This is a genomic window from Psychroserpens damuponensis, from assembly GCF_000826655.1.
Taxonomy (GTDB): domain Bacteria; phylum Bacteroidota; class Bacteroidia; order Flavobacteriales; family Flavobacteriaceae; genus Psychroserpens; species Psychroserpens damuponensis.
Map to the genome: position 1 here is coordinate 57,672 of NZ_JXJO01000004.1, position 56,887 is coordinate 114,558.

The window sequence follows — 56,887 nt, forward strand, 5'->3', positions numbered from 1 at the left end:
TCAAGAAAATGGGTTTACTAAACCTTATAGTGAACAAACTGCAGAGTTAATTGATAAAGAGATTTCAGATATTATTGAAAAGCAATATCAACGTGCTATTACCTTATTAGAAAACAATAAAGATAAGCTCACAGAACTTGCTGAAGTACTCCTTGAAAAAGAAGTTATTTTTAAAGATAACCTTGAAAAAATATTTGGTGAGCGTCCTTTTCAAAAACAAATTGAAGAACGTTTATTACAATCTGAGAAAACAGACGAAGAGGAATAAATTTCTTACATCAAAATTCTTATAAAAAACTTAAATTGACTTCCATTAATTTAAGTTTTTTTATATTTGAAACATACATTAATTCAATTAGGTTAATAGCTATCCCTATACATGAGTCTATTTCGTAAAATCTTCGGTTTAAAAAGTACACCTGAAGACAACATAAAAAGCGAACAGCGAGGCAAATACATGCCTGAAATCAAGCTACCTGTTGACGAACAATTCACTATTAATTTTAAAGCAAACGGTGGGAAATTCTTGTATTGTGAAAATATGCAAGAAATACAAAGTTCACTAAAATCTATTTTAGAAGAAAATAAATGGGAAAATGACAAAGTGTTAATGTTTGACTCGCAATTAGAAAACCTTTTTAACAATTTTAATTTAGATCAAACAAAACGAATATCAGAAAGTTCATTTTTCTTTTCCACATGCGAATACCTAATTTCAGACGATGGCTCTTTACTTATCTCATCTAATCAAATAGCTGAAAAGAAATTAAAAGAATTACCTGATAACTTTGTCATCTATGCAACGACTAGCCAATTTGTGCAAACCATAGGCGAAGGACTAAGAGGCATTAAAGGTAAAAACAAAGAAAGAATTCCTACAAATATTACGACTATCAAACATTTTAAAACGATAGAAGACAAAGACTTCCTTACCTACGGAAGCAGCTCAAAAAACTTATATTTATTGCTTCTAGAAGATCTATAAATGAAAGAAACTTTTACAAGAGCTATCTCAGGATTGTTATACGTTTGCCTTCTAATCGGATCACTATATTGGCAACACACAACTATTGCACTTTTTTTTATTTTTGGAATCATTTGCATGACAGAATTCAAAAAATTGATACAATTAAAAAGTATACTACCTTACATTGTTTTATCAATACTATATTTTGGGTTTGCTTATTGGAATAGCATCGTTAATACCTCAACTGGTTTCAATGAAGCCATTCAAATACTATTAGTCCTTACCATATTTGTTCAGCTAATACTTATTAAAGATTTATTTTCAGAAAAAAAGATTCCATTATTTATTTCTAAACGTTTTATCATTACAACCTTCTATCTCACTAGTGGTTTTGTATTTTTAATAGGTATCGCAAACCTTGAGCAAACGTTTACTCCTCTACTCCTTCTTGGCTCATTTATTTTAGTTTGGGTCAATGATACTTTTGCCTATTTAGTTGGTAAAAATTTTGGTAAACAAAAACTATTTCCAAGTATCTCACCTAAAAAAACCGTTGAAGGTTTTCTTGGCGGTCTATTTTTTGCTTGCATTGCAAGTTATTTCATTTGGTATTTTACAGAAACACTTACCTTTACACATTGGCTAATTCTAGGAATTATTGTAAGTGTATTTGGTACCCTTGGAGATTTAATAGAATCAAAATTTAAACGTCAAGCTAACGTAAAAGACAGTGGTGTAATTATGCCTGGACATGGCGGTTTATTAGATCGATTAGATAGTATTATCTTTGCGGCACCATTTATATTTTTATATTTAAGACTCATTACTTATGTTTCATAAAGAAGGTTATAAAATAATTCTCATTACACTAGTCATCGTCATTGGCTCAATACTAATGATTGATCGATTTATCGATATATCATGGTTAAGATTGCTACTCATGATTGGGATGCTATTTTTATTAGTATTAATTCTCCAATTTTTTAGAAACCCAAAGCGATTAACGTCCTTAGACCAATATACTGCAGTCTCGCCTGTAGATGGGAAAGTGGTAGTCATAGAAGAGGTATTTGAGAAAGAAGTGTTCAATGAAAAACGCATTCAAGTCTCTGTATTTATGTCACCCATTAATGTACACGTGACACGCTATCCTATAGGCGGAAATGTAACATTCTCAAAATATCATCCAGGAAAGTTTCTTGTAGCTTGGCATCCAAAATCTAGTGAAGAAAATGAACGTACAACAGTTGTTGTAGAAAACGATCACTTCGGAAAAGTGCTGTATAGACAAATTGCAGGAGCTTTAGCTAAACGTATTGTAAATTATGCTAAAGTAGATGATAAAGCTGTGCAAGGATCAGATTCAGGTTTTATAAAGTTTGGGTCTCGAGTAGATGTATTTTTGCCACTAGATGCAGATATTAAAGTAGAATTAAATCAAAAAGTAAAAGGAGGCGAAACTGTGATTGCCACAAAAAATGACTTCTAAAGAGCTAGACATAGAATTTGAAAAAGCAGTAGAACGCATCAATGCACATACTGATCCCTTTCCCGCAGATATGCTCTTGCGGTTATATGCCTATTATAAAAAAGCGAGTAACAATTACGAAAGACCTAGCAGTAGAAAACCCATTATCAATGCATTTAAAACAAATGCACTATTTCAAATTAAAGATGTTTCCGAAGATGAAGCCAAGCGCATTTATATCGATTTGGTAAACAACTATTTTTTATATAGAAAATAGAATTTGAATATTAAAAGCTTAATACATGAAAAAAATCATCGTTTTACTTCTTACACTTTTACCTTTCCATGTCACCAACGCACAATCCTACAATCCGTTTTACGCCAATATTGTAGCCAATACATCCCAAGAAAATATTCTTAATGATTTAACAGCTTTTGAGAATTTTGGAATCAAAACCGTAGGATCGAATGCGTTAACAAATACCGAAAATTGGATCACTGCTCGTTATCAATCGCTAGGTTATACAGATGTGGTTTTACAGCCTTTTACCTATTCCGCAGGAACAAGTAATAATATTATTGTAACCAAAACGGGAACATTATATCCAAATACTTTTTTAATTATTGATGCCCATTATGATACTATTAATGGACCAGGAACCAACGATAATGGCACAGGTACCGTTCTGCTTTTAGAACTCGCAAGACTATTAGAAAATGTAGATACCGAATACTCTATTAAATTTATTCACTTTTCTGGAGAAGAAGATGGTTTAATTGGTAGCAACTATTATGTGAATAACACGGTGATTCCGCAAAATTTAGATATCAAACTCGTTTTTAATATTGATGAAGTTGGAGGCGTTAATGGTATGACAAATAACAAAGTTGTTTGTGAGCGTGATTTAACTAATCCGCAATCAAACAACGAAGCTTCAAATGCAGCCACTAATAGCTTAGCAACTTTAATAGAATTATACTCAAATTTAGATACCGAAATATCAAATGCTTACGCTTCAGATTATATTCCTTTTGAAAATAATGGTCACATCATCACTGGTTTATACGAGAGCAATGTGTCACCAGTAAATCATACTATAGACGATGATTTAGCTCATATGGATGTTGCTTATGCTTTTGAAGTAATAAAAGGATCACTAGGAGCTGCTCTAGAATTTGCTGTTGCTTTTGAAGCCTTGAGCCTTGAAGAAGAGGAACACTATAATGAGATGATAAGTATCTCTCCTAATCCTTCAAGTAATTATATCACGATTAAATTTATAAAGCCCTTGCAACAAGTCGTTGACTTTAAAATCATTAATACTTTAGGAAAAGAAGTTTATAAGACAACACTTAGTGAGCAAAGTCAAATAATTGATCTAAACAACATGGCCTCTGCACACTATTTTGCAGTTTTTAAAATTGGCAACAAGCGTTTTGTAAAAACTATTGTGATAGATTAATAGATTATATATTAATGGTTGTTTTTACACCTCTTTTTATTTTTTAAAGCTTGTATTTTAATTGATAAAGCAATTACAATAGGCTCAAAAGATTCTGCTAACAAAGCACTATTAGTGTTCTTTAATGATCTAGATACTCTTGCATTTGAAAAGAATTCCTACGGAAATATCAAACTAAAAAACCTGAGAATAAAAGGTAATAAGTTTTTACTCTATTAAAAGAACATATGACTTCTGCTTATAATGTTTCTGTTACAAATTGTGATATCCAAGATTTTAATGAGGTGATAAAAGCTTATCAAGGTTCATTTGGAGATACTATCCCTTTTGAAAACACAACTGTTAAAAATTGCTCTAATGGTATCGTTCTTGCGGCAAATTTAAGAGGTGATTATAATGCAGAAATGGTAACGATTAACAATTGTGAATTCTCAAATGTGCAAAGCAATGTCATTCATTTCTTTAGAGATGGCTGCGATGAATCAACAATTAGTGACGTTTTAACTATCACCAACAGTACCTTCACTGATTGTGGTGAAGACGAAAAAAGTGATATCTTAATTAAAACAAGAGGTATTATAAATGCATATATTGAAAACACTACTTTTAAATATAATCCTGTAGAATTTATTGTAATATTATAGGGAGAAAAAAACAATCATCATATTGACAATACACTTATAAATACTGGAAATATCAAAGTTGAAGCGCAACAAAAACTTAAGATATTATATTGAGAATAATGAGCAACAATAAAGTCCTAATCTCAAAACAATATTGAGCTACTGCAACTTAATAAACCTTCTTAATTAGCCATTTCAGTATATAAACTATTTTTGTTTACCTTTTACATTTCAATTAAGCTGGATTTTTATATATACAATAACAATTAAATTATGCTTCATACTATCGAAAACGAACATCTCATTTGTAACATTACCTCCAATGGTGCAGAGATTAGGTCTTTAAAAAATAAGAGTAGTAATGAGGAATATATTTGGCAAATAGACAACTCCATTTGGGGAAGCAGTTCTCCTGTATTGTTTCCTGCTATTGGAAAAATAAAAGACGATAAATTACGCTATGATGGTAAAGAATACACAATGCCAAAACATGGAATTATAAGACACAACAACGCACTTAGTTTTGAGCAGCAAGGCACTTCTAAGTGTGTTTTTAACCTTACAAACTCTAATGAAACGCTTAAACAATATCCTTTTAAGTTTTCATTCTCAATTGTATATACCCTTTTTGAGCACCGCTTAATTATGAACTATTTGATTGAAAATAGAGATACGAAGCCAATGTATTTTTCTTGTGGAGGACATACCGCTTATGCGTGCCCCTTAAATGCCTCTACAAAGTTATCTGACTATGTTATTGAGTTTCCTACTCATCAAGAGCTTAAAGCAAATACATTAGGAGCCTCTGGATTACTCACACATCACCAACGAGATATAGAAACTATAAATGGTGTACTTCCGCTTTCAAATACGCTATTTAATGAAGACGCATTAATATTTACTAACATTGACTATAATTGGGTGAGACTGCGTAAAAAAAATAAGACAAAAGGAATTATTGTTAGCTTTAAAAACTATCCGCACTTAGCATTATGGTCAAAACCAGGTGCAGATTATGTATGTATCGAACCATGGTTAGGACTTCCTGATTTAGAAAATGAATCACTAGATATCACACAAAAATCAAGCTATAAAAGGATTGATCCAGGTGTTCAATTTTCGATCGCTATTGAAACAGAAATTGAGTTGTAATATAAACCCTAAAATGATTTCAGTAAAAAAGTAAGTTTTAAAATACTAATCTCTAATCAATGGCAAGGTACTACATCTTAATAATCCTTCTTGTTTAGCAATTTCAGCATAAGGCACTTCTTCAACTGTGAAGCCTTGCGCTCTTAACCAGGTGTTTAATCTCGTAAAATTTTGTTCAGAAATAACTACCTCTTCTGAAATTGAAAAAACGTTGCTATTCATATTATACATTTCATCTTTCGAGATGATAAAGCAATTCTCTTTTCCGAAGAAATTAAGCAACCATTCATACTCTTCTTCTTCTAGAAAACCTTCTTTATGCAAAATCGCTTTGTTTTTGCCTATAGGTTGAAAGCAACAATCTAAATGCAACGCATTATCTTTTGGATTCACTTGTGATTTACGCAAATTAAAGCTCTTAATTGTTTTATGAGGAAACTGTTTAGCGATATAATCTACTCCTTCTACATTTGTTCGTGCCACAATATAATTGGCATAATCTGGCTCACGATAAGTGCCAATAAATATATGATCATTCCAAACGAGAACGTCTCCACCTTCTATATGAACGTCTTCTGGAGGACGAATCACTTTCTCAGGATGCATTTGCTCTATAATATATTGTATGGCATCTAACTCTTCTTCTCGATCTGGTAAAATATTGGCTTTTACAAAAACATCATCTATCACAAAACCAATATCTCTACTAAAAATTTGATTACAATTTTCTATGATTTTTGGTCTATAAACGGTAACATCATATTTTTTAAAAACGTGTGCAACAGCTTCCATTTCTTTAATCATATCTTCCTCTACAGGATAAGTGCCTGCTTTAATATGTTCTAAAGATTTAGGGTCGTAAGCTTGAGCAACAGTTGGTGTTGGACCATTACTTTTTGCTGTGCCTAGAACAACCGCTCGTAAACGAGAAGTTTCATTTTTTACATGGAGTTTTATCATAGTACAAATATAAAAAAAGCTCCACTAAAATGAGTGGAGCTTTGTATTACAATTTTGCAAAATTTATCTTTCGCTTATATCTTTAAATGGTCTGTATGTTTCACCAACATATAATTGACGTGGACGTCCAATTGGTTCTTTTCTCATACGCATTTCTTTCCACTGTGCAATCCAACCTGGTAAACGACCTAAAGCAAACATTACTGTAAACATCTCTACAGGAATTCCCATAGCTCTATAAATAATACCAGAGTAGAAATCTACGTTTGGATATAATTTTCTATCTACAAAATATGGATCTTTTAAAGCCTCTTCAGATAGTCCTTTGGCAATATCTAAAATTGGATCCTCAACACCTAAGTCTCCTAAAACTTCCTCTGCAGCAACTTTAATAATTTTTGCTCTTGGGTCAAAGTTTTTATACACACGATGCCCAAAGCCCATTAATCTAAAAGGATCACTTTTATCTTTAGCTTTAGCCATATATTTTTTAGTATCGCCTCCATCCTCTTTAATGTCTTCTAACATTTCTAAAACGGCTTGGTTGGCTCCACCATGTAATGGTCCCCAAAGTGCAGATATTCCTGCTGACAATGATACAAACAATCCTGCATGAGAAGATCCTGTAATTCTTACTGTAGATGTAGAACAATTTTGCTCATGATCTGCATGAAGAATTAATAATTTATCTAACGCATTAACCAATATAGGGTTTTGCTTATACTCTTCATCTGGACGCTTAAACATCATTTGTAAAATGTTCTCTACGTACCCTAATGATGAGCTACCATAATCTAGAGGCATACCTTGCTTTTTACGCATTGTCCAAGCCACTAAAATTGGAAACTTTCCTAAAATTCTTACAATAGCATTGTACATTTCTTCTTCAGAATCTACATTTACCGATGTAGGATTAAAAGCTGTTAAAGCACTTGTTAGTGAAGCTAAAACTCCCATTGGGTGAGCCGACTTAGGAAATGCATCTAATATCTTTTTAATATCATCATCTACAACAGCATGCTTTTTGATATCTGAATGAAATTTTTCAAGCTCTTCAGTATTTGGTAATTCACCAAAGATTAAAAGGTAAGCAACTTCAAGAAAATCTGCTTTTTCTGCCAACTCTTCAATAGAGTAACCTCTATATCTTAAAATTCCTTTTTCTCCATCTAAAAAGGTTATAGCACTTTCACAAGATCCAGTGTTTTTATATCCAGGATCAATTGTAGTTACACCTCCTGTGACACCTCTTAACGTTTTGATATCTATTGCGACTTCATTTTCTGTACCTGTAACTAATGGAAAATCATATTTATTTCCATTAATTTCTAGTGTAGCTTTATCTGACATTTATTATAAGATTTTATTAAAATTTAATTTTTTATGCGGAATGCTAATTTACGAAATATCTTATGATTTACGAAGTACATTTACAATGCTTTTAACAATTATTGTATTGATAAAATATATAATTCTTTTCTTCGGAAATATGCTATAATCATATTTGTCATGCTTCATTATAGCAACTCCTTGTGATTATTTATTTTTGTCGTAAAATTTATATTGGTATGTCTAAAATTTCCTATTTAATATTCTTTTTGAGCATTTCAAGTTTTTCTCAAGTTGTCAACGTTGAAACCTTACGAAAAGCTTCAGATTCTGCGAAATGGACTGGCTCTGTAGGTCTAGATGTTTCGCTCATAAAAAACAAGAATGATCTTTTCAGAATTGCCAATAAGGCTCATGTGCAATATAACGATCAAATTAATTTATGGCTATTTGTTAATGATTTAAAGTTTGAAAAAATAGAAGATAACGATTTAATAAATCGTGGCACGCAGCATTTACGTTATAACAGAAAAATTTCTGAGCGTGTAAAATGGGAAGTATTTGCGCAGGCTCAATACGATGCCATTTCTCAAATTAATTTTAGAGGTTTGATTGGTACTGGACCACGTTTTAAACTCACAAAAAGTGATAATTATAGATTTTATTTAGGAACCTTAATTATGTACGAATATGAAAAAGCTGCTGATGTGATTACCAATAGCGTACAAAATGACATTAGAGCAAGTACCTATTTATCATTTAGTTTATACCCTACCAATACGATAAGCATTATTAGTACGAGCTATTATCAGCCTAAAATAGATGTATTTAGTGACTATAGGTTCTCTAGTAATACGGCTTTACTTTTCGAAATCTATAAAAACTTGGCCTTTAAGACTAATTTTAATTATTTCTATGACGCTATTCCTGTGAGTTCTGATATTCCTAAGACTCAGTTTGAATTAACTAATGGATTGGTTTATAGTTTTTGATTAATCAACCCATAAAGTACTTAAATTATACCTGTCATTTAAAAGGAGTTTTTTATGACTGAAGAATTTCTAGCTCAAAGATTCTTCGCTTTGCTCTGAATAACAAAAACCTACTTGAGATAACAAGTAGGTTTTGTATTTATTTTTAAAATGTTATTATTTAATCTTGAATGCATTCATTCCAGGAAAATAAGCTACAGTATCCAACTCTTCTTCAATACGCAATAACTGATTGTATTTTGCCATACGATCACTGCGAGAAGCAGAACCTGTTTTAATTTGACCTGTGTTTAAAGCTACTGCTAAATCGGCAATGGTGTTATCTTCAGTTTCTCCAGAGCGATGAGACATGACAGAAGTGTAACCAGCATTGTGCGCCATATTTACTGCAGAAATCGTCTCAGTCAACGTTCCAATTTGGTTCACTTTAATAAGGATAGAATTAGCAATGCCTTCATTAATTCCTCTTGATAAACGTTCTACGTTAGTTACGAATAAATCATCACCAACTAATTGTACTTTATCACCAATTTGCTCAGTAAGGTATTTCCAACCGTCCCAATCGTTTTCATCCATTCCATCTTCAATAGAAATGATTGGATATTTTTCTGAAAGTTCGGCTAAATAATCTGCTTGTTCTTTGCTTGTACGTACTTTACCTGATTCACCTTCAAAAAGTGTGTAATCATATTTTCCGTCTTTATAGAATTCTGCAGCAGCACAATCTAGAGCAATCATAACATCATCACCTAATTTGTATCCTGCATTTGCCACAGCTTTAGCTATTGTTTCTAGCGCATCTTCTGTTCCGCCTTCTAAGTTTGGTGCAAATCCACCTTCATCACCAACTGCAGTACTTAAACCTCTATCATGTAATACTTTTTTAAGATTATGAAAAATCTCTGTTCCCATTTGCATCGCATGTGTAAAGTTTTTTGCTTTTACTGGCATCACCATAAACTCTTGAAATGCAATTGGCGCATCACTGTGTGAACCACCATTGATGATATTCATCATTGGCACTGGTAATGTATTTGCAGAAACACCTCCAACGTATCTATATAATGGCATTCCTAATTCTCCAGCAGCAGCTTTTGCAGCGGCAAGAGACACTCCTAAAATAGCATTAGCTCCTAATTTTGATTTGTTTTTTGTACCATCTAAATCAATCATTAATTGATCTATTCTATTTTGATCAAACACAGATTCTCCTAGTAATTCTTGAGCAATAATTGAATTTACATTGTCAACAGCTTTAGTCACTCCTTTTCCCATGTAAGCGTCTCCACCATCTCTTAATTCTACAGCTTCATGTTCTCCAGTTGACGCTCCAGAAGGCACTGCAGCTCTTCCCATAATTCCATTTTCTGTAACTACATCTACTTCTACTGTAGGATTACCTCTTGAATCTAAAATTTGTCTTGCGTGAACGTTTATTATAATGCTCATTGTATATGTTTTAAATGTGTTAGTAATTGTTTAAATAAAACTGAAACTGTCAGTTCTAGCGATGCCGAGAACTCATTTTTAAAATTTCAATAGTTAAAAATATTTTCCGACTTTTAAAATACCTACAGGGTTTTTGACGCCTTACAGGATGTTAGAAACAAATTTACGAAATAGTTAGCCTATTTGGAATTAACAGAACTGAGAATTACAATAAATCTTAACTACAATGTTTTCGTATAATAAAAAAAGCAATGATTTTCATATTTCATTGCTTTTTTAGTATTAATTCTTTTTCATATTTTCAATAAACTGGTCAAATAAATAGACAGCATCATTTGGTCCAGGACTTGCTTCGGGATGATATTGTACTGAAAAACAGTTTTTGTTTTTCATTTTAATTCCAGCAACTGTGTTGTCATTAAGGTGTACGTGAGTAATTTCAATATCTGGATGATTCTCAGTTTCTTCTCTGTTTATGGCAAATCCATGGTTTTGAGACGTGATTTCACCTTTTGTGGTCACTAGGTTTTTTACAGGATGATTAATTCCTCTATGACCATTGTGCATTTTGTATGTTGAAATCCCGTTTGCCAAAGCAATAATTTGATGACCTAAACAAATACCAAATAAGGGTAAATCTCTTTTTATGATTTCTTTAGCAACCGCTTGAGCTTCTACTAAAGGTTCTGGATCACCTGGTCCATTAGACAAAAAGTAACCATCTGGTTTAAAAGCTTCTAAATCTTCAAATTTTGAATTGTATGGAAACACCTTAATGTATGCGTCTCGTTTTGCAAGATTACGTAGAATATTCTTTTTAATCCCAATATCTAATGCTGCGATTTTATAGGTAGCATTCTCATTTCCGAAGACATAAGGCTCTTTGGTAGACACTTTTGATGCTAATTCTAGACCTTCCATACTTGGTACTTCGGAAAGTTGCTTCTTCAAGCCTTCAACATGTTCAACATCTGTAGAGATTACTGCATTCATAGCACCATGATCTCTAATATGACTTACTAATGCTCTTGTATCTACATTAGAAATTGCTAGAAGATTATTATCTTCTAAAAATTGTTCTAATGATTTATCACCATCTGGACGTGAGTAGTTAAAACTGAAGTTTTTACAAATTAATCCTGCAATTTTAGTAGCATCAGACTCAGATTCTTCATCTTTTGTACCATAATTACCAATATGTGCATTGGTTGTTACCATTAACTGACCATAATACGATGGGTCTGTAAAGATTTCTTGGTAACCAGTGGTTCCTGTGTTGAAACAAACTTCACCAAAAGCTGTTCCTTCTTTGCCTATTGATTTACCGTGAAAAATTGTTCCGTCTGCGAGTAGGATTAAAGCCTTTTTACGTTTTTGGTATTTCATTGTTGCGTATGTTGTAATGTTGTTGTTTGTTTAGTTGTTACTAATATGATATAATTTTCTCCTGCGTTAAGGATTGAGGCATTTGTTGGAGCTCCTCAAAGAGAGCGACTGCCGAAAGCCTGACTTTTTGCGATACTGCAAGGTTTAAAAACCTTGTAGGTATGCGTAAAAAGTAACGCCCAAAATAGTTTCACAAAAATCTATAAAAAAAAGGATAACCTAAAATAGATTATCCTTTATATATTAAATGCTTATTAACATTTATTCTTCTTCTTCGTTAGTTGCTTTAGTTTCAACAGGAGCAGCTGCTGGTTTAGAGCCTCCTCGACGACTTCTTCTCGTTGTCTTCTTCTCTACTTTACCTGCATTGTAGATTTCGTTGTAATCTACTAACTCAATCATTGCCATATCAGCGTTATCACCAAGTCTGTTTCCTAATTTGATGATTCTTGTATAACCACCTGGACGATCTCCAATTTTAACGGCTACATCTCTGAATAATTCAGTTACGACGTCTTTTTGTCTTAATTTAGCCATAACAATACGTCTGTTATGTGTTGTATCAGATTTTGATTTAGTAATCATTGGTTCAACAAATTGCTTTAAAGCTTTTGCTTTTGCAACTGTTGTGTTGATACGTTTGTGCTCAATTAATGAACATGCCATATTGGCTAACATTGCTTTTCTATGCGCTGTTTGTCTTCCTAAATGGTTAAATTTCTTTCCGTGTCTCATGACGTTTGTTTTATCATCTTGCTACCAAACTCGTAAATCGAGGAGCAAAATATGATTGTTAAAAATTAATCTTTGTCTAATTTATATTTTGCTAAGTCCATTCCGAAATTAAGACCTTTAACATTTACTAGTTCTTCTAGCTCTGTTAAAGATTTCTTACCAAAGTTACGGAACTTCATTAAGTCATTCTTATTGAAAGATACTAAGTCTCCTAAAGTATCTACTTCTGCAGCTTTTAAACAGTTTAATGCACGTACAGAGAGATCCATATCAACTAACTTAGTTTTCAATAGTTGTCTCATGTGAAGAGATTCTTCATCATAAGTTTCTGTTTGAGCAATTTCATCGGCTTCTAATGTGATACGCTCATCAGAGAATAACATGAAGTGGTGAATTAATATTTTTGCTGCTTCTGTTAAAGCATCTTTTGGTGCTATAGAACCATCTGTTTGAATTTCAAAAACTAATTTTTCGTAATCGGTTTTTTGCTCAACACGAAAGTTTTCTATGCTATACTTAACATTTGTAATAGGCGTATAAATTGAATCTGTGAAGATTGTTCCAATTGGTGCAGAAGCTTTTTTGTTTTCTTCAGCAGGAACATATCCTCTACCTTTTTCAATAGTGATTTCCATATTAATATTAACTTTAGGATCTAAGTTACAAATCACTAAGTCTTTATTTAATACTTGAAATCCTGAGATAAATTTTTGAAAATCACCTGCAGTAATTTGATTTTGTCCAGAGATTGAAATTGAAACAGATTCGTTATCAACTTCATCAATTTGACGCTTAAAGTTAACTTGCTTTAAGTTCAAAATCATTTCTGTAACATCTTCAACTACACCTGTAATTGTAGAAAATTCGTGATCTACACCTTCTATTCTAATAGAAGTAATTGCAAACCCTTCTAAAGAAGATAATAAAACTCTTCTAAGTGCGTTACCTACTGTTAATCCGTATCCTGGTTCTAATGGTCTAAACTCGAATTTCCCTTCGAATTCAGTAGAATCAATCATGATTACTTTGTCAGGCTTTTGAAAATTTAATATTGCCATAATGTTCTTCGTTTTAATTGTTATTTAGTTGCGCGATTTAAAAGTATGAAGAAGACTAATAAATCCTTTGGCTAAATACCAATGGTTAATTATTATTTAGAGTACAATTCAACGATGTATTGTTCGTTGATGTTTTCTGGTATTTGAATTCTTTCTGGAATAGACACGTAAGTTCCTTGCTTGGTATCATTATTCCAAGTAATCCATTCATATACATTGCTAGAATTAGCTAATGACGATTGGATTGCTTCTAATGATTTAGACTTTTCTCTTACAGCTACAACATCACCTGCTTTTAATTGGTAAGAAGGAATGTTTACGATTTCACCATTTACAGTGATATGTCTGTGAGACACTAATTGTCTTGCTCCACTTCTAGAAGGAGATAATCCCATTCTAAATGCTACATTATCTAAACGAGATTCACAAAGTTGTAATAAAACTTGACCTGTGATTCCTTGAGCAGCTGTTGCTTTTTTGAACATGTTTCTGAATTGCTTTTCTAAGATACCATAAGTATACTTTGCTTTTTGCTTTTCCATTAATTGGATTGCATATTCAGATTTTTTTCCACGACGCTTTGCGTTACCGTGTTGACCTGGAGGATAATTTCTTTTTTCGAAATTTTTATCATCTCCAAAAATAGCTTCACCGAATTTTCGGGCTATTTTAGTTTTAGGACCAGTATATCTTGCCATTTTAAAATTTGTTATGAGAGTGTTAATGAATTAAGGTCTTAATCTTATCCTTCGAATAACGTTGATCTCTCGTTGATACTTGTTTATTATTTTTCAGTTTGCAAATTTAAACAAAATAAACTAATATCATGCATAAATACATTAATATTAGTTTATTTGTTAAGTTGAGATTGCATAATAACATATTATGCAGTATCTGGATGTGAACTCAGATTAAACTCTTCTTCTTTTAGGAGGACGACAACCGTTATGTGGTAATGGAGTAACATCGATAATTTCTGTTACTTCAATTCCAGCATTATGAAGAGATCTTATTGCAGATTCTCTACCGTTACCAGGTCCTTTTACGTATACTTTCACTTTTTTCAAACCAGCTTCTTTTGCTACTCCTGCACAATCTTCTGCAGCTAATTGAGCAGCGTATGGTGTGTTCTTTTTAGAACCTCTAAATCCCATTTTACCAGCTGATGACCATGAAATAACGTCACCTTTTTTATTTGTTAAAGAAATAAGGATGTTGTTAAAAGAGGCAGCGATATGCGCTTCTCCTACAGCATCAACTATAACTTTACGTTTTTTAGTACTTGACTTTGCCATATTATTTTAGTTTTTAGTATTAGTTTATAGTCGCTAGAATCCTAAACCGTTAAATTTCAAACAGATTCTTTCCAACGTCTAAAGACTAAAGACTATTTATTATTTAGTTGCTTTTTTCTTGTTAGCAACAGTTTTTCTTCTACCTTTTCTAGTTCTAGAGTTGTTTTTAGTTCTTTGACCTCTTAATGGAAGTCCAGCTCTATGACGAATACCTCTGTAACATCCAATATCCATTAATCGCTTAATGTTCAATTGTGTTTCAGAACGTAATTCACCTTCAATAGTAAAAGTACCGACAGCGTCACGGATTGCTCCAATTTGCTCATCTGTCCAATCTTGTACCTTGATGCTTTCGTCTACTTTAGCCGCTGCTAAAATTTCTACTGCTCTACTTCTACCTACTCCGTAGATATAAGTTAAAGAGATTACTCCTCTTTTCTGTTTTGGTATGTCTACACCTGCAATTCTTGCCATAATTACCCTTGTCTTTGTTTGAATCTAGGATTCTTTTTGTTAATGACGTAAAGTCTACCTTTTCTGCGGACTAATTTACAGTCAGCACTTCTTTTTTTAACTGATGCTCTTACTTTCATCTTTGATTATTAATTATTTACTGAAGTAAAATAAACCAATAGGTTTCATCTTACAATTAGTATCTATAAGTTATTCGAGCCTTAGTTAAATCATAAGGACTCATTTCTAATTTCACCTTATCTCCAGGTAATAATTTAATATAATGCATTCGCATTTTACCTGAGATATGTGCTGTCACAATGTGACCATTTTCTAGTTCAACACGAAACATCGCATTTGATAATGCTTCAATGATTGATCCGTCTTGTTCTATTGCTGCTTGTTTTGCCATATTAAATATATTAGTGTTTAACCTTAAGGTTAGCAAATACCTTGCCTAAATTTCCTGTGGATAAACCTCTAAATTTGTATTACATTTAAGCTACTGCTTTTCTGTTTTTACCAGTCTTCATCAAACCATCATAATGTTTATTCAACAAGTATGAATTAATTTGCTGCATCGTGTCTATTGCAACTCCAACCATAATTAGTAGCGATGTGCCACCAAAGAATAATGCCCAACCACCTTGAACACCCATAATTTGAACTATGATAGCTGGGAACACAGCAATAAGAGCCAAAAATATGGAACCTGGTAATGTAATTTGAGACATTATTTTATCTAAATACTCTGATGTTTCTGTACCTGGTCTAATACCTGGAATGAAACCACCACTTCTTTTTAAATCATCTGCCATTTTGTTAGTTGGAACAGTAATCGCAGTATAGAAATATGTAAACACAATAATTAGAAATGCGAATAATACGTTATACCATAATCCAAAAGGATCATTAAACTGAGACTGCATCCATTGACCAACTTCACTTGACGATCCCATTGATTTTCCAATTAAACTAGGCACAAACATAATTGCTTGAGCGAAGATAATTGGCATTACACCTGATGCATTAAGTTTTAAAGGTAAAAACTGTCTGTTTCCTCCAAATACATTTTTCTCATATCCACCTGAAGCAGTACGTCTAGCATATTGAACTGCTATTTTACGAACAGCCATAACTAACATAATACATGCTAATATAATCACAAACCAAACTACAAGTTCAATTAAGATCATCATTAACCCACCGTTTCCACCACCATCTAAACGAGATGCTGCATTTTGGATAAAAGATGAAGGTAATGTCGCAATAATACCAACCATAATTAATAATGAAATTCCATTACCAATCCCTTTATCTGTTATTTTCTCTCCTAACCACATTGCGAAGATACAACCTGTAACTAAAATGATCACAGAGGAAATATAAAATTGAGGACCTGTTCCTAACAAAAATGCCGAAGAAGGAATCCCAAAGGCTGGCTGTAAACTAGCCAAATAACCTGGTGCTTGAAATAAACAAATGATGATAGTCAACCAACGTGTGATTTGAGTAATTTTCTTTTGTCCACTTGCTCCTTCTTTTTGTAATTTTTGTAAATATGGAATTGCAATTCCCATTAATTGAACTACAATAGAAGCCGAAATGTAAGGCATTATACCAAGTGCAAAAACAGAAGCATTTGCAAAAGCTCCTCCAGTAAACATATTAAGAATTCCTAATATACCACCATCAGTACCAGTTGCTAAACCTCCTAGTTGATTTGCATCAATACCTGGTAACACAACCTGAGCACCAAAACGGTACACTAAAAGTAAACCAATCGTTAGAATGATCCTGTCTTTTAGCTCGGTTATCTTCCAAACATTTTTTAAAGTATCTATTATTTTCATATTAAAAGTGTTCTTATAAAGTTACAGCTTCTCCACCTGCAGCTTCAATTGCAGCCTTTGCCGTCGCCGTAAATTTATGAGCAGTTACTGTTAATTTTGATTTTAATTCACCACGACCAAGAATTTTAACTACTTCATTCTTTCCGGCCAAACCTAATTCAACTAGAGTTTGGAAATCAACTGCATCTTTAATTTTCTTGTCATCTACTAAACCTTGAAGCGTATCTAAGTTTACACCTTGATATGCCACACGATTAATATTTGTGAATCCAAATTTAGGAACTCGTCTTTGAAGAGGCATTTGACCACCTTCAAATCCTAATTTCTTAGAATAACCAGAACGAGATTTTGCTCCTTTGTGACCACGAGTTGCCGTACCACCTTTTCCAGAACCTTGTCCTCTACCTATTCGTTTACCTTGATTCTTTGTAGAACCTTCTGCTGGTTTTAAATTACTTAAGTTCATTGTATCTTATTATTTTGTTTCTTCAACAGAAACTAAATGTGAAACTTTACTTACCATTCCAAGTATACTTGGAGACGCATCGTGCAATTTGGTTTGACCAATTTTGTTTAAACCAAGAGACTCTAAGATTCTCTTTTGGTTTTGCGTACGATTTATTGCGCTTTTTACTTTTGTTACTTTAATCTTTGCCATCGTCCTATTGATTAACCGTTAAATACTTTATCAAGAGAAATACCTCTTTCCTTTGCAATTGTTCTTGCATCTCTTAATTGTAATAAGGCATCAAAAGTTGCTTTTACTACATTATGAGGGTTAGAAGATCCTTGAGATTTAGATAATACATCATGAATACCAACTGCTTCTAAAACTGTTCTCACAGCTCCACCAGCAATTACACCTGTACCAGGAGCAGCAGGAATAATATTTACTCTTGCTCCACCAAACTTACCTTTTTGTTCGTGAGGTAAAGTTCCTTTTATAATAGGAATTCTTACTAAGTTCTTCTTAGCATCTTCAACAGCTTTGGCTATTGCAGTTGCAACATCTTTAGATTTTCCTAAACCGTGACCAACAACTCCAGCTTCATCACCAACCACTACGATCGCTGAAAAACCAAAAGCTCTACCACCTTTTGTTACTTTAGTAACTCTTTGAACACCAACTAAACGATCTTTAAGATCTATTCCACTTGGTTTTACTAGTTCTGCGTTTTTATATTTTTGATACATAGTGTCTTAAAATTTAAGTCCGCCTTCTCTTGCGCCTTCAGCTAATGATTTTACTCTTCCGTGATATTGGTATCCACCTCTATCAAAAGATATAGTGTTTATACCAGCCTTAATTGCTTTTTCAGCTACAGCTTTACCAACTAGGGTTGCTTTTTCTGATTTAGTTCCTTTTGCCGAAACTACATCCTTATCTCTAGAAGATGCTGCAGCTAAAGTTTTACCTGTTACATCATCTACAACTTGAGCATAGATTTCTTTATTACTTCTAAAAACAGCTAATCTAGGTCTTGCTTCTGTACCAGAAACAACCTTACGGATTCTGCTTTTTATTCTTAGTCTTTTTTCGTTCTTTGTTAATGCCATAACTAATTTTTTAAGCTGATTTACCTGCTTTTCTTCTTAATTCTTCACCAACAAACTTAACACCTTTACCTTTATAAGGCTCTGGTGGTCTAAATCCGCGAATCTTCGCAGCGACTTGTCCAACTAATTGTTTATCGTGAGATGTTAATTTTATTATTGGGTTTTTACCTTTTTCTGAGATAGTCTCAATTTTCACTTCTGGAGCAATATCTAAAACGATATTGTGAGAGAAACCTAAAGCCAAATCTAATTTTTGACCTTGGTTAGATGCTCTATAACCTACACCAACAAGTTCTAATTCTTTAGTCCATCCTTTAGATACACCTTCTATCATGTTGTTTAATAAAGATCTGTACAAACCATGTTTAGATTTTTGATCTTTATTGTCTGCTGATCTTGTTACAAGTACGTTTCCGTCTTCAACTTTAATTTCAACAGTATCATATGATTGTGTTAATTCACCTAATTTACCTTTTACTGTAACTGAGCTATCTTTAACATCAACTGTAACACCTTCTACTATTGCTACTGGATTATTTCCTATTCTTGACATGTTCTTTCTGCTTTATTATTAGTAAACGTAACACAATACTTCACCGCCTACATTATCTCTATGCGCTTGCTTCCCTGTAATTACACCTTTTGATGTAGAAACAATTGCAATCCCTAATCCGTTAAGGATTCTTGGCATTTCATTTGCTCCAGCATACTGACGTAAACCTGGTGTACTGATTCTTTGAATTTTTCTGATAACTGACTCTTTAGTTTCTTTATTGTACTTCAAAGCAATTTTAATTGTTCCTTGTACACTAGAGTCATCAAATTTATAACTTAAAATATATCCTTGATCGAATAATATTTTAGTCATTTCCTTTTTAAGGTTTGATGCAGGGATTTCAACAACTCTATGGTTGGCTTTCACTGCATTTCTGATTCTTGTTAAGTAATCAGCAATTGGATCTGTATTCATTGATATTAATTTGCGGTAATGGTTTTCGATATTCCAATTTCAGAATCGAACCTAAAACCAATTTATAATTATTTTTAAATCGTTATAAAACGATTTTATTTACCAAGATGCTTTTCTAACACCAGGTATTAACCCTTGGTTTGCCATTTCACGAAACGTAACACGTGAAATACCAAAAGTTCTCATGTAGCCTTTAGGTCTTCCTGTTAACTTACAACGGTTATGTTGACGTATAGGAGAAGCATTTTTTGGTAACTTTTGTAACGCTTCGTAATCGCCAGCTTCTTTTAAAGCTTTACGTTTCTCAGCATATTTTGCTACTGTTTTTGCTCTTTTTACCTCACGGGCTTTCATTGATTCTTTAGCCATATCTTAGTTCTTTTGAAAAGGTAATCCCATTTCAGTTAATAACGATTTTGCTTCTTTATCTGTATTAGCAGATGTTACAAAAGTAATATCCATACCAGAGATTTTATTGATTTTATCAATATTTATTTCTGGGAAGATAATTTGTTCAACAACACCTAAGTTATAATTCCCTCTACCATCAAAACCTTTAGCTTTGATACCGTTGAAATCTCTAACACGAGGTAACGCAGACGTTACTAAACGATCTAAAAACTCATACATTTGCTCTCCTCTTAACGTAACTCTTACACCAATTGGCATACCCTTACGTAATTTGAAGGTTGCAACATCCTTTTTAGATAATGTAGCAACAGCTTTTTGACCAGATATCATTGTTAATTCATCAATTGCATGATCAATTAATTTTTTATCAGCAACTGCAGCTCCAACTCCTTTAGATATTACTATCTTAGTAAGTTTAGGAACTTGCATTACGTTTTTATATCCGAATTCTTCTGTAAGAGCAGAAACTACTTTGTCCTTGTACTCTTGTTTTAATCTTGGAATATAAGTCATAACTATATTACTTCATTTGATTTTGTTGAAAATCTTACTTTCTTATCACCTTCCATTTTATAACCTACTCTTGTTGTTTCACCTTTTGATGTTAACAATGATAAATTAGAAATATGCATTGGTGCTTCTTTTTCTACAATTCCACCTTGAGGGTTTTGAGCACTTGGTTTAGTATGTTTCTTAACCATGTTCACGCCTTCTACTATGGCTTTGTTTTTATCTTTTAATACTTTAAGTACATTACCTTCGGTACCTTTATGGTCTCCAGCTATTACTTTAACGGTATCTCCTGATTTAATTTTAAACTTTGTCATCTTATTAGTCATTAAAGCACTTCTGGTGCTAATGATACAATTTTCATGAATTGTCTATCACGAAGTTCTCTAGCTACTGGTCCAAATACACGTGTTCCTCTCATTTCACCCGTTGGGTTTAAAAGCACACAGGCATTATCATCAAATCTAATATAAGATCCATCTGGACGTCTCACTTCTTTTTTAGTACGAACAACTACTGCTGTTGACACTGCTCCTTTTTTAATGTTTCCATTAGGAGTAGCATCTTTTACTGAGACAACAATTTTATCTCCAATAGATGCGTATCTTCTTTTTGTACCACCTAGAACACGGATCGTTAAAACTTCCTTTGCTCCAGTGTTATCAGCTACTTTTAATCTTGATTCTTGTTGTACCATAATTACTTCGCTCTTTCAATTATTTCTACTAATCTCCAACATTTAGATTTACTTAAAGGTCTTGTTTCCATGATCTTTACTGTATCTCCAATATTGCAATCGTTTGTTTCGTCATGAGCAACATATTTCTTTGTTTTCAAAACGAACTTTCCGTACATAGGGTGTTTTACTTTTTTAACTTCAGCAACCACAATTGATTTCTGCATTTTGTTACTAGTAACAATTCCTATACGTTCTTTTCTTAAATGTCTTTTTTCCATCTTTCAGCCAGAATACAATTATTGTATTTCTCTTTTAGTTAATTCTGTTGCAATTCGTGCTACTGAACGTCTAACGTTTCGTAACTGAATTGGATTATCTAATGGAGAGATTGCATGAGCCATTTTAAGGTCTGCATAACTCTTTTTAGTTTCACCAAGTTTCTCTTGTAACTCAGCTACTGATAATTCTTTAATTTCTGATTGTTTCATAATATCAAATAAATTAAGCTTCGTAATCTCGAGCCATTAAAAACTTTGTTTTCACAGGTAACTTTTGTGCAGCTAATCTTAAGGCTTCTTTTGCAATTTCCATTGGTACTCCACCAATTTCAAATATAATTCTTCCTGGTTTAACTACAGCTACCCAATATTCTACAGCACCTTTACCTTTACCCATACGTACTTCTAATGGCTTTTTAGTAATTGGCTTGTCCGGAAAAACTTTGATCCATAATTGGCCTTCTCTCTTCATGTAACGAGTTGCGGCAATACGCGCAGCCTCAATTTGACGAGAAGTCAAAAAATTAGCATCCATTGATTTTATACCAAACATACCATTGGAAAGTGTGTAACCTCTTCCGGTATTTCCTTTCATACGTCCTTTTTGGACTTTACGAAATTTTGTTCTTTTCGGTTGTAACATTTTTACTTTTCTTTAAAAATTACTTTCTACGACGAGATTTGTTATCACGACCGCGTCCTCCTGATTTACCACCTTGTTTCTTAGACAAGCCAACTAATGGAGAAAGTTCTCTTTTTCCGTATACTTCACCTTTCATAATCCACACTTTAACACCTAACCTACCGTAAGTAGTATGTGCCTCAACTAAAGCGTAATCTATGTCAGCTCTAAAAGTAGACAAAGGAATACGTCCTTCTTTATAATGTTCGCTACGTGCCATTTCAGCTCCATTTAAACGACCACTAATTTGAATTTTAATTCCTTCTGCATTCATTCGAATTGCTGCTGCAATTGCCATCTTAATCGCACGTCTGTAAGAAATACGATTTTCAATTTGGCGAGCAACACTTGATCCTACCAAGAATGCATCAAGTTCAGGTCTCTTAATTTCAAAGATATTCAACTGAACTTCTTTTCCAGTAATTTTCTTAAGCTCTTCTTTTAACTTGTCTACCTCTTGTCCACCTTTTCCAATAATAATACCAGGTCTAGCAGTAGTGATAGTAACGGTTACAAGTTTAAGCGTACGCTCAATAATAACTCTAGATACACTAGCTTTTGATAAACGAGCATGAATATACTTTCTGATTTTATCGTCTTCAGCAAGTTTATCACCATAATCATTTCCACCATACCAGTTAGATTCCCATCCTCTGATAATTCCTAAACGATTTCCGATTGGATTTGTCTTTTGTCCCATATCTCTATTTAAGCTTGTGTGTTATTTTTAGCTCCAATCACAACAGTTACGTGATTCGATCTTTTTCTAATTCTGTGTGCACGACCTTGAGGTGCTGGGCGCAATCTTTTTAACATAGATCCTCCATCAACTCTAATCTCTTGAACAAATAAATCTGCCTCTTCCATATCAGCATCTTCATTTTTAGCTTGCCAGTTAGCAATTGCTGATAACAACAATTTCTCTAAACGTCTTGACGCCTCTTTAGAGCTAAATCTCAAGATTTGTAATGCTTTCTCAGCTTCTTTACCTCTTACCAAGTCTGCAACTAAACGCATTTTTCTTGGTGAAGTAGGACAGTTATTTAGTTTTGCAAATGCAACTTTCTTTCTGTCTTCCTTAATAGCATCTGCCATTTGTTTTTTACGACTTCCCATAGCTACTATTTTTTACCTTTATTTTTTGCACCTGCATGACCTCTAAAAGATCTTGTTGGTGAAAATTCTCCTAATTTGTGACCTACCATATTCTCAGTTACGTAAACTGGTACAAATTGACGTCCGTTATGAACTGCAATAGTTTGTCCAACAAAATCTGGAGAAATCATAGAGGCTCTAGACCACGTTTTGATTACTGTCTTTTTGTTAGATGCGATATTAGCATCAACTTTTTTACTCAATTTATAATGGATGTAAGGTCCTTTTTTTAATGAACGTGCCATATTATCTCAATTATTTCTTTCTACGTTCTACAATATATTTATTACTCGCTTTAGTTTTAGAACGTGTTCTAAATCCTTTAGCAGGAATACCATTTCTAGATCTTGGGTGTCCTCCTGAAGATTTACCTTCACCACCACCCATTGGGTGATCAACTGGATTCATTACCACTGGTCTTACTCTTGGCCTTCTACCTAACCATCTTGTTCTACCTGCTTTACCAGATACTGTTAATTGATGGTCAGAGTTAGAAACTACTCCAATTGTAGCTAAACAATCAGAAAGAATCATTCTAGTTTCTCCCGATGGTAATTTTACTGTAGCAAACTTACCATCTCTAGCCATTAATTGAGCAAATGCTCCTGCACTTCTTGCCATTACCGCTCCTTGACCAGGACGTAATTCAATACAAGAAATAATTGTACCTAAAGGTATTTCACTTAACGGCATCGCATTTCCAATTTCTGGCGCTACTCCTTCTCTTCCAGAAACTACATTTTGCCCAACTTGTAAACCATTTTGTGCTATAATGTAACGCTTTTCACCATCTTGATAATTCAATAATGCTATAAACGCAGTTCTGTTTGGATCGTATTGAATAGAAGCAACTTCACCAGGAACTCCAGCTTTGTCTCTTTTAAAATCGATAATACGATACTTTCTTTTATGACCTCCACCAATTTGGCGCATCGTCATTTTTCCTCGATTGTTTCTACCACCAGATCTTTTGTTCGGAACGAGTAAACTCTTTTCCGGCTTATCAGTAGTTATGGCATCGAATCCATTTACTACTCTAAATCGCTGAGCTGATGTGATTGGTTTTAATTTTCTTACTGACATTCTTGTCTAATTACATGTTAGTGTATAAATCAATTACTTCACCTTCCGCCAGTTGTACAATTGCTTTTTTAACAGCATTTGTTTTACCATGTTGAATACCAGTTTTTGTAAACTTAGTACTACGATCTGGACGGACATTAATAGTACGAACTTTTTCTACAGAGACACCATAAGCAGCTTCAACTGCTTTTTTGATTTCTACCTTGTTCGCCTTGGTGTTCACTTGAAATGTAAAGCAGTTATTCAACTCACTATTGGTTGTCGCTTTTTCAGTGATAATAGGTTTAATTAAGATACTCATTTGTCTTCTATTTACTTAAATTCGATTCAATTCCTTCTAAAGAACTCTCTAAAAGAATTATTTTATTTGCATTCAAAATTTTATAAGTGCTTAATTCTGAGCTTGTTACAACTTCAGAGTCTTTAAAATTTCGTGATGACAAATATACATTATTATTTGACGCACCCAACACAAACAACGATTTTTTGTTTTGAATATCAAGTGCTTTCAATATAGCTGTAAAGTTTTTCGTTTTTGGAGCATCAAAATTAAAGTCCTCCATTATAACGATTTCCTTATCATTAACCTTCATTGTTAGCGCTGATTTACGTGCTAAACGTTTCAGGTTTTTGTTCAGTTTAATGCTGTAATTTCTTGGTCTTGGTCCGAACATACGTCCACCACCTCTAAATACACCAGATTTAATACTACCTGCTCTTGCAGTACCTGTACCTTTCTGTTTTTTAATCTTACGTGTACTTCCAGAAATTTCAGCTCTCTCTTTAGCCTTATGCGTTCCTTGACGTTGATTAGCAAGATATTGCTTTACATCTAAGTAAATTGCATGATTATTAGGCTCTATAGCGAACACATCCTTAGAAAGGTCTACCTTTCTACCTGTGTCTTTTCCGTTTATATCTAAAACTGCTACTTTCATTACTTCTGAATAATTACATAAGAGTTTTTGTGTCCTGGAACACATCCTTTAACTACAAGTAAGTTCTTTTCAGCAACCACTTTGTAGACTCTTAAATTTTCAACATTCACTCTTTCGCCGCCCATACGACCAGCCATTTTCATACCTTTAAATACTCTTGCAGGATATGAAGCCGCACCAATAGAACCAGGAGCTCTTAAACGGTTGTGTTGACCATGCGTTGCTTGACCAACTCCACCAAATCCATGACGTTTTACAACACCTTGAAAACCTTTTCCTTTAGAAGTTCCTGCAATATCAACAAACTCACCTTCTATAAAGTGCTCTACTGTTATTGCATCTCCTAATTTGTAATCTCCTTCAAATCCTTGAAATTCCGCGACTTTTCTTTTAACAGAAGTACCAGCTTTCTTGGCATGACCAATTTCAGCTTTAGTAGCACTTTTCTCTGTCTTGTCATCGAAACCAAGTTGAAGGGCACTGTACCCGTCTACCTCTTCGGTTCTGACTTGGGTAACGATACATGGTCCAGCTTCGATAACTGTACAAGGAATATTCTTCCCGTTTTCATCGAAAATGCTGGTCATACCGATCTTTTTTCCTATTAACCCAGACATAATTATTAATTTATTTATTATTACTATTTATTAAAATTAAAGGCCGAAAATACATTCGACCTTGAATTGTATTTTTACCGTTTTTCCTTTGCTCGCAGCTCAGGACATGTACTTTGCTAACTTAAATCTAGCAATAGATGACTTACACCTTAATCTCTACTTCAACTCCACTTGGTAATTCAAGTTTCATTAAAGCATCAATTGTTTTAGAAGATGAAGAGTAAATATCAAGTAATCGCTTATAAGAGCTTAATTGAAATTGTTCTCTAGACTTCTTGTTTACGTGTGGTGAACGTAATACAGTGAAAATCTTTTTGTGCGTTGGTAATGGAATTGGTCCAGTTACAACAGCACCAGTACTTTTTACTGTTTTTACAATCTTATCAGCAGACTTATCCACTAAGTTGTGATCGTAAGATTTTAATTTTATTCTGATTTTTTGACTCATTTTATTAAGATTTACGATTCAACTCCTTTAGCAGCCGCAATTACTTCCTCAGATATATTCTTAGGTGTTTCTGCATAGTGTGAAAATTCCATTGTAGATGTTGCACGACCTGAAGATAATGTTCTTAATGTGGTAACATAACCAAACATTTCAGATAATGGCACAGTAGCTTTCACAGTTTTTGCTCCAGCTCTATCTCCCATATCACTAACTTGACCTCTTCTTCTATTTAAATCTCCAACTATATCTCCCATATTTTCTTCAGGAGTAATAACTTCAAGCTTCATAATTGGCTCCATAATTACGGCTTTAGCTGCTTTAGCAACATTTTTAAACCCTAATTTGGCAGCTAATTCAAAAGATAGTTGATCTGAATCGACATCATGATAAGAACCATCTTTTAAAGTAATTTTCATAGCATCCACTTCGAAACCTGCTAATGGTCCATTTACCATTGCCATTTTAAATCCTTTTTCAATTGAAGGTATAAATTCCTTAGGAACGTTACCACCTTTAATTACAGATTCAAATTGAAGTCCTACTTGTCCTTCTTCTGCTGGTTCAATCGTAAACACGATATCTGCGAATTTACCACGACCACCAGATTGTTTTTTATAAACCTCTCTGTGATCTGCAGAAGCTGTAATTGCTTCTTTATACTCTACTTGAGGTTGACCTTGATTAACTTCAACTTTAAATTCTCTCTTTAAACGATCTACAATTACATCTAAGTGTAATTCTCCCATTCCAGAAATAATTGTTTGTCCTGAAGCTTCATCTGAACGTACTGTAAACGTTGGATCTTCTTCTGCTAATTTAGCTAATCCGATACCTAATTTATCTACATCAGCTTTAGTCTTAGGCTCAACCGCAATACCAATTACTGGATCTGGGAAGTCCATAGACTCTAAAATGATAGGATGTTCTTGATCTGAAAGCGTATCTCCTGTTTTTATAGATTTAAATCCAACAGCAGCTCCAATATCTCCAGCTTCAATAAAATCAATTGCGTTTTGCTTATTAGCATGCATTTGATAAATTCTAGAAATACGTTCTTTCTTACCTGAACGATTATTCAAAACATAAGATCCTGCGTCTAAACGACCAGAATATGCTCTAAAGAAAGCTAAACGCCCTACAAAAGGATCTGTAGCAATCTTAAATGCTAATGCTGCGAAAGGCTCCTTTACATCAGGCTTACGTAATTCTTCTTTTTCTGTATCTGGATTCATTCCTGTAATACCTTCTTTATCTGTAGGAGAAGGCAAATAACGACATACAGCATCTAATAAAAACTGTACACCTTTATTTTTAAAGGCAGAACCACAAATCATAGGAATAATTGCCATATCCATTACAGCAGCTCTCAGTGCAGCATGCACTTCGTCTTCAGTAATAGAATCTTCATCTTCCATAAATTTTTCTAAAAGATTCTCATCATAACTTGCTACTTCTTCAATTAAAAGTGCACGATATTTACGAGCTTCTTCTTTCATATCCTCAGGAATATCGATCACATCGAACGTTGCTCCTTGAGTTGCATCATGCCATACAATAGCACGGTTTTTTACTAAATCAATTACACCTTTAAAATCTTCTTCATCACCAATATTTAAAACGATTGGCACAGCGTTAGATTTCAACATGTCTTTTACTTGTTGACAAACACCTAAAAAGTCAGATCCTTGACGGTCCATTTTATTAACAAAACCTATTCTTGGTACTTTATAGTTATCTGCAAGTCTCCAGTTAGTTTCAGATTGTGGCTCAACACCATCTACTGCACTAAATAAGAATACTAACCCATCAAGCACACGTAAAGATCTATTTACCTCTACTGTAAAATCAACGTGACCTGGAGTATCAATAATATTAAAATGATAATCTTTAGTTGTAGGAGTTGGCTCAGCATTTTCCAATGGAAACTTCCAAGTACAAGTTGTAGCAGCAGATGTAATTGTAATACCTCTTTCCTGCTCTTGCTCCATCCAGTCCATTGTTGCAGCACCATCATGTACTTCTCCAATTTTATGAGAAACACCTGTATAATAAAGAACACGTTCTGTAGTTGTAGTTTTTCCTGCATCAATATGAGCAGCAATTCCTATATTTCTTGTATATTTTAAATCTCTTGCCATATCTAATTAAAATCTAAAGTGAGAGAATGCCTTATTAGCTTCTGCCATCTTGTGAGTATCAACTCTCTTTTTAACAGCCGCTCCTTCTTCTTTAGCCGCTGCTAAAACTTCTGCAGCTAATTTTTGAGGCATAGATTTTTCATTTCTTTTTCTTGAGTAACTAATCAACCATTTCATAGCTGTAGATACTTTACGATCTGGACGAATTTGCATTGGAATTTGAAACGTTGCTCCACCTACTCTACGACTACGCACTTCTACGTGAGGCATAACATTAGATAATGCATCTTTCCAGATTTCTAAAGCTGTTTTTTCTTCGTCAGTTTTCTTTGCTTCTACAATATCAATTGCATCATAGAATACTTTAAAAGCGACAGACTTCTTACCATCCCACATCATCATATTAACGAAACGAGTTACTAACTGGTCGTTAAATTTTGGATCTGGTAAAAGCGGTCTCTTTTTTGCTGCTCTTTTTCTCATGTCTTCTTCTTAAAGTTTTAAATTACTTCTTAGGGCGTTTTGCACCATACTTAGATCTACGTTGCGTTCTACCTGCAACACCTGCTGTGTCTAAGGCACCACGAACGATGTGATATCTAACTCCTGGTAAATCTTTTACCCTTCCACCTCTAACCAATACTATCGAGTGCTCTTGCAGATTATGTCCTTCTCCACCGATGTATGCATTAACCTCTTTTCCGTTTGTTAAACGAACCCTTGCTACCTTACGCATTGCTGAGTTTGGTTTTTTAGGTGTCGTTGTATAAACACGAGTACACACACCACGTCTTTGTGGACACGAATCTAAAGCAGCCGATTTACTCTTCTTGGTTATTTTGGCTCTTCCTTTTCGTACTAATTGTGAAATTGTTGGCATATATTTCTATATAATTTTTATTAAATCCTCTCTTTAGAGGGCTGCAAAGGTAGAAATAATTATTAACTATTCAAACACCAGCTAGTTAATTTTAGAAAGTTTTTTAATCTACACTAAGAACACTGTATTTTAAATCATAAATTACCCACAATAAAACGCTGCTTTTTACTATATAATATTAGAGATATAAATTTTATTAAATCTTGTAATATGATTTACCAATAAACCATAAACTAACATTTTCTTTGTAGCAAATTCTTCATTTATATAGTAATGCTAAAAATTTTGCGTTAGATTTGAACAATAGAATCTTTGATGCCAAAAATAAAACATCTTTTTACTACACTCCTATTTTTAACATGTTTTACATATTGCATTGGTCAAAACTTAAACCTGACCTGCATTGGGTCTTCAGAACATGAAACAACACTTATAGATTCTTTGGGCTACAAAAAAACATTTCAGGATTTCAAATCTTTAGAAACCGAAGTTGCCAATCTAAGAAATAAACTAATCACAATAGGCTACTTAGAAACCGATCAACTAAGGCTAACAAAGAAGACGGATTCTTCGTACCAGGCACATTTCAGTATAAAAAATAAATACAAGTCGATCAGAATTTCTCATAATGAACTAGTGAGCATGCCTATCTTGAAATTGACAGGGTTTTTAGATAATTCAAATACTCTACTTATTCCTATTGAAAAGATTGAAGAGACATTGAATTTCATAAATACTCAAATGGCTAATGAAGGCAACCCATTTAGCTCCTTAATTATAACGAATATCCAAAAAATTGATAATTTAAACTTAAAGGGATCTTTATCTGTGTCTAAATTAAATGCTAGAACTCTTGATAAATTTATATTAAAGGGTTACGAAAAATTCCCAAAATCTTACATTAAGCGTTATTTAAAAATAAAAAACGGACAAACTTTTAGCTTAGATCATATTAAAAAGAAAACCAAATTATTAAACAATTTACCTTTTGCAAACCAAATTAGAGAACCAGAAGTTTTATTCTCTCAAGACTCTACCATACTATATATGTATCTAGAAAAATCTAGAAGCAACACTTTTGACGGCTTTTTGGGTTTTGGCACAAATGAAACCACTAATAAGATTGAGTTTGATGGCTATTTAGATTTAAATTTGACTAATAATTTAAATTACGGTGAATCATTAAAACTATTATATAAGAGTGATGAAAACGAACAACAAACTTTTGACTTAAAATTACAAACACCATATATATTTAACTCTCCAATAGGTGTTGATTTAAATTTGAATATTTTTAAAAGAGATTCATCTTTTGTAACGGTAACACAAGCGGCTAAGTTAAATTACCAAATTAATAGTAATCATATTATTTCAGCCGGAATTTCCTCAGTACAATCTACAGACCTTCTAGATACACCTTCTCCATTAATTACAGATTATAATTCAAATCAATATGTCATAAATTACACATTTACAAACCGACAAAACTTCGACCCTCTGTTTCCAATAAATCTTTTATTTGATATCTCCACTGGTTTTGGCAATAGGACTTATGAGAACATGGATGAAAAACAATCTAGCTTTTATATTAATACATTTAAAATATTTAACCTTAATGATAAAAATAGTATCTACGGAAGGGTTAGCTCTAACTACCTAGTCTCTAACACTTATTTAGAAAACGAACTACCTCGATTTGGTGGCATAAATTCTATTAGAGGGTTTGAAGAAAATAGTTTGATCGCAAATTTATATGCTGCTTTAAATACCGAATATAGATATAAACTGAATAACTCTATTTACGTTCACTCAGTTATTGATGCTGCTTATTTTGAAAACCAATTAGCTAATCAAAAAGAAAAGCTATTTGGTTTCGGATTTGGGTTTGGTTTAATTACCAAAGCTGGTTTATTTAGATTCAATTACACGAGTGGAAAAACCGAAAATCAAAAATTCAAATTATCTGATTCTAAAATTCACCTAAGCTTAACAACAACATTTTAATTATTAAGGCTACAAAAATGAATTATTCGTTAATTTAACAAAAAACATAAGGGTTTTATTGTTTTTTTAACTTTTTATTAAGAAATTTGAGAGTGAACCACCAAAATCTTTCTCAAATATGAAAAAAACCCTTAATAAAGGGCTAACACTATTTTTATTGTTAGCTGTGCAACTCACGCTTGCGCAAGAAAAAACAATTACTGGTACTGTATCAGATCAGACCCCTTTACCGTTACCTGGCGTCAATATTTTAGTTAAAGGCACCACAACAGGTACGCAAACTGATTTTGATGGCATCTATATTATTAAAGCAAATGTAGGAGACATTTTAGTATTTTCTTACATTGGCTTAAAAACTCAAGAAGTCAAAGTAGGTGAATCAAACACGCTTGATATTACCATGCTTGAAGATGCAGATGCTTTAGACGAAGTCATTGTAACAGCTGTTGGAATTAAAAGAAAACCTGATGAGATCACTACTGCTTATGAAAATCTTAAAGCTGAAGAAATCACATCTGCCAACAACCCAGATGCTGTTCAATCTTTAGCGGGTAAAGTTTCTGGCCTACAAATTAACACAACCAATACTGGAGTAAATCCCTCTACGTCTATTAGATTGAGAGGAACACGATCGTTATCAGGCTCAAACTCTGCCCTAATTGTTATTGATAATGTTATTTCTTCGGCAACAATACTATCAGATTTGGATCCCGAAATCATAGAATCAATCAACATCATAAAAGGACCAAATGGAGCCGCTCTCTATGGGTCTCGCGGAGGAAATGGAGTTATCATTGTCACTACAAAAAAGGGCACCAAAAATAAAGGAAAGCTTAATATTTCCTACTCGTCTACGCTTACTTTAGAGAAGATTGGATTTTTACCTCAACTCCAAGACAGATATGGCAAAGGATATTGGGGAGAAATTGATGCTTTTGACCAAGGGTCTTGGGGACCAGAATATGATGGTTCAATACAGCCAATAGGTATACCATATCCTACAGTAAATGATTATACATATAGCACCTATGAATTCAAAAAGGATAATATGAAAGACTTTTTTAATACAGGTACCACTATACAAAATACGGTAACACTTTCAGGAGGTGATAGTGAAGGCTTTTATTCTCTAACAGCCAATAGAAGAAACACTGATGGCATAATACCTGACGACACTTATAAAAAAGACTTCTTTGCATTAAGCGCAGGTAAAACATTTGGTAAATTTTCAATCTCAGGTAATGCACGTTTTACAAGTGAGGATCAAAATGTGTCGAGTACTATATTTGATAATAATGGAAATGTACGTTTAAGTGGTGTTTATACCGAATTGGCTCAATTACCAAGTGATATAAACGTAACAGATTTTAATTCGGGAAGTAATAGCGATCACTGGACAGCTTTTGGAAATAGCCCATATTGGGTTAAAGACAATCAACGATCAATTTCAGAAAATACAAGATCAGATTTATCAGCAGAACTATCCTACCAATTTAATGACAATATTAGTGCAGTGCTGAGAAGCAACGTCGTTACCAATAGCGGAAAGAGCTTTTCATATGCAAACGAGTATGTATCCGAATACACAGTTACAGGTGATAGCAGAGACATCCAGTCATCATTAAGTGTCACGAGTAATAGCAGCAGAACACTATACACAGATCTAATCGCAAATTTTAATTATCGATTAACTGAAGACATCGAACTAAAATCCTTAATAGGTTTTAATAGTACAGAAAGTAGAGGGTTTTCATTAACAACAGCTGGAGATCTTTTAACACTTCCTGGATTATACACTGTTGAAAACATCTCAAGTGGTGTTTCCGTTTCAGACTATAGCTCTTTAAGTAGGCAACAAGGTGTTTTTGCTAATATAGATTTAAGTTATAAAGATTATTTATTTTTAAACTTAACTGGACGCCAAGAATGGGATTCTAGATTACAATCTGCAGGTAGAAAAATTGGTGATATAGGGTTTTTCTATTATTCAGTTGGAGCATCATTTATACCAACAAAAGCATTTCCAAATATAAAATCAGACTTTCTACATAAAATAAAAATCTCCGGTGGTTATGTAAAGACGGCAAACATTTCAGCTCTAGATTCACATGATCTTTTTGATACAGGATTTAGACCTTCTGCATTTCCATATTCTGGTGGAGTTAACTCATTTATTATTCCGTCATCTACATTTGACAACGCCATCGAGCCCGAATTTATTAACACCTTAGAAGCTAATTTAAATTTAGAGTTACTAAAACGTAATGGTATACCTAGAATTACACTAGATGGAAGTTACTCTTTTTACACCAATGACAATCAAATACTGAGTGCATCGGTATCATCAGCAACAAGTGTATTTAGTGCAGGTATTAATGTAGGTGAAACCCAAACAAATGCATATGAGATTGACCTAGGCTTAACACCTATTAAAACAGATAATTTAAGATGGAACCTTAATTTTGGTTATGCAGCACAAGAAACTATTGCAACAAAAATCACTGATGATGCAGATATACTTGGTAGCGGTTCTCCAGGAATATATGCAATCCAAGGTCAAGAATTTCCTTTAATAAGAGGTAGTGCTTATGAACGAGACGACGAAGGTAGAGTTGTTTTAAATCCTGATGGCTCACCAAGAACAGCCTCTGGATTAAAAGTATTAGGTAAAACAACACCAGACTATATTTTAAATTTCGGAACAGATATAACTTACAAAGGATTTAGATTAAGTGCTGTCGCTGATTTTAGAACAGGCCACGTTTTCTATTCTGGCATATATAATAATTTATCAGGACAAGGTCGTAGTTTTATTACTGCGGAAAATGGAAGGGGACACTTTATTTTTCCTAACTCCACAGTTCTTGGCTCTGGAGAAACAAACACAACCGTACTTACTGGTCCATCATATGGAGGGCCAACGGCATATGCACAATATCAATCATTTATTCAAAGTGGAGATTTCACAGGTGTAGATGAAAATTTTGTTCTTGATGCAACTGCATTAAAACTAAGAGAAGTTGCTCTAAGTTATACGCTACCAAGTAACGTTTTAGAAAATACTTTTATTCAAGGTTTATCTATTGGAGTTAGCGGAAGAAATTTACTTGTTATACTACCAAAAGAAAACAGAGGATACAATGATCCTGAGATAGGATCAGGAATTGGTGGTTACGGTCAAACACCTCCTACCAAATTTTACTCAATGAACGTCAAACTTAACTTTTAAGAAAATGAAAAAATCATATACTATAAAATACACACTGTCATTGACACTGCTATTTCTTACATTTTCTTGTAATGATGTACTTGTTAATGAAGATCCAAATGGAGTAGTCATAGATCAATTACCTCCAGAGGTTATTCTGCCAGGTGCATTTACCGTTCCTTCGGAAACATTAATGTCAAGCATGAATGAGCTAGGTAATACAATGTTAGCCACTTGGTCTGGTAATGCACAACAAGTTCAAGCCCCTTATTTTGAAGAATTCCAATATCAATTAACTACAGATTTCTATGATGATATTTGGGACAACCTAATGGCAAGAACAGGCAACTTAACACAAATTATCAATAATGACTATAATGATAACTATGATTATTTTAAAGGTGCATCTAAAATTTACAGAACATTCTATTTTCAGTATTTAGTAGATATTTATGGAGACATTCCTTTTACAGACATTCATCAAAGAGGAGACTTATTGTTTCCTGAATATGATAACCAAATAGATGTATATGTGGCGCTCATTAATGATGTGAATGATGCTATAGATCAAATTCAAAATACAAATACAAGCACTGCCATACCAATGGGATCTAATGATGTTATTATGAATGGAAACATGAACATGTGGATTAAATTCGGAAACACCTTAAAGCTAAGAATATTATTACGTATGTCTGATGCTGCACAATCTACTCCAGATTTACAAGCCATACTCAATACCGAGTTTGCATCACTTAATAATGTTGAATTTTTAGGTTTAGGTGACAACGTCACAATTAATCCTGGTTATTCAGATGAAGTCGATCGTATGAATCCTTTTGCCGAAACTTTTGGCTATGCAGCCGGACAATTTGGAAATACAGCTAATGAAACATTCTCTAACCTTAGAGCTGGCCCAACAACTTATTTAGTTGAACTGTTAAATGGAACAACCAATGGTGTTTCAGATTCAAGGCTGCAACGATTATATACCGTAAGGGCTGGTCAAAGTTCGATACAAGGAAATACTCAAGGAGGAGAAGACCAGCCATCAAGAATTGGACCTGGTTTGTTAAGCTCTCCTCAGCAAGATGGTTATATCATGACTGCTTCCGAATCCCTTTTCTTACAATCTGAAGCCGTCTTTAAAGGCTTATTAACCTCAGGAAACGCTAAAGATCTTTTTGAAAGCGCTATCCAATCCTCACATAACAGATTAGGCGCTTCAATTGATAATTACCTTACTCTAGCCAATGATGTCAATGGTATTGGTTGGGATGGTACCGCAGATAAACTGGAAGCAATCATTACTCAAAAGTGGATTGATTTAGGAGGCACTAATGGTGCCGAAACTTGGATTGAATATACTAGAACAGGCTACCCAAGCAATATGCCTTTACCTGATATCACAAACAGACCCAATAGACCCATACGATTATTGTATCCAACCTCAGAATATACAGGGAATTCGGCAAATGTTAGTGAGTACAATCAAAATGTAGATTCAGCATTCAATACTTCAATTTTTTGGGACGTTAATTAAAAAAAAGACAATGAAAACAATAAAATATATACTTATAACAATTCTAAGTACTGGGCTTATGGTCTCGTGTAACATAGATGATGATCCTCAACAATTAGAAGCTGATTTAGCTGCAACTCCTTTCGTTGTAGGTTTTAATAATAGCGAAGCAGCTCCTGCTTTCCTTACAGATGGAGCCGTAAACACATTCAGTGAAAATATTGTTTTACTAGGTGGAAATGATTTTTCGAACAATCCAAACATCACAGTAAACTTTGAGGTTGACCCAAATTCAACAGCAATCGCTGGTACCGATTTTGATTTCGTGAACAGCACACAATCTATCACGATAGAAGAAAACAGAGAATATGCAGCACTCGATATTAATTTTTATTCTGAAAACATAAATATCGACAACCCTAAGGTTTTAATATTAAATATTACATCTGCAGATAACAACGCGGCTGTTGGCACTCAATTTCAAACCCTTACAATTACTATAAATGGTATTTGTTTTTCTGACATAGGAGGCCTTTACAGTGTAACTACAACTTATGGCTATCACGATTTTCTGCCAGACTTTAGCACACACACTATGGATGTAGAAATTGAAGACTTAGGAGACGGTTTATATAACGTTACAGATTTTTCGGGAGGTCTTTACACTGTAGGACCATATGTTGCAGCTTATGGAACTGGACCCACAAGCTTTGATGTCGAGTTTATAGAAAATTGTGGAGACATCTCTTGGACTGGTCAAACCGATCAATGGGGAACAGTAATCCCTTTATCTGGAGGAGTCAATTCAGTAAATCCTAATACAGGTGTGATTACAATCTCATGGTTTTGTGAAGCATATACCGAAAATGGAGTTTCAGTTTACACACCTCTTTAATAAAGAAATAATATGAAAAATATAAACAAAAAAATCAGTTACCCGTTAATTATAGTATTCATGTTAAGTCTCTGTACTTTTTCATGTGAAGATGATGATTCAATTGCTAGACGCGGCAAACCAGCATTAACAATTTTAAATAATTCTGTTACTGTTACTGAAGGAGAAATTGCTGTATTTACATTAGATGTAGAATATGGTGTTTCTGAAAAAATAGATATTAGGATTGATATTCTAGATACAGACGGAAATCCCGTTGTTACAGCAAATCCAACCAATGGAGATGCCACAACAGGTGATGGATTCTATGATAGAGTTCTATTTGATGCTATTGAAGTGCCTTACCCAACATGGTTTGAATCTGGATATTTTGAATATGGATATCAAGGAGGATCAGGTTATATAGCCTCTTTCCCTGCATTTACCGAAACCATTGAACTAAATATTGAAACACTTCAAGATTTTATACAGGAAGGAACCGAAACTATCAACTTAAGGTTATCGGCTACATCTTTAATGGAAGCAACCATACAGGAAGACATTAGCATAATCATTAATGACTATGTTGGTAATGATTTGATAGCAAATTTAAATTGGGCTGGTGATTATTTAGATAGTGGTGCAGACCCTTGTGATATTGATGCTGGTTTAGATTTAGATTTAGAGCTAATATATGATGGTAACTACATACAAACTAGTTATAACAATTGCCCAGAACAACTCATAATTTTAAGTTCAGATGCTGATGGCACATATACCATCGATGCAAGTTTTTGGACAGCAAACGGAAATACATCAATAGACAGCAACAATATACCTGTGTCTATAGAGTTTATGAAGGATGGTGTGTTTTTTGAATCTGTTGATTTATCTTCACTTTTCCCTTTAAATGATGGTGGACTCAATGATGGAAACGGAAACGCAATAACATCTTTTTCCGTAGAAAAAAATGGCAACACGTATACCATTACAGATAGTAATAATGCTCAAATTGCACAAGGTCGATTTTCAGACTATAGATTATCATTAGAAGAAAAGAGATTAATAAAAAATTAAATATCTAATATTATTTACATTAAAACCATTCTACTTTTAGGATGGTTTTTTTATACCTTTGGCCCATGGAAAAGGAAACAACTATCTTTGGTATTAGAGCGGTTATTGAAGCTATTAAATCTGGTGAAAATATCGATAAAATATTTTTACAAAAAGGTCTACGTGGCGAGCTATTTACTGAGCTAGAACAGTTACTAAAAAAAGAACGTTTAAATAGTTCATATGTACCTGTAGAAAAGTTAAACCGATTAACAAAAGGAAATCACCAAGGTGCAATAGCTCAAATTGCGCCAATTACATTTCATGATATTGAAGATTTAGTTTCGAAGGTTATGGAATCTGGCAAAACACCATTATTTCTATTATTGGATCAATTAAGTGATGTTCGTAATTTTGGAGCCATTGTTCGTACTGCAGAATGCACAGGTGTTTCTGGTATTATTATCCAAAAAAAAGGTGGTGCTCCTGTAAATGGTGATGCTATAAAAACGAGTGCAGGCGCTATTTTTAAAATTCCTATTTGTAAAGTTGACCATATTAAAGATGCTGTTTTTTATATGCAAGCCAGCGGAATAAAAGTTATCGCAGCTACCGAAAAAACAGATAATACGGTTTATGATGTTTCGTTTACAGAACCATGTGCTATCATTATGGGATCAGAAGGAAAAGGTATTAATCCTTCAGTTTTAAAAGTTTCTGATGAAAGAGCAAAGCTACCTATTTTAGGAGATATTGAGTCGCTAAATGTATCTGTAGCTTGTGGTGCATTTTTATATGAAGCAGTTAGACAGCGTCGTTAATCAACATCGTCAACATTTTTATTCTCTTTAAAAGTATAAGTAATATGAGGTTTGATTTCTTCGGAAATGTGCTCCTCCTCCACTTCAGGCGTTTCAAGTTCAAAAAAGTTACCGTTTTCATCAAATTGCCTTAAAAAAGGATCGTCTTCTTCATTATATTCGGGTTGCTGCCAAATATAACGTTCAGGTTTTGCAATGGCTTTTCTAAAAATAATAGCAAATAATAATCCTGAGAGTAATCCTCCAAGATGCCCTTCCCAAGACATGCCTTCTTTAATTGGAAATGCGTACCATATCATACTTCCGTAGAGAAAAATAACAATTAATGATAACGCAATTAATCTAAAATGTTTTGCAAATATCCCTTTAAAAAAGATAAAACTAACCAACACATAAACCAACCCGCTAGCACCAATATGGTTTGCTGGTCTACCAATAACCCAAGTAAATAAGCCTGAAAGTAAAATACCAAAGAACAAAACCTTCCATGAGATTTTTCGGTAAAAATAAAAAAGCGCTACAGATAATATAAATAGTGGAATACTGTTATGGTACAAATGCTCAAAATCTGCGTGAATAAACGGGCTCGTAAAAATACCTAACAATCCTTCAACCTCCTGCGGATAAACACCTAATCGTTTTATCTTAGGAAAAAATCGTACTTGCATCCAAAACACGATCCAAATGGATAGTACAAAAATCAAAGGATACACAATGACACTTGTTGAATACTTAAATTGTTCTTGATTATTGCTCATATTAAAAAGTAATTAGCAAAATGCTCTCCATTTAACAAAACTATGAAATATTGTCACATTGGTTTTTTGTAATTTTACATTATGAATGAACCATTAGCTGAACGATTACGCCCACAATCACTCAATGATTATATTAGTCAGTCGCATTTAGTTGGCGAAACTGGCGTTTTGACACAACAATTACATCAAGGTGTCATTGCATCTATGATATTTTGGGGACCACCTGGTACCGGAAAAACAACATTAGCAAATATTGTAGCTAATGAATCTAAACGTCCGTTTTATACGCTAAGTGCTATAAATAGTGGAGTAAAAGATATTAGAGACGTTATAGACAAAGCAAAACAAAGTGGAGGCTTGTTTACTACCAAAAATCCTATTTTATTTATTGATGAGATTCATAGATTTAGTAAATCACAACAAGACTCTTTACTTCAAGCGGTTGAAAAAGGTTGGGTAACCTTAATTGGTGCCACTACAGAAAATCCAAGTTTTGAGGTGATACCTGCACTCCTATCGCGTTGTCAGGTGTATGTTTTAAAATCATTTTCAAAAGATGACCTAGAAGCACTTTTAAATCGTGCGCTAAAAGAAGATGCACTATTTAAAGAACGTAACATTAAACTCAAAGAAACCGAAGCACTCATTAGATTGTCTGGAGGTGATGGACGAAAGCTTCTCAATCTATTTGAACTCATAATCACTTCCTTTGATAAAAAAGACAATATTGTAATTACAAACGATATCGTTTCTCAACGCGTACAAAATAACATGGTGCGTTATGACAAAACTGGAGAACAACATTATGATATTATTTCGGCTTTTATTAAATCTATTCGCGGCAGTGATCCCAATGCAGCTGTATATTGGTTAGCTAGAATGATTGAAGGTGGTGAAGATGTAAAGTTTATAGCACGACGTTTATTAATTTTAGCAAGTGAAGATATTGGCAACGCCAACCCTACAGCTTTAGTTATTGCAAATAATGCGTTTCAAGCTGTATCTGTAATTGGTTATCCTGAATCTCGAATAATTTTAAGTCAATGTACAACGTATTTAGCGACCTCTCCAAAAAGTAATGCTGCTTATGAGGCTATTGGCAAAGCACAACAATTGGTTAAAGAAACCGGAGATTTATCTGTACCGCTTTCGGTTAGAAATGCACCAACCAAACTTATGAGAGAGTTAGGTTATGGTGACAATTACCAATATGCTCACAATTATGAAAATAACTTTGTACCACATGAATTTTTACCAGAAGACATTAAAAATACCAAGCTGTATAATCCAGGAAATAATGCAAGAGAGCATGCGCAACGAGAGTTTTTAAAAACCCGTTGGAAAGACAAATACGGTTATTAAAACTTGAGATTTAGCTGAGTTAACTTTGCAATTTCTCCGTTGTATTTTGATAGGTACCAAAAACCGTCTTCTTTATAAACTATTGCATTTTCATCTTTTACAATAAACACATTTGCTTTAGAGGTTTCTAATAAAATCATGACCACTTTAGGTGTCATATCTACCACTTGGTAACCGTTTTGAGTTGGCTGAGCGTATAATATAGCTGTTTTTTGAGTAGATTTAGGATCAAGCTCAACTACCTCTTCAATGACTTCTTTCACCGCTATTGTAGAGGTTTTTACTTTAGGTTTTTGGTCGTGAACTTGTGCTTCGGAAACTTCAACTTCATCATTTTTTTTAGCTTTTAAAGCCTCTACTTCTTTTTTAAGTTTTTCTATTTCTTTAGCTTCAGAAGTCACTTCATTACTCACACTTTTAGCTGCTGTATTTTCATTAGCAACATATTTATAGTTATAAAATTGAAAAGTTACAAATGCTTCTCTAATGGCCACATTATAGGCTTTTTTATATTCCTTTACTTTGGTAGCACCTTCAACAGAAGTCATCACAATATTCCCATTACAGTCTTTCAAATTAAATTGAACTTTAGTTGCTAAAAATCCTTTGTTTTTTTGAATCTCAGATCGTAATGCTAAACATCTATTTTTACTTAAATCTTCGGGCAAATCTTCATCTTCAAAAAAAGCGGTATAGCCATACTTATTAAACAAAAATTTAGTTAGTGAACTGGTTTCGTATTGATCTGGATATTTCAAAAACTCCAATTGTTTCGGAATAATTATGTATTTGTAATCATTTATAGTGGCTTGAGCACTTAATTGTGTTTGAAAACCGATAAAAAATAGTAATATATAAAGTAATCTATTCATTTGTATTAAAAATTAGGTTCATCCTGAATTGTAAAGATACACTTTGCGAATTAGAAATATTTTGCAATTTGAACAAATAATGAAGTAGTAAGTGTTATTCATTACATTTCATGAGATGTATCTAAACATTTTAATCTTACAATATATGCTTAATCGTGTTCATTTCCGAAGTTATAAAAATGTATATCATGGTGATCTCAACCATTATCATCCTGCTAAAAATACTTTTTTAAATCTACAAGTTGTCTAACTTGCTTAATGTGAGATGCTGCATTATAGTTATGATAATTAAACAAAATAACATCCAAACCTACATCAATTGCGCCTAAAATATCTGCTTCGTAATTATCTCCAATCATAATACTGTTGCTTGGTTTGGCATTGGAAGCTTGTAACGCGTGATTAAAAATTATAGGATTTGGTTTCTTAACTCCAGCTGTTTCAGAGTTTGTTATGGTTTTGAAATATTTAGAAATATTAGCATTATCCATTTTTCGTTGTTGCGCTTCTTCAAATCCGTTGGTTATGATATGAAGCTCATAATTGTTATGTAAATAATTTAAAAGATCTATTGTACCATCAAAAAGGTGATTAAATGTCGATAAATATGTGATATAATCGATAGCTAATTGATTGATAGTAGCATCTGAAACCGTGTAGCCAACAGCATCAAAAGCATCTTTTAATCGTTTATACCTTAAACTTTCTTTATCAATTTTTTCTTCTCTATAAAGTTTCCAATAGTTTAAATTTATAGGCTCGTAAGCTTTTAAAAAATCAAAAGTATTGACACCTAAAGCATGAACCTCAAAAATTTTTTCAAAGGTTAATGCAGAGTTCTTATCAAAATCCCAAAGGGTGTGATCTAAGTCAAAAAACACATGTTTAATTCCGTTTAATTTCATGTTCAATATATTTTGAAACCTAATAGTTTAATTTTAAATTTTAGACTGTTGATCTACCGATTCTAAAATTTGCGTAAATAATTGTTTAAACCCTTTCCAACTAGGATCTTTTCCAAACGAATAATTATGAAATACTGGTGTAAACGTTCCATCTACTTGTTTTACCGCATTTATTAAGCGTTGTAACGCTTCTTGCTTATCTAATTGCGAATGCAGTTTTAACAAGGCGTGATCAATACAATGGAATGAATTTATGAGCAATGGCGTTTGTATTTCATAATCTAAATCATAGAACAAAAACGGTGTACAGGTTCCTGCTCTAAACCCGAAATAATCTAAATAACCCATTGTAAAATCCTTTTTTACTTCCAACTCGATCAAATTACGATATGAGGACGGCAGATTTATTTTTGAAAATGAATTTCTCGTAGACTCCAACTCATAGTTGGTGATATACTCCATTTTCTTCTTTTCCTTTTTTAGAATCGCGATGTCATCCAATGCAAAATAAGATGCCTTTAAGCCTACTTTGCTATAATCGCCTACAGATTTAATAAGGGATACAAATTTCTTTTTATTGATGTTTATATTTTTATCATAGGTAGAAAAATCACCAATTAAAAAGAAAAATATAAACTTAAACTTATACTGCTTTTGCTTATTAATAATCCATTTAAAGGTATCATATGGATCTCGCTCAAACCCAAATAATACTAGAAAACGTTGATATAATCGTTTCAATTTAAAACGAAACAAATCGGTTAATCCACCTCCTATGGTTCGCAATAATCCTTTTTGTTTATAATAATAAGCCATTGGTACATCAATGACGGGTTGTATGTTATAGGTTCGCTTCGGAAATGTAAAATCTTCAAATCTCTCTTCTAAAATAGCTTTGAGATTATAAGCCCAAATATCAACAACGGGTTGTTTTAAGAAATTAGCTTTGTAGGCTAAACTTTCGGTCGCTGTAAAACGTCCATAATCATCTTTTACATGCGGAAGATATTCTTCATAACGACTTAATAAATAAAACGAAGCCGCAAAAATATCAAAAGGCAAAGCGCTTTTGTCACCTGTTGGAAAAAAGCATTTTGTACCATTCCAATCTTGCACGTTTATATCGAGATCTGATAAGCCTTGTTCATACAGTAAATCATGATTTCTAATAAACAACTCATTACTTAAGGGTTGCCTGGTATATGACATTTTAATACTATCGTGTGCAATAAACTCTTCTACAGTTGTGGTAAAAGACACGGGAACACCAAGAATTCTAGTACATAAATGTTTAAAAGCATAACGTACTCTAGGTGTAATTTTATGTGTGTAGACTAATAGCAATATGGTGTTTGGTGTTTGGTGTTTGGTGTTTGGTGTTTGGTGTTTGGTGTTTGGTGTTTGGTAAAATTACAATATGTTTTCGTCAGCAAAACTAAAATATGCTTTTTCGGTGATAATTAAATGATCTAGAACTTTAATATCTAAACTTTGAGCTGCAACTTTTAATTTTTGAGTAAGTTGCTTATCAGCTTCACTAGGTTTCAATGTACCTGACGGATGATTATGTGCCAAAATCAAACCTACTGCTCCAACTTCTAAAGCTGTTTTGAGCACTAATCTCACATCTACCAAAGTACCAGTGATACCACCTTTACTTTGTTGGTTTTTTTGAAGCACCTTATTAGAGTTATTGAGATATATAATCCAGAATTCCTCGTGAGGTAACTCTCCAATGATAGGTTGCATAAATTCAAAAACAGATGCGCTAGAGGTGATTTTCTTTTGTTGCAGTGCTTCTTCACCTCTTCGTCGTCTGCCTAACTCCATAGCTGCAGCAATAGAAATCGCCTTAGCTTCTCCTATACCTTTAAAAGTCATGAGTTGTTTTAATGACTGTTTTCCAAGCGCATTAAGGTTATTATCAACACTTGCCAAAATACGTTTGCTTAGTGCTACTGCGCTCTCTTCTCTATTGCCTGAGCCTAATAGAATTGCAACCAGCTCTGCATCACTCAACGTAGATTTTCCTTTATCTCTAAGTTTTTCTCTTGGTTGATCGTCTTGCGACCAATTTTTTATCGAAAACGATTCCGATTTTTCTGTCATGTTCTAAAGATATATATTGTAACTTTCTAGTGCAAATAAAAAAAGCTTGATCACTGAATACCGAATACTGAATACTGAATACTAAAATGAACTATCCACCAAAGCATCACCAAGACGATGACAAAGCGCATCTAATAGAAGTTATAAAGACGTATCCTCTGGCAACGCTCATTTCCGTAGAAAACAATACGCCTTTAATTACACATTTACCGTTAATTTTAGATGGTGATAAATTGATTGGTCATATTGATATTTATAATCCGCAAGCACAACTTTTAAAAAACAATAAGGATATTACCATTTTGTTCTCTGGACCACAATGTTATATTTCACCAAGCATTTATAGTACCACTCAATTACCAACCTGGAACTACGTTAAAGTCCATCTCAAAGGCAAAGTGAACACTATTCAAAGTAAAGCTGCATTGAAACAATCTTTAATTACAATGACCGAGTTTTTAGAAGCTCCAGAACATAAATATGTGCTAGAAGCAGATAATCCTAGACTTGACCGAAACCTCGATTACATTGCAATGTTTGAAATTAACATCACCTCTTGGGAAGGTAAATTTAAACTCTCTCAAGATAAAAAACCTAGGGATATTGAAAATGCACGTGCTGAATTAATTCGTGCAAATCAAGACCGTGTGCAACAGTTTTTAGATCAGATTTTATAATGCCAAATGCATTCGTAGTTAGAAAAAAAGCAATCTTACCTATCATTGTTTTAGCACAATTTTGTTGTACATCAATTTGGTTTGCTAGCAATGCCGTTATTGGAAATCTTGTAACTGTATTTCATCTAGATCACGCTGCTATTGGCTATATCACATCATCTGTTCAATTTGGATTCATTATTGGCACATTACTATTTGCGATGCTCACAATTGCAGATCGATTTTCGCCATCTAAAGTATTCTTTATCTCTGCAATTTTTGGCGCTTTGTGTAATTATGCTATCGTTTGGGACGCAAATACGTTGAGTAGTTTATTAATTTTTAGATTTTTAACAGGTTTTTTTCTTGCAGGTATTTATCCTGTTGGGATGAAAATTGCTTCAGATTATTTTCAAGAAGGTCTTGGTAAATCTTTAAGTTATTTGGTTGGCGCTTTAGTTCTAGGTACAGCATTTCCGCATATACTAAAAGGAGTTTTTGAGGTTTCTATCTGGAAACCAATTGTTATAGCAACTTCTGTGAATGCGGTAGCTGGCGGATTTTTAATCATGTTTTTTATTCCTGATGGACCATATAGAGTCGCAGCAAAACGTTTTAACTTATCATCGTTTTTTAAAATCTTTAAAAACCGTAAATTTAGAGCAGCTTCATTTGGATATTTTGGTCACATGTGGGAACTCTACGCATTTTGGGCATTCGTACCCATTTTACTTAAAACCTACAGCAACATACATCAACAGGTAGCGTTCAACATCCCTTTACTCTCGTTTTTTATAATAGCTATTGGAGCCCTAGGCTGTATTATTGGTGGTTTATTGTCAAATCGATTAGGAGTAAGAAACATAGCATTTAAAGCACTTTTACTTTCATGCATATGCTGTTTTATATCTCCTCTAATGTTTTATATCTCTTCGGAAATCGTCTTTATTGGATACCTCGTCTTTTGGGGAATTGTTGTGATTGCAGATTCGCCTTTATTTTCTACTTTGGTTGCACAAAATTCAGAACCACAAATCAAAGGTACAGCACTTACTATTGTAAATTGTATAGGATATTCTATTACAATCGTTAGTATTTTACTTTTAAACACTTTGGTAAGCGCTGTAGACTCTTTAATGGTTTATATGGTTTTAGGCATTGGACCTTTGCTTGGCTTAATAGGGTTTAGTAGAAACTAAAAAGCCTTCAGTGAACACTGAAGGCTTTTGTGATTTTAGTTTATAATTATTGTATGTTATAAGAATCTAGTCGCCTAATAACTACTGGTATATCGTTAGATACAAATGATGATGTATCGTAAATTAAGCCAAAACCATCAGCGTAATAAAATCTGTCTAATCCAGGTGCTTGTTCTCCATCTGGTAACATAACATAACGTTCAGAATTGATACAATTAAAAGTTCCTGCTTCTACATTAAGTGTTGTTGTATTTGCAGTTAATTGCTCGACTATATTTCCCCAATCATTTTCATCAAGCGTTCTTACAGTATAATCATTATTTGTAAATTTTACAGTACCATCACTAAATATCAAATTGCCTTGATCTTCTCTTAAATATTCAAAATGTTCACCATTAGGATTGCAATACGTAATTTGTGCTTCATTTCCTGTGGTGAGCGTTTTAAACTTATAATAGGTGTTACCGTCAATAGCTTCCGAAGACATAATACTTATGGCATCCACAACGCCTGTATCTTCATACGCTTGAGAGTTTTGATTGTATTTATAATTTTTATATACCCAAGAATTCCCAACGGTTAAGGCATAAAAATTGGACGTTGGTGTTTCTGGTGTTTGAGCATCATCGCTTGAGCATGACATTAAACAAGCAACTAAGCATACAGTGATAAGAATACGTAACATAATAAAGGTTGATTTTAAATTGATTAATAAACGTAATTGTGTAGAATATAGTTGTTGGTTTGGTTGATTAACAAGTTTAACGCGAGGCAATTATATTTATTGTAAAAAAACTTAAAAATGAATATTGCTTTCAATTATAAACACTTAAATTGTTATCCTCTACAAAGTATTTTTAACAATGGAATTTACAACTAAAGACAGAAAAAAAGTAGTTGACACTCTTTTTAAAAATAAAATTGTGCCGCTTTTTAATCAACACGGCTTTAAAAGACATACAAAAACGTCAAAACGTTTATTTAAAACCTTAGAAAAAGAACTCTCAGTTTTCGTTTTTTTTGAATATAAAAGTCGTTTTGGGTCTTATGATATTACTATTGTCTATTTTGATGATGACTACGGAAATGTCTATGATGACAATTATCTAGCCATGGCCAATTGTAAAAAACCAAGTTTTAGAGGTGATAGCTCTGAAGCGCTTAACCTGTCTATAGATCAATGGATGCTGGATATGGAGTCTGTCGTATTTCCATTTATAGAGCAACACGCTACATACAAGTCTATATTAGCATCTAATGATTTTTATATATCTAAAGCACGAGAGCGTGAGATTAAAGCATTGATGAAAAGGAAATCTGAGTCTTAAAAAAGTAAGTTTATGAGTACAAATCCTTTAATGAAGTTAATTCCAGAACTGCAAGCGTTTTTAGAAACTGTAAAGTTGTCTATGATTCATGATTTAGAATTTTTCATAGAAAGAGAAATTATTAATCCAAAACTACGAATGTTTAGTTTTATATATTCATATGAAGATTTTAAAACTGTTGTGTATTCATTAGATCATACAGGAGAAACCATTACAGATGTTGTTGGTTTACCTATTATAAATTACAAAAATCTTTATGCCACAGAAAATTACGAACGATTTGTACCATATGCTATAGAAGATAAAGAACATGACATATGTAACCACTATGATGCATTTAATAATGATAAAAAAATGGATGAGTATTGGGATTTTCATGATGCCTATTACACAAAAAAAACTAACATCTTTAAGATTTGGTTTATGGAGTGTTGGCATATAGCCAGTAAAAACACAAATACTAATGTTTTAGCGTTGTTTGCCATACATGATTCTTCAGGTGGAGTAGATTTAAAAACTGGCACATATTTAAGTGATGATGAGATTAATACCCTCTTTGAAAACTGAATACATTAAGTAAATATATAATACTTGACTTTCACAAAAAAATTGTCAAACTTCGTTTAACTGCGGATATCCACAATTAAAACTATCAATATCCAAACGCATTGTGTGTCATGCAAAAAAGGAAAGAAACTTAAAGAAATCATTCTATCAAAAAATGATAGAATGACTCTACATAATGTTAAGTATTACGCATCTTGCTTGGTATCGGTAATCATAATTTCGCGTAAAGAAACTGCTTGAGGGAGTTCGTAAGCATATTTTATGGTTTGGGCAACATCAGTCGCTGTGATGTTAACTGCTCCAACTGATTCTTTCCAATCATTATAACCATCGATAATACTTTGGTCTGTGGTATGGCCTAAAAGTTCTGTTTTAACGGCTCCAGGCATTATTGACAATACTCGAACATTAAAAGGAGACATTTGTCCGCGCACTACTTTGGTTAATCCTGTTACTCCAAATTTACTGGCACAATATGCTGCATGATTGTCAAATGGTATAACGCCTGCAATTGAAGAAATGTTGATAATTGTTCCGGTTTTTCTCAATTTCATATCATTCATAACGATTTGCATTCCATTCATTACGCCCATCACATTTACATCTAACATAGTTTTCCACTCTTTGGCATCTTGTGTTGCAATATCACCTAAGAGCATAACACCTGCATTGTTAACAATTAAATCTGTTTTGCCAAATTTAGCTTCAGCTTCACGAACTGCAGCCTCGAATTCATCTTTATGGGTAACATCTACTTTTCTACACATTGTGTTTGGAAGTTTTAATGCTTCCATTTTTTCAATTCTTCGTGCCAATAAAAGTAATGAATAACCATCTTTTGCAAATTCTTTTGCCATTTCTATACCAAATCCTGAACTCGCTCCAGTGATTACAATTAATTTGTTATTAGTTTTCATGATGATAAATATTTTTAGATTTTTACTACCTCTAAGGGTTATTATTATTGATATTGCAAAAATAGGCTGTATATTTATATCGCCAAAATACTAATTTTAAATAGCTATTATAACAATTACTTATGGATGAGAGATTACTAAGATTTTTTGTTGCTGTTTACGAAGAAAAAAACCTAACAAGAGCTGCTGAAAAGTGCTTTGTATCGCAACCTAATATATCAAATGGATTAAAACAATTAGAAGAAATAATTGGAAAACGACTATTTTTAAGAAACAAAAGAGGTGTAGAAATAAAAGAGGATGCGCATTATTTATACCCAATTGCTAAAAGAATATTGGGAGAATTAAACGCAATACCCGAAATGTTTAAAGATGAAAATTTTAAACCTAAAATAATAATTGGAATAGCAGATAGTCTCCCTCAACAACTTAAAAACGAGTTTTTTAAAACAACTTCTAAAGTGCTAGGTAACATTGAATGGGATATTAGACCAATTGGTCATGATTGCGAAATAAATTTACTAATTAGAGAGTGGAAATTTGAAGAACATTTATTCTTACCACTTATTAGAGAAAACTACGTGCTTTGTGTTCCCGAAAACCATCCATTGGCTAAAAAAGACATCGTGGAGATAAAGGATTTAAATGGCGAACCATTTATCCATTGTCCTCCTTGTGAGGCACACCAACAAAGCCTTTCCATATTGAATAACTCAGGCCTAAAATGGAATTCGATTGCTAATTGTCAAAGTAAAAACGAAGTATTAACCATACTTATGTCTGGACTAGGAATAACTTTTTTACCAGAATTTTTTGTAAGTGACTGGACAGGTTTTAAAATAAAAAAACATGATGGACCAACAAATTTTAGAGAAATAGGATTATCGTATGCTCCTAAAAGTCTAGAAAATTCCAAAATTTCAGAATTGATTGATTATTTTTCTAAAAACAAGCACATTTTTTTTAATGGAACTAAGTAAGAAAGCACGAGCACACAACACCGTATATAATTCATTGCTAGTACTCGCCTAATTACGAAAGTCCTCACGGACTTTCTATCTGTGATTTTTGCTAACTTTACAGCTGAAACACGTTAGAAATCATACACAAAACCGTTAAACGAGACCTTCAAAAACCCCAAAATTTCCTATTTCCGAAGGAATTCAATTAACAACTCAAAATCCAAACCATCATAATGACCACTACACAGTAACCAGCGATGCTTTTTCATTAAAATTTTGAGAACATAAAAACGACCTAACTAGCAAAAACAAGACTACTAATTAACTTGATGTCCTCAAAAAAATAGCCGAACTTTGTTCTACTGTGAATATCGACATATACAATTATCAACATCCATCTCTAAATGGTAACTATTTAAACAAAAACCCTAAAACATAAAACATGAAAAAAAATTACACTTTTAAATTTATTGGATTTACAATTTTATTAATCTTATTATCAAATTCTGTTTTAGCACAAGTAAACGACGAAAACTTTGATGCTTTGACTCCAGCTTTAAGAGGTCTTGACTTTACGACAAACGGAATTAGATTTCAGCAGATATCTCCAAATTCTATTAGCCAAATGGCTTCTCTATCTGAAAGTTCAGATTTTATCATTACGCCATCTACTAATGATTTAGGCTTATTATACAACATTGATAATTCAGGAACAGTAAGTGGTCCAAATATAGGAGTATTTGATTATAGACTAGGAAGCGCTGATGGTTCTGAATTTAAAATTGTATCGATGGAAGCTGATATGTCGGCTAAGCCTTCTGCAAATGGTTATGTATTTATCGCAACTATTACTGGTTACCGAAATGGTGCCAGTATCATTAGTGATAATATAGATTTTACTATAAGTGACACTAGTAATTCTGTGACATATACAAAAGATGCTAATCCAGCCGCAAATGGTGGTACTTTAACTTTTTCTTCCGCTTGGGAGAATATTGATGAAATTCGTTTCACAGGAGGTACTCCAACTGGCTCTATATCACTTTTAATGATTGATGAGTTAGATTTTTCAATACCTGTGTTAAGTGCTTCAGAAAATGCTTTTGATGAAAACATTGCTATTTATCCAAATCCAACTCAAGATGTTATTAATATGAATTTTGGGAATATAAAAAATATCGATCTTAAAATATTTAATGTTTTAGGTGAAATCGTTTACGAAAAAAGAAATATTACTGAAGCTTTGTATCAGTTGAAATTAAACCAGCCGTCTGGAATCTATTTTGTTCAATTGAATACTATAGATAAACAACGACAAATTAAAATTATTAAAAAATAACAATCTGCCAACAACCTGCACTACCAATTACTTGGTTTGCGTGTACTCGGAAATTCCTAACGGAATTTCCGGTTGGTTAGGTTTCCATTGTTCTATTACTTCTCGTCAACGCAACAAACCGTAAACAAGACCCTGTATTAAATTATCAAAAAACCCTAAGATTCCTATTTCTGTAGAACTGCAATTAAACCTTCAAAATCCTAACCAGGATAAATAATGCAATAAATTAATAACAAAGCTAGATCATTAAAATTTTGAGCGCATAAAAATAATGCCACCAGCAAAAATAGGACTGATGAATAACTTTCCTTTCTCAAAAATAATCAAACTTTGTTTAATTGCGAATATCAACAATTACAATTATTAATAGTCGTGCGCATTGGCAAACATTGAACATCATCATAGATGGATAAATTTTTTTTCACAAAACAGACAGAATGTTCTGTTTTTGATTATATTTGCAATATGAATAAGTTAAAACCGAAAGAAAGAGTTATGGAAGTATCCTCAAAACTTTTTCGAGAACAGGGATTTAATTCTACTGGAATTAACCAAATAGTACAAGAAGCAAATGTAGCTAAATCAAGTTTTTACGACCACTTCAAATCTAAAGATTTCTTAGCCATAGAATACCTGAATAATCGACATATGCAATGGTTTCAAGGACTAAAAAACCATATAAATGGATATAGGACTTCAAAAGAAAAAATATTGAAATCATTTGATTATTTGAAATCTATGAATGAAAAAGAAAATTTTGGTGGTTGTGTATTTCTCAATATGATGTCTGAATTAAAACACGGGAATAAAGAATCATATGAGATTATTAAAAATCATAAAATTGATTTACAAAATTTCTTTAAAGACATTATAAAAGATGACGACAAGTCCTTCATTATTTATATGCTTTTTGAATCTTGCTTCATAGAAAGTCAAGCTTTTAGAAGTCAAGAAATAATCAATAGAACTATTAATTATCTAAATTCAGAAATATTATGACAAAATTTTTTTCCAAACTTAAAACAAAGGAATCAAGTCCTAACCCTTTAGGGTTTCAGTTTTCAGGGTTTTCAGGTCTTGGTGGCTTTTTAGCAATATCAGCTGTTGCCTTATTGACAACATACACAGGTAATCCCTTTTTAATGGCACCATTTGGCGCAACCTGTGTTTTAGCTTTTGGAGTGCCTAATAGCCCTTTAGCACAGCCTCGAAATATCATAGGTGGGCATATAGTAGCCACTTTAGTAGGTTTAATTTGCCTTTATTTATTAGGTAATGAATGGTACTCTTTAGCTTTAGGAGTTGGATTAGCAATAAGTATTATGCAACTTACAGGAACAACACATCCGCCAGCTGGAGCCGACCCAATTGTTGTTATTTTAGGAGCAAAAACGTTAATTTTTGTAGTAAACCCAGTATTGGTTGGAGCTCTTGTGATTACTATTATAGCGCTCATATTTAATAATATTAGTACAAAACGAAAATATCCTGTGTATTGGAAATAAAAACGGGTTTTGATCTTTAAATCAAAGTTTGTGTATATTTATAAAATCTGACATTTTTTTTGATTTGGCCAAATACTAGTCTGAAAGATTAATTAACTTTAACCCTGTACTAGCCATAAACTAACTGTTAGCTAACGTTAAAAAATATGATGAGAATTCACATCAAATTTATATTGCTCGTAATCTTTTCAATAAACTTTATGAACGGACAAACTTCTGAAAATCCCGAATCTATTGAATGGGACGCCATAGATGGGATTTTGAAAAAAGAATATGGAGAGCAAGTTCCTCAACATTATGCACCAAAAGTTTATTATTCACTCGGTGGAAATGAGCCACTCGATGGAATTAGTATTTACGTAGACAAGGAAAACAAATGTTATCACTACGTAACTTATGGGTTTTCGGAAATCTATGAAAAAGAAACTGACCAGAAAGATATCAGCGGATTTGGATTTGAATTGACTTTTAGACTTAAATACACTAAATTATTAGAAAAATATCCAACTTGGCCCATCAATTTATTGCAAAACATAGCTAAAGCAACCTTCTCGAAAGGGTTGACATTTAAAGCGTATCAAACTCTTTCTTCTGGACCAATTCGATTAGAACCCTCAACTGAAATTAAAGGAATAATCTTCACATTTGACCCAACGCTCAAGGAAATGAAAACTGAAAATGGAAATGTCGAATTTTTGCAGATTTTTGGATTGACATCAAGTGAATATCAAAACATAATAGATAAGAAAATCGACAGACGAGAATTTATAAGTCAAGTACAGACTAAAAACCAACTATTAATAACCGATGCCGAAAGAAAATAATATTGGCTAACAATGCGTGTATTTTATTGCAAGTTCTAGCCTACTTTAGGAAATCCTAATGAATTTTCTATTCGGTATTTATTTGTTAACTTAGTCACTTAACAAAGCATACACTAAACCGTTAAACGAATCCTCAAAAAATCATAAGTTTCCTATTTCCGTAGAAAAACCATGAACTCATCAAATCCCAAATCACCAAAATTACCACTACTCATTAGCAGCAATGCTTTATCATTAAAATTTTTTGAGAATATAAAAATGATGCAACTGGTAACAATAGAACTTATGATTAACTTGATGTTTTCAAAAAAAAAGTAGAACTTCGTTTAACTGCGTATATCGACAAATATAACTATGAATAGCCATACGCATTGACAATAAATTAAACCAAACTAGAGAAATCTTAGATTGAATATTATGACATTGAAAAACTTCATCACTTCATTAATTTTATGTGTTTATTGTATTAATGCATTTTCACAGAACGAAATTCCTACAATTGACAAAATTGTATTTAATGACGGAACTATTAGGGAAGGTAAACTAAAACTTAATAAGTCCCAAGGAATAGAATTTAATGGTAACGTAAAATTATGTAATGGAAAAAAGAATAAAGATTGTATTTCTTATCAAATATCTGATATTGCTAATATAACCCAAGCACCACCTGAGTTAATTGTTAATCAACTTAAAGAGTTAAAAACATCAAAAGCGTATCACAATATTCTTGAAAAAAGTGACAATCCTGATGAATTTAAAATTGAAACTTATATCAATCATTATAAAGTAATTTATAATGATAATGAAGAAAATGGTGGTTTAGCAAAATTAAAATATTCAGGAAAAAATGCCGATTTCTATTATTATTCTAAACCTGGAAAAAATGGAGGAAAAACTTGTTTAACGAAACCAAATTCTAATTCTATAATATTTAGCTATAACAGTACAGGCACCTCTGATAAATTTAGTCTCAAACAATTATCAGAGTATTTTAAAAATTGTGAAATTTTCACTAAAAAAAGTACTGAAAAAAATGCTCATAAAACGTATAAAATTAAATATTTCTATAAGCTCTCAGATAAGTGTTCTATTTAGAGTCGAATAAGAACGAAACGAGTGATTAACACCATGTTTAATTAATGGCATAGTCACTCCCGATTTATAAAAATTCCTCTAGAATATTCTATATGAGTTTAATTTGCTCAGGATAATAGCCATTTTATTTAGAGTAATTAATAATGAATGAGATCCTAAAACAAGTTTAGGATGACTATTCTCATTTAAAAAGATGTGTGACCTCATCAAAATCTAAACCACCATAATTACCACTACTCATTAATAATAGGGCTTTATCGTCAAAATTTTGAGCGAATAAAAATGATTTAAAATCTTCTGGATTGGTATATATAATTAAATCGTCACGCTCAAAAGCCGTTGCAATTTGCTCGTGAGTCACCTCGTCTAATTTTTTGATTTCTACTGCATGAGGTGAATAGAAAACTACGGCAACATCTGCTGCATCAAGAGCACCTTTATATTCTTTTAAAAACTCGGCATTTAAACTACTGTAGGTATGTAATTCTAAACAAGCCACGAGCGTTCTATTGTCGTATTGTTCTTTTACTGCTTTTGTTGTCGCTTCAACCTTAGATGGCGAATGTGCAAAATCTTTATAAGCTACGCTTTTAGAGGTTTCGGCAATTTTCTCTAGTCGTTTGCTGGCACCTTTAAATGTAGAAATAGCTTCATAAAAATCATCCTCATCAATTCCCATATGCTGACAAATCCATTTGGCACCAGCGAGATTATTGAGGTTATGTTTTCCGAAGACTTCAATAGGCAAATCACCTTCAGGCGTTGCGAGTAAAGTTTGTCCGTTCTCAACCTTATAATCAGGTGTTTGATAGGCTAGCTTTCTAATTTGATTCTCACTCGCCTCGACAACACGTTTGACCTCGAGATCTTCTTCATTATAATTGATACTTCCACCTTGTACAATACTATCCACGAATATAGAAAACTGCTCCACATAATTCTCATACGTAGGAAACACATTAATATGATCCCAAGCAATACCACTCAGTAATGCAATATTGGGTTTATATAAGTGAAATTTTGGTCGCCTGTCTATTGGAGAACTCAAATACTCGTCACCTTCTAACACAATAAAATCATTATCTTCAGTAAGTTTTACCATCACATCAAAACCTTCTAATTGTGCACCAACCATATAATCAACATCACGATCGTGATAATGCATGACATGTAAAATCATGGATGTTATTGTTGTTTTACCGTGACTTCCACCAATGACTACACGTGTTTTGTGTTTGGATTGCTCGTATAAAAACTCTGGATAACTATAAATTTTAAGATTGAGTTCTTGAGCTTTTAATAGCTCTGGATTGTTTGCTTTGGCGTGCATTCCTAAAACGATAGCATCTACATTTGAGTTTACTTTTTCTGGGAACCAGCCAAATGCTTCTGGCAATAATCCCTTGGCTTCTAACCTAGATTTTGAAGGTTCAAAAATAGTATCGTCACTACCTGTAACTTGATATCCTTTATTG

Annotated in this window: 70 protein-coding genes (2 of these 70 only partly in view); 26 read left to right on the top strand and 44 right to left on the bottom strand. The window is 33.1% G+C overall.

The genetic code is table 11. The features are described 5' to 3' along the window. The 8 genes from ftsH to TD29_RS02590 all read left to right on the top strand — a co-directional run. On the top strand, window positions 1-268 hold the 3' portion of the coding sequence (gene ftsH / locus TD29_RS02550) for an ATP-dependent zinc metalloprotease FtsH (RefSeq protein ID WP_040278697.1). The gene continues 1,694 nt to the left of window position 1, outside the view; 268 of the gene's 1,962 nt are visible here — the last part of the coding sequence; its start codon lies beyond the left edge, outside the window; its stop codon occupies window positions 266-268. Between the two features lie 111 nt (window positions 269-379). Further along, window positions 380-985, top strand: a complete 606-nt coding sequence (locus tag TD29_RS02555) for an LUD domain-containing protein (RefSeq protein ID WP_040278699.1) — start codon at window positions 380-382, stop codon at window positions 983-985. Further along, window positions 986-1,807, top strand: coding sequence for a phosphatidate cytidylyltransferase (locus TD29_RS02560; protein WP_040278700.1), 822 nt, complete (start codon window positions 986-988; stop codon window positions 1,805-1,807). It abuts the gene before it with no gap. Then, window positions 1,797-2,456: a phosphatidylserine decarboxylase family protein gene (locus tag TD29_RS02565; protein WP_040278701.1), complete on the top strand. Its 660-nt coding sequence runs from the start codon at window positions 1,797-1,799 to the stop codon at window positions 2,454-2,456. Before TD29_RS02560 ends, TD29_RS02565 begins: the two co-directional genes overlap by 11 nt. Further along, a complete protein-coding gene (locus tag TD29_RS02570; protein WP_040278703.1) occupies window positions 2,446-2,712 on the top strand; it encodes an acyl-CoA-binding protein in 267 nt (88 codons plus the stop codon). Before TD29_RS02565 ends, TD29_RS02570 begins: the two co-directional genes overlap by 11 nt. A gap of 25 nt (window positions 2,713-2,737) precedes the next feature. After that, complete coding sequence (locus tag TD29_RS02575; RefSeq protein ID WP_040278704.1) at window positions 2,738-3,898, top strand: M28 family peptidase; 1,161 nt, start codon at window positions 2,738-2,740, stop codon at window positions 3,896-3,898. 227 nt (window positions 3,899-4,125) lie between these two features. Continuing rightward, the gene (locus TD29_RS02585) at window positions 4,126-4,542 is read left to right on the top strand and encodes a hypothetical protein (RefSeq protein WP_040278707.1); all 417 of its coding nucleotides are present in this window, start codon (window positions 4,126-4,128) and stop codon (window positions 4,540-4,542) included. 252 nt (window positions 4,543-4,794) lie between these two features. Then, window positions 4,795-5,673 (top strand): aldose 1-epimerase family protein, encoded by an 879-nt coding sequence (locus TD29_RS02590; RefSeq protein WP_052466953.1) that lies wholly within the window; start codon window positions 4,795-4,797, stop codon window positions 5,671-5,673. A gap of 45 nt (window positions 5,674-5,718) precedes the next feature. Here TD29_RS02590 and TD29_RS02595 read toward each other — a convergent pair whose 3' ends face one another. After that, complete coding sequence (locus TD29_RS02595) at window positions 5,719-6,633, bottom strand: dimethylarginine dimethylaminohydrolase family protein (RefSeq protein WP_040278708.1); 915 nt, start codon at window positions 6,631-6,633, stop codon at window positions 5,719-5,721. Window positions 6,634-6,696: 63 nt separating this feature from the next. Beyond that, a complete protein-coding gene (locus TD29_RS02600; protein WP_040278709.1) occupies window positions 6,697-7,983 on the bottom strand; it encodes a citrate synthase in 1,287 nt (428 codons plus the stop codon). 218 nt (window positions 7,984-8,201) lie between these two features. Between TD29_RS02600 and TD29_RS02605 the strand changes: the two genes are divergently transcribed. Next, window positions 8,202-8,954, top strand: coding sequence for a DUF481 domain-containing protein (locus tag TD29_RS02605; protein ID WP_040278710.1), 753 nt, complete (start codon window positions 8,202-8,204; stop codon window positions 8,952-8,954). 156 nt (window positions 8,955-9,110) lie between these two features. Here TD29_RS02605 and eno read toward each other — a convergent pair whose 3' ends face one another. From eno to rpsL, 34 genes are all read right to left on the bottom strand, one after another. Continuing rightward, window positions 9,111-10,403, bottom strand: a complete 1,293-nt coding sequence (gene eno, locus TD29_RS02610) for a phosphopyruvate hydratase (RefSeq protein ID WP_040278711.1) — start codon at window positions 10,401-10,403, stop codon at window positions 9,111-9,113. Between the two features lie 282 nt (window positions 10,404-10,685). Further along, a complete protein-coding gene (gene carA, locus TD29_RS02615) occupies window positions 10,686-11,789 on the bottom strand; it encodes a glutamine-hydrolyzing carbamoyl-phosphate synthase small subunit (RefSeq protein ID WP_040278712.1) in 1,104 nt (367 codons plus the stop codon). Between the two features lie 261 nt (window positions 11,790-12,050). After that, window positions 12,051-12,524 carry a 50S ribosomal protein L17 gene (gene rplQ / locus TD29_RS02620; protein ID WP_040278714.1) on the bottom strand — a complete coding sequence of 158 codons (474 nt, stop codon included), beginning with the start codon at window positions 12,522-12,524 and terminating at the stop codon, window positions 12,051-12,053. A gap of 65 nt (window positions 12,525-12,589) precedes the next feature. Continuing rightward, on the bottom strand, window positions 12,590-13,582 hold the full coding sequence (locus TD29_RS02625) for a DNA-directed RNA polymerase subunit alpha (RefSeq protein ID WP_040278715.1): 993 nt from the start codon (window positions 13,580-13,582) through the stop codon (window positions 12,590-12,592). A 92-nt stretch (window positions 13,583-13,674) separates the two neighbouring features. Continuing rightward, a complete protein-coding gene (rpsD, locus tag TD29_RS02630; RefSeq protein ID WP_040278717.1) occupies window positions 13,675-14,280 on the bottom strand; it encodes a 30S ribosomal protein S4 in 606 nt (201 codons plus the stop codon). Between the two features lie 213 nt (window positions 14,281-14,493). Further along, entirely contained in the window at window positions 14,494-14,877 is a 384-nt protein-coding gene (gene rpsK, locus TD29_RS02635; protein ID WP_040278719.1) for a 30S ribosomal protein S11, read from the bottom strand. A gap of 99 nt (window positions 14,878-14,976) precedes the next feature. Beyond that, a complete protein-coding gene (gene rpsM, locus TD29_RS02640) occupies window positions 14,977-15,351 on the bottom strand; it encodes a 30S ribosomal protein S13 (protein ID WP_040278720.1) in 375 nt (124 codons plus the stop codon). A 2-nt stretch (window positions 15,352-15,353) separates the two neighbouring features. Further along, window positions 15,354-15,470 carry a type B 50S ribosomal protein L36 gene (gene ykgO, locus TD29_RS18150; RefSeq protein WP_008269159.1) on the bottom strand — a complete coding sequence of 39 codons (117 nt, stop codon included), beginning with the start codon at window positions 15,468-15,470 and terminating at the stop codon, window positions 15,354-15,356. Window positions 15,471-15,526: 56 nt separating this feature from the next. Continuing rightward, on the bottom strand, window positions 15,527-15,742 hold the full coding sequence (gene infA, locus TD29_RS02645; protein WP_026753784.1) for a translation initiation factor IF-1: 216 nt from the start codon (window positions 15,740-15,742) through the stop codon (window positions 15,527-15,529). 85 nt (window positions 15,743-15,827) lie between these two features. Beyond that, window positions 15,828-17,183 carry a preprotein translocase subunit SecY gene (gene secY / locus TD29_RS02650; protein WP_040278722.1) on the bottom strand — a complete coding sequence of 452 codons (1,356 nt, stop codon included), beginning with the start codon at window positions 17,181-17,183 and terminating at the stop codon, window positions 15,828-15,830. Between the two features lie 13 nt (window positions 17,184-17,196). Continuing rightward, window positions 17,197-17,649 carry a 50S ribosomal protein L15 gene (gene rplO / locus TD29_RS02655; protein WP_040278724.1) on the bottom strand — a complete coding sequence of 151 codons (453 nt, stop codon included), beginning with the start codon at window positions 17,647-17,649 and terminating at the stop codon, window positions 17,197-17,199. Window positions 17,650-17,658: 9 nt separating this feature from the next. Continuing rightward, entirely contained in the window at window positions 17,659-17,841 is a 183-nt protein-coding gene (gene rpmD / locus TD29_RS02660) for a 50S ribosomal protein L30 (protein ID WP_040278726.1), read from the bottom strand. 11 nt (window positions 17,842-17,852) lie between these two features. Beyond that, complete coding sequence (gene rpsE / locus TD29_RS02665) at window positions 17,853-18,377, bottom strand: 30S ribosomal protein S5 (protein ID WP_040278727.1); 525 nt, start codon at window positions 18,375-18,377, stop codon at window positions 17,853-17,855. Window positions 18,378-18,383: 6 nt separating this feature from the next. Continuing rightward, the gene (rplR, locus tag TD29_RS02670) at window positions 18,384-18,740 is read right to left on the bottom strand and encodes a 50S ribosomal protein L18 (RefSeq protein ID WP_040278729.1); all 357 of its coding nucleotides are present in this window, start codon (window positions 18,738-18,740) and stop codon (window positions 18,384-18,386) included. A gap of 10 nt (window positions 18,741-18,750) precedes the next feature. Beyond that, window positions 18,751-19,293 (bottom strand): 50S ribosomal protein L6, encoded by a 543-nt coding sequence (gene rplF, locus TD29_RS02675; protein ID WP_040278730.1) that lies wholly within the window; start codon window positions 19,291-19,293, stop codon window positions 18,751-18,753. A gap of 18 nt (window positions 19,294-19,311) precedes the next feature. Next, the gene (rpsH, locus tag TD29_RS02680; protein WP_040278731.1) at window positions 19,312-19,710 is read right to left on the bottom strand and encodes a 30S ribosomal protein S8; all 399 of its coding nucleotides are present in this window, start codon (window positions 19,708-19,710) and stop codon (window positions 19,312-19,314) included. 99 nt (window positions 19,711-19,809) lie between these two features. Continuing rightward, window positions 19,810-20,079 carry a 30S ribosomal protein S14 gene (gene rpsN / locus TD29_RS02685; protein ID WP_040278732.1) on the bottom strand — a complete coding sequence of 90 codons (270 nt, stop codon included), beginning with the start codon at window positions 20,077-20,079 and terminating at the stop codon, window positions 19,810-19,812. Between the two features lie 3 nt (window positions 20,080-20,082). Then, window positions 20,083-20,634: a 50S ribosomal protein L5 gene (gene rplE, locus TD29_RS02690; RefSeq protein WP_040278733.1), complete on the bottom strand. Its 552-nt coding sequence runs from the start codon at window positions 20,632-20,634 to the stop codon at window positions 20,083-20,085. A 2-nt stretch (window positions 20,635-20,636) separates the two neighbouring features. After that, entirely contained in the window at window positions 20,637-20,948 is a 312-nt protein-coding gene (gene rplX, locus TD29_RS02695) for a 50S ribosomal protein L24 (RefSeq protein ID WP_040278965.1), read from the bottom strand. A gap of 11 nt (window positions 20,949-20,959) precedes the next feature. Beyond that, complete coding sequence (rplN, locus tag TD29_RS02700) at window positions 20,960-21,328, bottom strand: 50S ribosomal protein L14 (RefSeq protein WP_028871112.1); 369 nt, start codon at window positions 21,326-21,328, stop codon at window positions 20,960-20,962. A gap of 2 nt (window positions 21,329-21,330) precedes the next feature. Beyond that, complete coding sequence (gene rpsQ / locus TD29_RS02705) at window positions 21,331-21,588, bottom strand: 30S ribosomal protein S17 (protein WP_040278735.1); 258 nt, start codon at window positions 21,586-21,588, stop codon at window positions 21,331-21,333. An 18-nt stretch (window positions 21,589-21,606) separates the two neighbouring features. Beyond that, complete coding sequence (gene rpmC / locus TD29_RS02710; RefSeq protein ID WP_040278737.1) at window positions 21,607-21,798, bottom strand: 50S ribosomal protein L29; 192 nt, start codon at window positions 21,796-21,798, stop codon at window positions 21,607-21,609. Window positions 21,799-21,811: 13 nt separating this feature from the next. Next, window positions 21,812-22,231, bottom strand: a complete 420-nt coding sequence (rplP, locus tag TD29_RS02715) for a 50S ribosomal protein L16 (protein ID WP_040278738.1) — start codon at window positions 22,229-22,231, stop codon at window positions 21,812-21,814. A gap of 19 nt (window positions 22,232-22,250) precedes the next feature. Further along, the gene (gene rpsC / locus TD29_RS02720) at window positions 22,251-22,970 is read right to left on the bottom strand and encodes a 30S ribosomal protein S3 (protein ID WP_040278739.1); all 720 of its coding nucleotides are present in this window, start codon (window positions 22,968-22,970) and stop codon (window positions 22,251-22,253) included. A gap of 8 nt (window positions 22,971-22,978) precedes the next feature. Continuing rightward, complete coding sequence (gene rplV / locus TD29_RS02725) at window positions 22,979-23,386, bottom strand: 50S ribosomal protein L22 (protein ID WP_040278741.1); 408 nt, start codon at window positions 23,384-23,386, stop codon at window positions 22,979-22,981. Between the two features lie 5 nt (window positions 23,387-23,391). Next, entirely contained in the window at window positions 23,392-23,670 is a 279-nt protein-coding gene (gene rpsS / locus TD29_RS02730) for a 30S ribosomal protein S19 (RefSeq protein WP_040278742.1), read from the bottom strand. Between the two features lie 10 nt (window positions 23,671-23,680). Further along, window positions 23,681-24,508, bottom strand: a complete 828-nt coding sequence (gene rplB / locus TD29_RS02735) for a 50S ribosomal protein L2 (protein WP_040278744.1) — start codon at window positions 24,506-24,508, stop codon at window positions 23,681-23,683. A 10-nt stretch (window positions 24,509-24,518) separates the two neighbouring features. Continuing rightward, window positions 24,519-24,809 (bottom strand): 50S ribosomal protein L23, encoded by a 291-nt coding sequence (gene rplW / locus TD29_RS02740; protein ID WP_040278745.1) that lies wholly within the window; start codon window positions 24,807-24,809, stop codon window positions 24,519-24,521. Between the two features lie 7 nt (window positions 24,810-24,816). After that, window positions 24,817-25,446, bottom strand: a complete 630-nt coding sequence (rplD, locus tag TD29_RS02745; protein ID WP_040278746.1) for a 50S ribosomal protein L4 — start codon at window positions 25,444-25,446, stop codon at window positions 24,817-24,819. Then, window positions 25,446-26,063: a 50S ribosomal protein L3 gene (rplC, locus tag TD29_RS02750; protein ID WP_040278747.1), complete on the bottom strand. Its 618-nt coding sequence runs from the start codon at window positions 26,061-26,063 to the stop codon at window positions 25,446-25,448. The genes rplD and rplC overlap by 1 nt, the downstream gene beginning before the upstream one ends. 142 nt (window positions 26,064-26,205) lie before the next feature. Beyond that, complete coding sequence (gene rpsJ / locus TD29_RS02755) at window positions 26,206-26,511, bottom strand: 30S ribosomal protein S10 (RefSeq protein ID WP_007650482.1); 306 nt, start codon at window positions 26,509-26,511, stop codon at window positions 26,206-26,208. Window positions 26,512-26,522: 11 nt separating this feature from the next. Next, window positions 26,523-28,649 carry an elongation factor G gene (gene fusA / locus TD29_RS02760; RefSeq protein WP_040278749.1) on the bottom strand — a complete coding sequence of 709 codons (2,127 nt, stop codon included), beginning with the start codon at window positions 28,647-28,649 and terminating at the stop codon, window positions 26,523-26,525. Window positions 28,650-28,655: 6 nt separating this feature from the next. Further along, window positions 28,656-29,132 (bottom strand): 30S ribosomal protein S7, encoded by a 477-nt coding sequence (rpsG, locus tag TD29_RS02765; RefSeq protein WP_028871100.1) that lies wholly within the window; start codon window positions 29,130-29,132, stop codon window positions 28,656-28,658. A 22-nt stretch (window positions 29,133-29,154) separates the two neighbouring features. Then, a complete protein-coding gene (gene rpsL / locus TD29_RS02770) occupies window positions 29,155-29,529 on the bottom strand; it encodes a 30S ribosomal protein S12 (protein ID WP_010181934.1) in 375 nt (124 codons plus the stop codon). Between the two features lie 315 nt (window positions 29,530-29,844). Here rpsL and TD29_RS02775 point away from each other — a divergent pair, with 315 nt between their 5' ends. The 6 genes from TD29_RS02775 to rlmB all read left to right on the top strand — a co-directional run bounded on the left by TD29_RS02775 (window position 29,845) and on the right by rlmB (window position 39,014). Then, a complete protein-coding gene (locus TD29_RS02775) occupies window positions 29,845-31,533 on the top strand; it encodes an outer membrane protein assembly factor (protein ID WP_241485198.1) in 1,689 nt (562 codons plus the stop codon). Window positions 31,534-31,651: 118 nt separating this feature from the next. Then, window positions 31,652-34,762 (top strand): SusC/RagA family TonB-linked outer membrane protein, encoded by a 3,111-nt coding sequence (locus tag TD29_RS02780; RefSeq protein WP_040278751.1) that lies wholly within the window; start codon window positions 31,652-31,654, stop codon window positions 34,760-34,762. Between the two features lie 4 nt (window positions 34,763-34,766). Further along, window positions 34,767-36,284, top strand: coding sequence for a SusD/RagB family nutrient-binding outer membrane lipoprotein (locus tag TD29_RS17795; protein WP_052466954.1), 1,518 nt, complete (start codon window positions 34,767-34,769; stop codon window positions 36,282-36,284). Between the two features lie 10 nt (window positions 36,285-36,294). After that, window positions 36,295-37,158, top strand: coding sequence for a hypothetical protein (locus TD29_RS02790; protein ID WP_040278752.1), 864 nt, complete (start codon window positions 36,295-36,297; stop codon window positions 37,156-37,158). A gap of 12 nt (window positions 37,159-37,170) precedes the next feature. Then, the gene (locus TD29_RS02795) at window positions 37,171-38,214 is read left to right on the top strand and encodes a hypothetical protein (protein ID WP_040278754.1); all 1,044 of its coding nucleotides are present in this window, start codon (window positions 37,171-37,173) and stop codon (window positions 38,212-38,214) included. Window positions 38,215-38,279: 65 nt separating this feature from the next. Beyond that, window positions 38,280-39,014: a 23S rRNA (guanosine(2251)-2'-O)-methyltransferase RlmB gene (rlmB, locus tag TD29_RS02800; RefSeq protein ID WP_040278756.1), complete on the top strand. Its 735-nt coding sequence runs from the start codon at window positions 38,280-38,282 to the stop codon at window positions 39,012-39,014. Here rlmB and TD29_RS02805 read toward each other — a convergent pair. Further along, complete coding sequence (locus tag TD29_RS02805; protein ID WP_040278757.1) at window positions 39,011-39,772, bottom strand: rhomboid family intramembrane serine protease; 762 nt, start codon at window positions 39,770-39,772, stop codon at window positions 39,011-39,013. The genes rlmB and TD29_RS02805 overlap by 4 nt on opposite strands. Window positions 39,773-39,853: 81 nt before the next feature. Here TD29_RS02805 and TD29_RS02810 point away from each other — a divergent pair, with 81 nt between their 5' ends. Further along, window positions 39,854-41,134, top strand: a complete 1,281-nt coding sequence (locus TD29_RS02810; RefSeq protein ID WP_040278758.1) for a replication-associated recombination protein A — start codon at window positions 39,854-39,856, stop codon at window positions 41,132-41,134. Here TD29_RS02810 and TD29_RS02815 read toward each other — a convergent pair. The 4 genes from TD29_RS02815 to radC form a co-directional block, all read right to left on the bottom strand. After that, on the bottom strand, window positions 41,131-42,006 hold the full coding sequence (locus TD29_RS02815; protein WP_040278760.1) for a hypothetical protein: 876 nt from the start codon (window positions 42,004-42,006) through the stop codon (window positions 41,131-41,133). The two genes, TD29_RS02810 and TD29_RS02815, sit on opposite strands and share 4 nt — an antisense overlap. Window positions 42,007-42,221: 215 nt before the next feature. Then, window positions 42,222-42,911, bottom strand: coding sequence for a YjjG family noncanonical pyrimidine nucleotidase (locus tag TD29_RS02820; protein WP_040278761.1), 690 nt, complete (start codon window positions 42,909-42,911; stop codon window positions 42,222-42,224). Window positions 42,912-42,944: 33 nt separating this feature from the next. Then, complete coding sequence (locus TD29_RS02825) at window positions 42,945-44,255, bottom strand: polysaccharide deacetylase family protein (protein ID WP_040278763.1); 1,311 nt, start codon at window positions 44,253-44,255, stop codon at window positions 42,945-42,947. Window positions 44,256-44,321: 66 nt separating this feature from the next. Continuing rightward, window positions 44,322-45,020 (bottom strand): RadC family protein, encoded by a 699-nt coding sequence (gene radC / locus TD29_RS02830; protein WP_040278764.1) that lies wholly within the window; start codon window positions 45,018-45,020, stop codon window positions 44,322-44,324. Window positions 45,021-45,106: 86 nt separating this feature from the next. Here radC and TD29_RS02835 point away from each other — a divergent pair, with 86 nt between their 5' ends. Continuing rightward, window positions 45,107-45,697 (top strand): FMN-binding negative transcriptional regulator, encoded by a 591-nt coding sequence (locus tag TD29_RS02835; protein WP_040278766.1) that lies wholly within the window; start codon window positions 45,107-45,109, stop codon window positions 45,695-45,697. Continuing rightward, complete coding sequence (locus tag TD29_RS02840) at window positions 45,697-46,875, top strand: MFS transporter (RefSeq protein ID WP_040278767.1); 1,179 nt, start codon at window positions 45,697-45,699, stop codon at window positions 46,873-46,875. Before TD29_RS02835 ends, TD29_RS02840 begins: the two co-directional genes overlap by 1 nt. A gap of 46 nt (window positions 46,876-46,921) precedes the next feature. On the opposite strand, the gene TD29_RS02845 is transcribed toward TD29_RS02840, so the two are convergent. Then, entirely contained in the window at window positions 46,922-47,560 is a 639-nt protein-coding gene (locus TD29_RS02845) for a hypothetical protein (RefSeq protein ID WP_152611447.1), read from the bottom strand. Between the two features lie 178 nt (window positions 47,561-47,738). Between TD29_RS02845 and TD29_RS02850 the strand changes: the two genes are divergently transcribed. Further along, window positions 47,739-48,203 (top strand): hypothetical protein, encoded by a 465-nt coding sequence (locus tag TD29_RS02850; protein ID WP_040278771.1) that lies wholly within the window; start codon window positions 47,739-47,741, stop codon window positions 48,201-48,203. Window positions 48,204-48,215: 12 nt separating this feature from the next. Next, window positions 48,216-48,770, top strand: a complete 555-nt coding sequence (locus tag TD29_RS02855; RefSeq protein WP_040278773.1) for a hypothetical protein — start codon at window positions 48,216-48,218, stop codon at window positions 48,768-48,770. Window positions 48,771-48,955: 185 nt separating this feature from the next. On the opposite strand, the gene TD29_RS02860 is transcribed toward TD29_RS02855, so the two are convergent. Next, the gene (locus TD29_RS02860; RefSeq protein ID WP_040278774.1) at window positions 48,956-49,687 is read right to left on the bottom strand and encodes an SDR family oxidoreductase; all 732 of its coding nucleotides are present in this window, start codon (window positions 49,685-49,687) and stop codon (window positions 48,956-48,958) included. Between the two features lie 122 nt (window positions 49,688-49,809). Between TD29_RS02860 and TD29_RS02865 the strand changes: the two genes are divergently transcribed. From TD29_RS02865 to TD29_RS02890, 6 genes are all read left to right on the top strand, one after another. Then, window positions 49,810-50,667: a LysR family transcriptional regulator gene (locus TD29_RS02865; protein ID WP_052466955.1), complete on the top strand. Its 858-nt coding sequence runs from the start codon at window positions 49,810-49,812 to the stop codon at window positions 50,665-50,667. A 424-nt stretch (window positions 50,668-51,091) separates the two neighbouring features. Further along, a complete protein-coding gene (locus TD29_RS02870; RefSeq protein WP_040278775.1) occupies window positions 51,092-51,988 on the top strand; it encodes a T9SS type A sorting domain-containing protein in 897 nt (298 codons plus the stop codon). A gap of 495 nt (window positions 51,989-52,483) precedes the next feature. Beyond that, window positions 52,484-52,987: a TetR/AcrR family transcriptional regulator gene (locus TD29_RS02875; protein WP_206539793.1), complete on the top strand. Its 504-nt coding sequence runs from the start codon at window positions 52,484-52,486 to the stop codon at window positions 52,985-52,987. Next, complete coding sequence (locus tag TD29_RS02880) at window positions 52,984-53,493, top strand: HPP family protein (RefSeq protein ID WP_040278778.1); 510 nt, start codon at window positions 52,984-52,986, stop codon at window positions 53,491-53,493. The genes TD29_RS02875 and TD29_RS02880 overlap by 4 nt, the downstream gene beginning before the upstream one ends. 200 nt (window positions 53,494-53,693) lie before the next feature. Next, the gene (locus TD29_RS02885) at window positions 53,694-54,317 is read left to right on the top strand and encodes a suppressor of fused domain protein (RefSeq protein ID WP_040278779.1); all 624 of its coding nucleotides are present in this window, start codon (window positions 53,694-53,696) and stop codon (window positions 54,315-54,317) included. A 417-nt stretch (window positions 54,318-54,734) separates the two neighbouring features. Continuing rightward, window positions 54,735-55,412 carry a hypothetical protein gene (locus tag TD29_RS02890; protein WP_040278781.1) on the top strand — a complete coding sequence of 226 codons (678 nt, stop codon included), beginning with the start codon at window positions 54,735-54,737 and terminating at the stop codon, window positions 55,410-55,412. A 181-nt stretch (window positions 55,413-55,593) separates the two neighbouring features. Here the strand turns inward: TD29_RS02890 and TD29_RS02895 are convergent, their stop codons facing one another. Further along, window positions 55,594-56,887: the 3' portion of a UDP-N-acetylmuramate--L-alanine ligase gene (locus tag TD29_RS02895; protein ID WP_040278782.1), read on the bottom strand. It continues 62 nt past the right edge of the window; the window shows 1,294 of its 1,356 coding nt (coding positions 63-1,356); its start codon lies off the right edge, out of view; it ends in the stop codon at window positions 55,594-55,596.

Bases quoted from the DNA above. Each gene is read 5' to 3' on its own strand.
- TD29_RS02555 (WP_040278699.1), top strand. From the start codon at position 380: ATGAGTCTATTTCGTAAAATCTTCGGTTTAAAAAGTACACCTGAAGAC.
- TD29_RS02560 (WP_040278700.1), top strand. From the start codon at position 986: ATGAAAGAAACTTTTACAAGAGCTATCTCAGGATTGTTATACGTTTGC.
- TD29_RS02565 (WP_040278701.1), top strand. From the start codon at position 1,797: ATGTTTCATAAAGAAGGTTATAAAATAATTCTCATTACACTAGTCATC.
- TD29_RS02570 (WP_040278703.1), top strand. From the start codon at position 2,446: ATGACTTCTAAAGAGCTAGACATAGAATTTGAAAAAGCAGTAGAACGC.
- TD29_RS02575 (WP_040278704.1), top strand. From the start codon at position 2,738: ATGAAAAAAATCATCGTTTTACTTCTTACACTTTTACCTTTCCATGTC.
- TD29_RS02585 (WP_040278707.1), top strand. From the start codon at position 4,126: ATGACTTCTGCTTATAATGTTTCTGTTACAAATTGTGATATCCAAGAT.
- TD29_RS02590 (WP_052466953.1), top strand. From the start codon at position 4,795: ATGCTTCATACTATCGAAAACGAACATCTCATTTGTAACATTACCTCC.
- TD29_RS02595 (WP_040278708.1), bottom strand. From the start codon at position 6,633: ATGATAAAACTCCATGTAAAAAATGAAACTTCTCGTTTACGAGCGGTT.
- TD29_RS02600 (WP_040278709.1), bottom strand. From the start codon at position 7,983: ATGTCAGATAAAGCTACACTAGAAATTAATGGAAATAAATATGATTTT.
- TD29_RS02605 (WP_040278710.1), top strand. From the start codon at position 8,202: ATGTCTAAAATTTCCTATTTAATATTCTTTTTGAGCATTTCAAGTTTT.
- eno (WP_040278711.1), bottom strand. From the start codon at position 10,403: ATGAGCATTATAATAAACGTTCACGCAAGACAAATTTTAGATTCAAGA.
- carA (WP_040278712.1), bottom strand. From the start codon at position 11,789: ATGAAATACCAAAAACGTAAAAAGGCTTTAATCCTACTCGCAGACGGA.
- rplQ (WP_040278714.1), bottom strand. From the start codon at position 12,524: ATGAGACACGGAAAGAAATTTAACCATTTAGGAAGACAAACAGCGCAT.
- TD29_RS02625 (WP_040278715.1), bottom strand. From the start codon at position 13,582: ATGGCAATATTAAATTTTCAAAAGCCTGACAAAGTAATCATGATTGAT.
- rpsD (WP_040278717.1), bottom strand. From the start codon at position 14,280: ATGGCAAGATATACTGGTCCTAAAACTAAAATAGCCCGAAAATTCGGT.
- rpsK (WP_040278719.1), bottom strand. From the start codon at position 14,877: ATGGCAAAGTCAAGTACTAAAAAACGTAAAGTTATAGTTGATGCTGTA.
- rpsM (WP_040278720.1), bottom strand. From the start codon at position 15,351: ATGGCAAGAATTGCAGGTGTAGACATACCAAAACAGAAAAGAGGAGTA.
- ykgO (WP_008269159.1), bottom strand. From the start codon at position 15,470: ATGAAAGTAAGAGCATCAGTTAAAAAAAGAAGTGCTGACTGTAAATTA.
- infA (WP_026753784.1), bottom strand. From the start codon at position 15,742: ATGGCAAAACAAGCAGCAATAGAACAAGACGGATCAATCATTGAAGCA.
- secY (WP_040278722.1), bottom strand. From the start codon at position 17,183: ATGAAAATAATAGATACTTTAAAAAATGTTTGGAAGATAACCGAGCTA.
- rplO (WP_040278724.1), bottom strand. From the start codon at position 17,649: ATGAACTTAAGTAATTTAAAACCAGCAGAAGGTTCTACAAAGAATCAA.
- rpmD (WP_040278726.1), bottom strand. From the start codon at position 17,841: ATGGCAAAGATTAAAGTAACAAAAGTAAAAAGCGCAATAAATCGTACG.
- rpsE (WP_040278727.1), bottom strand. From the start codon at position 18,377: ATGTATCAAAAATATAAAAACGCAGAACTAGTAAAACCAAGTGGAATA.
- rplR (WP_040278729.1), bottom strand. From the start codon at position 18,740: ATGGCATTAACAAAGAACGAAAAAAGACTAAGAATAAAAAGCAGAATC.
- rplF (WP_040278730.1), bottom strand. From the start codon at position 19,293: ATGTCAAGAATAGGAAATAATCCAGTAGCAATAGTAGAAGGTGTTACA.
- rpsH (WP_040278731.1), bottom strand. From the start codon at position 19,710: ATGAATACAGATCCAATTGCTGATTACTTAACAAGAATCAGAAATGCA.
- rpsN (WP_040278732.1), bottom strand. From the start codon at position 20,079: ATGGCTAAAGAATCAATGAAAGCCCGTGAGGTAAAAAGAGCAAAAACA.
- rplE (WP_040278733.1), bottom strand. From the start codon at position 20,634: ATGACTTATATTCCAAGATTAAAACAAGAGTACAAGGACAAAGTAGTT.
- rplX (WP_040278965.1), bottom strand. From the start codon at position 20,948: ATGACAAAGTTTAAAATTAAATCAGGAGATACCGTTAAAGTAATAGCT.
- rplN (WP_028871112.1), bottom strand. From the start codon at position 21,328: ATGGTACAACAAGAATCAAGATTAAAAGTAGCTGATAACACTGGAGCA.
- rpsQ (WP_040278735.1), bottom strand. From the start codon at position 21,588: ATGGAAAAAAGACATTTAAGAAAAGAACGTATAGGAATTGTTACTAGT.
- rpmC (WP_040278737.1), bottom strand. From the start codon at position 21,798: ATGAAACAATCAGAAATTAAAGAATTATCAGTAGCTGAGTTACAAGAG.
- rplP (WP_040278738.1), bottom strand. From the start codon at position 22,231: ATGTTACAACCGAAAAGAACAAAATTTCGTAAAGTCCAAAAAGGACGT.
- rpsC (WP_040278739.1), bottom strand. From the start codon at position 22,970: ATGGGACAAAAGACAAATCCAATCGGAAATCGTTTAGGAATTATCAGA.
- rplV (WP_040278741.1), bottom strand. From the start codon at position 23,386: ATGGGAAGTCGTAAAAAACAAATGGCAGATGCTATTAAGGAAGACAGA.
- rpsS (WP_040278742.1), bottom strand. From the start codon at position 23,670: ATGGCACGTTCATTAAAAAAAGGACCTTACATCCATTATAAATTGAGT.
- rplB (WP_040278744.1), bottom strand. From the start codon at position 24,508: ATGTCAGTAAGAAAATTAAAACCAATCACATCAGCTCAGCGATTTAGA.
- rplW (WP_040278745.1), bottom strand. From the start codon at position 24,809: ATGAGTATCTTAATTAAACCTATTATCACTGAAAAAGCGACAACCAAT.
- rplD (WP_040278746.1), bottom strand. From the start codon at position 25,446: ATGAAAGTAGCAGTTTTAGATATAAACGGAAAAGACACAGGTAGAAAG.
- rplC (WP_040278747.1), bottom strand. From the start codon at position 26,063: ATGTCTGGGTTAATAGGAAAAAAGATCGGTATGACCAGCATTTTCGAT.
- rpsJ (WP_007650482.1), bottom strand. From the start codon at position 26,511: ATGAGTCAAAAAATCAGAATAAAATTAAAATCTTACGATCACAACTTA.
- fusA (WP_040278749.1), bottom strand. From the start codon at position 28,649: ATGGCAAGAGATTTAAAATATACAAGAAATATAGGAATTGCTGCTCAT.
- rpsG (WP_028871100.1), bottom strand. From the start codon at position 29,132: ATGAGAAAAAGAGCAGCAAAAAAGAGACCGCTTTTACCAGATCCAAAA.
- rpsL (WP_010181934.1), bottom strand. From the start codon at position 29,529: ATGCCAACAATTTCACAATTAGTACGAAAAGGAAGAGCCAAAATAACC.
- TD29_RS02775 (WP_241485198.1), top strand. From the start codon at position 29,845: ATGCCAAAAATAAAACATCTTTTTACTACACTCCTATTTTTAACATGT.
- TD29_RS02780 (WP_040278751.1), top strand. From the start codon at position 31,652: ATGAAAAAAACCCTTAATAAAGGGCTAACACTATTTTTATTGTTAGCT.
- TD29_RS17795 (WP_052466954.1), top strand. From the start codon at position 34,767: ATGAAAAAATCATATACTATAAAATACACACTGTCATTGACACTGCTA.
- TD29_RS02790 (WP_040278752.1), top strand. From the start codon at position 36,295: ATGAAAACAATAAAATATATACTTATAACAATTCTAAGTACTGGGCTT.
- TD29_RS02795 (WP_040278754.1), top strand. From the start codon at position 37,171: ATGAAAAATATAAACAAAAAAATCAGTTACCCGTTAATTATAGTATTC.
- rlmB (WP_040278756.1), top strand. From the start codon at position 38,280: ATGGAAAAGGAAACAACTATCTTTGGTATTAGAGCGGTTATTGAAGCT.
- TD29_RS02805 (WP_040278757.1), bottom strand. From the start codon at position 39,772: ATGAGCAATAATCAAGAACAATTTAAGTATTCAACAAGTGTCATTGTG.
- TD29_RS02810 (WP_040278758.1), top strand. From the start codon at position 39,854: ATGAATGAACCATTAGCTGAACGATTACGCCCACAATCACTCAATGAT.
- TD29_RS02815 (WP_040278760.1), bottom strand. From the start codon at position 42,006: ATGAATAGATTACTTTATATATTACTATTTTTTATCGGTTTTCAAACA.
- TD29_RS02820 (WP_040278761.1), bottom strand. From the start codon at position 42,911: ATGAAATTAAACGGAATTAAACATGTGTTTTTTGACTTAGATCACACC.
- radC (WP_040278764.1), bottom strand. From the start codon at position 45,020: ATGACAGAAAAATCGGAATCGTTTTCGATAAAAAATTGGTCGCAAGAC.
- TD29_RS02835 (WP_040278766.1), top strand. From the start codon at position 45,107: ATGAACTATCCACCAAAGCATCACCAAGACGATGACAAAGCGCATCTA.
- TD29_RS02840 (WP_040278767.1), top strand. From the start codon at position 45,697: ATGCCAAATGCATTCGTAGTTAGAAAAAAAGCAATCTTACCTATCATT.
- TD29_RS02845 (WP_152611447.1), bottom strand. From the start codon at position 47,560: ATGTTACGTATTCTTATCACTGTATGCTTAGTTGCTTGTTTAATGTCA.
- TD29_RS02850 (WP_040278771.1), top strand. From the start codon at position 47,739: ATGGAATTTACAACTAAAGACAGAAAAAAAGTAGTTGACACTCTTTTT.
- TD29_RS02855 (WP_040278773.1), top strand. From the start codon at position 48,216: ATGAGTACAAATCCTTTAATGAAGTTAATTCCAGAACTGCAAGCGTTT.
- TD29_RS02860 (WP_040278774.1), bottom strand. From the start codon at position 49,687: ATGAAAACTAATAACAAATTAATTGTAATCACTGGAGCGAGTTCAGGA.
- TD29_RS02865 (WP_052466955.1), top strand. From the start codon at position 49,810: ATGGATGAGAGATTACTAAGATTTTTTGTTGCTGTTTACGAAGAAAAA.
- TD29_RS02870 (WP_040278775.1), top strand. From the start codon at position 51,092: ATGAAAAAAAATTACACTTTTAAATTTATTGGATTTACAATTTTATTA.
- TD29_RS02875 (WP_206539793.1), top strand. From the start codon at position 52,484: ATGGAAGTATCCTCAAAACTTTTTCGAGAACAGGGATTTAATTCTACT.
- TD29_RS02880 (WP_040278778.1), top strand. From the start codon at position 52,984: ATGACAAAATTTTTTTCCAAACTTAAAACAAAGGAATCAAGTCCTAAC.
- TD29_RS02885 (WP_040278779.1), top strand. From the start codon at position 53,694: ATGAACGGACAAACTTCTGAAAATCCCGAATCTATTGAATGGGACGCC.
- TD29_RS02890 (WP_040278781.1), top strand. From the start codon at position 54,735: ATGACATTGAAAAACTTCATCACTTCATTAATTTTATGTGTTTATTGT.